Genomic DNA, 56944 nt, shown 5'->3' with positions numbered 1-56944 from the left:
GCGACAGGTCGGTGCGGAAATGGCGGGGGGTCAGGAACCAGCCGACGTGGCTCCACAGGAAGCCATGCACGCCCGGCGAATGCGGGTCGCGCACGGTGTCGGCGTGGCGGTGGTGGTGGCGATGATGCGCGGCCCACCACAGCGGGCCGCGCTGCACGCAGGAGGCACCGATGGTGGCGAACACGAATTGCACCGCACGCGAGGTGTGGAACGTGCGATGCGCGAAGTAGCGGTGATAGAAGCCGGTGATCGCGAACATGCGCAGCGCGTACAGCGCCGCCGCCACGATCAGCGCGATCGGCGATACGCCGACCCAGATCACCCCCAGGCAGGCCAGGTGCATGGCGATGAACGGCGCGGCGCGCAACCAGTCGATCCGGTCCTCGCGGCTCTCGTCGAGCTCGACCGTCGCGCTGGTATCGAACCAGCGGCGCACGGTACGACCCAGCCAGGACGGCTTCGGCATGGCGCGATCGGCCGCGGCGTCGGTCGCTGCCTCGATCGGCGCAGGCGGCGCCATCACGCTCGGTTGGGGGGTGGCCATGAAAGCATACCTGTCTGCGGGTCAGACACAGATACGGTAGAAGCCGTGCAGTGGATGCATCGGTCGGTGAGCGGGCGCGCTTAAGCTCGCGTGGCCCCGGCCCGTGCGAACAAGGGGATCCGGCAGGCCGCGCACGCCGTAACAGACCACGAATATCGGGAGAATCACATGTCAGGCATGAAACAGGTCATCGGACTGGCTGGCTGGCTGCTGCTCAGCTCTGCCGCTGCCGCCATCGGCGCGGTGGCATCGATGCAGGCGGCCAGCTTCTACCAGCAGCTGGCGCAACCGTCGTGGGCGCCGCCCGCGGCGGTGTTCGGCCCGGTGTGGTCGGTGTTGTACGCCCTGATGGGCCTCGCGGCGTGGCTGGTCTGGCGCGAAGGCGGCTGGCGCCGGCAGCGTGGCGTGCTCACGCTGTTCACTGCCCAATTGGCAGTCAATGCGCTGTGGAGCTGGCTGTTCTTCGGCTGGCATCGCGGCGCGCCGGCGTTTGTCGACATCGTGCTGCTGTGGCTGCTGATCGTGGCCACCGTGATCGGCTTCTGGCGCGTGCGGCCACTGGCGGGCGCACTGCTGCTGCCATACCTGTGCTGGGTCAGCTTCGCCGCGGCATTGAACTTCGCCGTGTGGCAGCTGAATCCGGGGGTGCTGGGCTGATTTCAGGCGCTTCGTTGCCGCCGCTGCGCACCTGTGCGTGGCTGATCAACCCGAAGATCAGGCTGCCACCGACCACGTTGCCGGCCAGCGTGGGCAGGCCGAAGTGCAGTACAGCTTCGGCGAGGGAGATCTCGCCGGCGAACACCATGTACATCGCCTCGGCCGAGCCCACGATGATGTGGGTGAAGCCGCCGATCGCAATCAGGTAGGTGCAGATCACGATGATCGCCAGGCGCGAGCGCTCGCTCGCGGCCAGCATCCACACCATCATCGCGATGATCCAGCCGGCCAGGATGCCCTTGCTGAACATGGCGAATGGCGTGTTCTGCATCAACTCGCGGCCAATCTCGACAAAGGCGCGCTGGGTGGCTGCGTCGAACTGCTGCAGATGCAGCAGCCCGAAGGCAAACAGCGAGACGCCCAGCAGATTGCCCAGCAGCACCAGCGACCACAGCCGCAACAGGCGCAGCAGATTGCGCCAGCCCGGCTTGGTCATGAACGGCAACACCGCGGTCAGCGTGTTTTCGGTGAACAGCTGTTGCCGCGCCAGGATCACCGCCAGGAAGCCGAACGTGTAGCCCAGTGCGTCGATCAGGTGGCCGCCACCCACGCCGGCAAGATGCCGCTGCAACACGCCGCGCGCCAGCAGCGAGAAGCCCATGGTCAAGCCGGCCGCCAGCGACGACCACGCCAGCGCGGCAAAACCGCGGCTCAGCTCTTCCTCGCCGCTGTGCCGGATGACTTCATGCAGCACGGCCGCACGTGGCGGCGACTTTTCCTTCACTTCGCGATGTTCTTCACGCGACAGCGAAAAGCCGCTGCCCGAGCCCTCTTTCAGCGACTCCTCGACCTCCGCCTTGTCGGCGGCAGCGGGCGATCCCGTTTCGGCGTTGTGCCCGGCTTTGTCGAGTTCTTCCATCATCCGGCACCTTGCTGAGTGGACGCCTCCCATCGCAGTGAACGTCGGTCGATCCGGCGCCGAAATGGGAGCGAGGCCGTTATCGCATGTGGGGGTGTGGTGGCTTGATGAAGGCCGCCTTCTCGTGCAGAACACGCCAGGCAATGATCGAGTTGGCTGCACGACGGGTCGAGCTGCCGCGCTTGCAAGAGGCCAGGCCGCACCGCGCAGATGAGGATCAGGGTGGATTGGCACCAACCAAGGCCTCAGCCAGAAGCCGCCGAATTCAGTCCTTCCGGCGGCTCTCCAGCGCGCTGGATACTTGCTCCAGCAGTGCGCGAAGGCGCTTGACGTTGGCCGAGCCCACTGCCTCGGCGAGCCAGTCTTCGAATTCCTGGCTGAGCGCGATCAGCGTGGTCATTGCCGCCATGCCGCGCCGGGTCAGCTGAACCAGCTTGGCGCGGCCGTCGGCCGGGTCGGCGGCTACTTTCAGATACCCACACTCGCGCAGATTCTCCACCAGATACGCCATGCTCTGCTTGGTCATGCCCGCGCGTTCGGCTAGCGTGGTCATGCGCGTACCGCCGGGGTCGAGGTGGCGGAACACCGCGCTGTGCGCGGTACGCAAGTCATGGAAACCGTGGGCTGGCAGCGCACCGTAAACGGCATCCTGCAATTCGTTGTAAGGCAGCCTCAGCAGGCTGCCGAGCGTGCGCTGGCGCTCGGGATAGGTGTCGGACATGTCGGCAGCTTGACATATAGTCAGAATGACTGTCCAATATAGTCAGGTAATCTGACTATAGGCAAAGAGGCATGAACGCAATGCACCACCCATCCGCCGTCGATCAGGGTCTGCGCGCCCACAATCTGTCGGTTGTCGACCGCCACATGCGCAATGAAGCGATCGATCCAGACAGCGTGATGTCGCTGTATACCGACGACGCGGTGCTGGAGATTCCGGCACGCGGGTTGCGCTTCGACACGTTGGCGGCCATCCGCGACAACTATGTGCGGATGTTCGCCTCGATGTCCGAGGTGGCAATCCATCCGATGGATCGCTTTGCCACCGACGACCGGGTGGTGGACGAATGCATGGTGACACTGCGCATCGTCGGCGACGGTGTCACCGGCGCGCCGCTGCCGATCGGCACACGCGCAGAACTCCGGCTGCTGCATGTCTTTCACATGCGCGATGGGCGGATTGCCCGTGAGGAAGTATTCGAAGCGTGGCGCCGGCTGGAGGGTTGAGCCGGAATCTGGCGCAGGGAAGCCGGTGGGCCCGCAGGCCGTCGAACGCCGGCGAGTGGCAAGTGCATGTCTGCCACGTGACCGGAAGGCAGGCAAGCCCATGACGCCGGCTCGGCCGCCCGGTGGCGACCGGCGAAGTTCCTGCGCGCAATCAGCGCTTGCTTGCCTCGCGTGGTGCGAACGGACTGGCCCCGTCCGACTCGACCGCGGCGATCACCGCGGCGGTGTGCTGTCCCAGCACGGGCGCCGCGAACGGCACCGGGCCCGGTGTGCGGCCGAAACGGATCGACTGCGCCACGCCGCGGTAACGACCCACCACCGGGTGTTCGAACGCATCGATGATGCCCTGCGCCTGCACCTGCGGGTGGTCGAACATGTCCTCGATCTGGCGGGCGGCGGCACAGGGCACGTCGTCACCGAACAGCGACTCCCATTCCAGCGCGCCGCGGGCGGCGAGTGCCTCGTGCAGCGGCGGCAGGATCTCGGCGAAGTGCTGCGCGCGCTTGCGCACGCTGTCGTAGCGCGGGTCATCGGCCAGCGCGTCGAGACCGGTCTTGCGGCACAGCGCTTTCCAGAACCGTGGCGTGTTGGCCGAGATGTAGATCCAGCCATCGCGCGTGGGATGAATGCCGGTGACGCCGCCCGAACGCATGTCGCGCCCGATGTCGAGCGACTCGCCCTCGGCCCAGATCATCCGTGCCGACTGCATGGTCAGCGCGCTGCGCAACAGCGAGACGCCGACGAACTGGCCCAGCCCGCTGCGCTCGCGCTCGTACAGTGCCGACGATACGCCGGCGGCCAGCAGCGCCGCGGCGTAGTAGTCGACCACCGAACCGTAGATGATCTCCGGCGGTCCGCCGCGTTTGCCCTGCAGCGTGCACATGCCGGTCATCGTCTGCAGCACCTGGTCGTAGCCGGCCTTGTCCTTCAGCGGACCGCTGTCGCCGTAACCGGTGATGGCGCAGTAGACCAGCCGCGGATTGATCAGGTTCAGCTGTTCGTGGCCGATCTGCAGCCGCTCCGGCACGTCCGGGCGGAAGTTGTGCACCAGCACGTCGGCCTGGCGTACCAGCCGGAGCAGGGCGGCATGGTCGTCGGCGCGCTTGAGATCGAGCACGATGCCGCGCTTGCTGCGATTGACGCCGAGAAAGGCGCGGCTTTCGCTGGGCAGCGTCGACGGATACTGACGCAGGTTGTCGCCGCCGGGCGGCTCGATCTTGATCACGTCGGCGCCCTGGTCGGCCAGCAGCGAGCAGGCGTAGGGCCCGGCAATATAGGCACTCAGGTCGAGCACGCGCACGCCGGCCAGCGGACCCTGGCGGACGGCTGGCGACTCAGCGGGGGAGGTTTCCATGTGCGGCGCATCCATGGGGAAGGTCAGGTAGGTTGCGGAGTCACTCTGCACCATGCCTCCGGCAGGAAACAGCCGAGAGGACTATGTTCTGGCGCCACAAATTCTTGTGTGACGTCGACGCACCGGCGCGAAGCAGGGATCATCGTCATCCGTGCTGCGCCGGAGCCAGCGGCAGCCAGCTGAGCCGCCAGCTGCCGTGGTGCCGCCCGCCGGCGCAGAAGTACGGGGTGAACGTCAGCGGTGCGCGATAGCCCGGATCGAGCGAGATGCGCGGCATCCCGCCGGCCGCTCCCGCCTGCAGCGTCAGCCAGCGTGCCGGCTCGGCTTCGGGCAGACGCACGGTTTCCTCGACCTTGAAGCCGTCGATCAGTCCGGTGGCATACACCAATGGACCGCAGGTGATCGCGGCGTACTCGAAATGCAGCACTTCCTGCTGTACCGCCTCGCCGTCCGGAGTGCGCGATTCCTGCACGTTGCGGTTGATCGCCCGATGCAACTGCGGCTGCATCGGAAAGCGCGCGAGCACTTCGTCGCCATCGTGCCATTCGCGTTCGATGGCCGCGTACTGCCCCGGCACCGCCGCGATGTCGGCGTCCGCACCGTTGATCATGACCGCCGCACCGGCGGCCCACGACGGGATGCGCAATTTCAGCGCAAAACGCATGGGAGTGTCGATGGCGATGCGCAGCCGGACATCGTCGGGATACGGATAGGTCGTGTGCTGCTCGATGCGCAACTCACCGCCGCCGTCCAGTGCGAATCTCACCGCGCCGGCACCATAGAGGTTGACGCTGACCGCGCCGTCGGCGCCGCGCGTATAGGCGATCGCGGGCAGCTCCTCCAGCGCCATCGCGCCGCTGGACTTGCAGCAGCGCCAGTAGGTGGTGTGCACGCGTTTGCCGTTGGGGAACACGTAGTAGCACCAGTCCTCGCCGTCGGGCGCCTGCGCGCCGAGCAGGTCGTTGTTGGCGGAGCGCTCGATCTCCTCGGCGTAACGCGCTTCGCCGCTGATCGCCAGCAGTTCGCGGTTCAACTGGATCCACGCCAGGGTCGAGCAGGTCTCGACATAGCCGTACGGGCTGAACACGCCCGCCGGGTTGAACACCTCGCGCGAGCGATGCGCCACGCCGCCCCACGGCCCACCGCCCAGGGTGAGGTGATGCTCGCGAATGCTGCGCCATGCGTGCTCCGCCCCGTGTCGATAGTCGGCGTTGCCGGTGGCGCGGTGCAGCTTGGCCAGGCCCACCAGGTTCCACGCCAGCTGATAGGCCTTGCCGGTGGCGATGGCGGACACATCCACGCCGGCCAGCGCGCGCGTGAGCAGGGCCAGGTCGCGCTGGCCATCGGCCTGCTGCAGCACGCGTTGCGCCAGTTCGAGGTAGCGCGGCTCGGCGGTGGCGAAGTACAGCTCGACGGCCGGGTCCATCAATACCGTTGCCGACAGGCCGTGGTGGTTGCCCAGCTCGGTGATGTCGATGCCGCCCTCGGTGAGCGTGCGCAGGCACAGGTCGCCGATCCTTCGCGCGGCGTCGAGATGGCGCGGCGCGGGGAAGTGCCTGTGCACTTCAAGCAGGCCGAGGATCAGGTAGGCGTGCGTCCAGATGTCCCAGGTGCGCACGCTCGGCGCGCCATCCCAGCTGGCCGGCTTGGGTGGTTGCGGGCGCATGAAGCGGTGATCCGGCGCATAGGTGCCGAGGTAGCCGTCGTCCTCCTGGATCGAGACCAGATAGTCGGCCACCCGCAGCACGCGCGTGCGCAGGTCTTCGTCGTCGCTGCGCGCGGACGCCTTCGCGGCGGCGACCAGCCACTTGCCGGCATGCTCGCCGTACCAGTCGCCCTCGCGGTTCCCGTTGCGCCGTTCGGGCGCGAACAGCGCGATGGCCGGACTGTGCTCGTCGACGATGAAATGGCTGAGCCGGCCGCGCAGGTTGGCGTCCAGCGCGTCGCCGAGCAGGCCGCGCAGTTGCACTCGCGGGGGTGATCCGCCGCTCATGCCGCGTCCATCGCGCAGCGGAAGCCGATAGTGCCTGCGCGATCCTTGCACGGCGCCATCAGCAGGTATTTTCCATGCTGGTCGAGCCGGTACGCCTGCGGGAAATACCAGTGCGAGGTCTGTGGCTGGTAGCTGCTGCCGCCGCGCAGGATCGCGGCGCGGGTGTGCTCGTCGACGTATTCGTCGGTCCATTGCCAGACGTTGCCGACCAGGTCGAGTACGCCGAACGGACTGGCCGCGGCCGGATGCGCGTCGACATCGTCCGGCGCCTTCAGCACGCGGCCACGGTTGACCGCGGGCAGCATCGCCTCGTCCCACCGATTGCCCCACGGATACAGGCGGCCATCGCTGCCCTGCGCGGCGTACTGCCATTCCCATTCGCGCGGCAGCCGCTTGCCGGCCCAGACCGCGTAGGCGCGCGCGTCCTCGATCGACACCCAGGTCACCGGCTTGTTGTCCCAGCCCGGCAACGGCGCGCCGTCACGCCAGTGGCGCAGGAAGTTGTGGGCGTCGCGCGGCTGCCAGCCGCTGGCGTCGAGGAATTCGCGGAACTGCGCGTTGGTCACCGGCGTGCGGTCGATGAAGAACGCCGGCATCTGCAGTCGGTGCCGATGGCCGCGTCGGGCGCTGGCTTCCCACGGGTATTGCACGTCATTGCCTTCCCAGGTCTGGCCTTCGATCTCGACGCCGGCGACCACGAAGTCGAAGCTGCCGGCGGGAATGGCGAGCATGCCTGCAGGAGCGCTGGGTGCCGGCGGTACCGCCTCGATCGGCAGCAGCTGTTGCGGCAGCGAATGCCATTGGTTAGACAGCGACTGCAGCGGTATGGTAGCGCGCTCGCGCATGCCATCGAGGAAGGTGTCGAGTCCGTCGATGCGGACGTCGGGCGCCAGCGCCAGCAACGCGCCGAAACCGCGGCCTTCCAGCGCGAAATCAAACACCGCTCGATCGCCATCGATGCGCGGCTGATGTGTGACGCCGTGCCAGATGTCGTAGTAACGCGTGCCGTGCGCGTGCGGCAGCGAAATTTGCTCGCCGGCCAACGGGTATTCGTTTCGGTTGACCACGGTCCACAGCGTATGACCGTCCGCGGGGAAGCGGCTGGCGAACACGCCGGCCTGCAACGTGCGCTCGTACGGTCGCCAATCCACGCTCACCATCGCCGCCGCGAACTGGCGCTCGATCAAAGCGATGCGGCGCAGCGTTTCCGCGTCGCGCGGGGTGAGCTGGTTCCAGATGCCCCAGACGTTTTCCCAGGCGTTGTAGCCGATGCCGTTGAAGAAGATGTATTGCAGGTCGTGGTTGCGCTCGCGGCCCCAGCGGTTCTCGTAATTGATCATGTGGCGCGGTTCCAGCCACTTCCACTTGGCCACCGGCGGGATCACCTCGTTCGGCGCCTTCTTGCCCCAGCTCTGCACGTTCCAGATCAGCTGCTCTTCGGAACTGATGGTGGACTCCGGCTGCAGCACCACCGGACAGCCCAGCGCGTCGCAGGCGTCGAAGAACGCGCGCGGCACGCCGTTGTAGGTGTCGCCGTTGATGCCGTCGGCGCCGACCGCCTTGACCAGTTCGGCGATCGCCTGCCAGTCGTTCTGTTCCGCTTCGCGCGTGCCGTGGTCCCACGGCATGGTGGGCAGGAACACGCGCACGCCGCGGTGGTGGAAATCATCCACCGCACCCTTCAGGCCGGCGAGGCCGCCGGGCAGGTCGTGCGCCAGATCGGTCTTGTTGCGGTCGTCGATGCCGATGTTCGGATAGACGAACCAGATCAATACGCTGTCGATGCCGCCGTAGCGTGCCTCGAGATCGTCGAGGTAGCGATCGACGGTGTAGCGGCCGGCGACGGGATCGAAGAAATAGCGATCCTCCACCATCATCTGCGCATGCACGAAGTTGCGCTGCGCCCATTGCAGCTCGGGGCGACGGTAGTTCGCATCGTCGTAGCCGATGCGGACGAGGTGTTCGCGGCGCCAGTCGGTCAGCTCGGCGATCCAGTCATCGAGCGTGCCGTCGACGTCCATCTTCCAGTGGCCGATCTCGGCGAACGGCCAACCCGGCGCCTTGCCGGGCACGGGCAGGTAGCGGCCGGTGGTGACGTGCGAGAACTTGTATTCGTGGCGCACCGGCGGGGTGGCCGGTGTCTCGGGTGAATCGGGGTCGATGCTCATCAGTGACTCGGGACAGCGGAGTGGGGCGCTAGCGCGACAATGCCTGGTAAACCAGATCGTAGAAGTTCCGGCTGATCCGCGGCAGGTCCTTGCCGCCATCGTCGCGCGGCAAATGCTGCAGCATCAGGATGGCCAGCAGGTGTTCGTGCGGATCGATGCTGTAGTAGGTGGAGGCGGCGCCGCTCCAGCCGAACTGGCCCGGCGAACCGAGCTGGCCGCGCCGGGCCGGATCGAGCACCACGTAGCCGCCGATGCCGAAGCCTTCGGCGGCACTGAACTGGTTGACCGGCGGATCGAGCATGGTGAGGTGGTTGCGCAGCATCAGCTCGACGGTCTTGCGGCCAAGCAGGACGTGGCCGTCCAGCGTGCCGCCGTCCAGCAGCATCTGCGCGAAGCGTGCATAGTCGCCCGCGGTCGAGTACAGCCCGCCGGCACCGCTGTCGTAGGCATTGAGCGGTTCGCCGGGGTGTTGCGCGCTGGGACCTTCGGCGATGCGCAGATGGCCGTCCGTACCCATCGTGGTGAGGTCGACCACGCGCGAGCGCTGCGCGGCCGGCACGCCGAAGCCGGTGTCGCGCATCTGCAGGGGATCGAAAATGCGTTGCTGCAAAAAGCGCTCGAACGATTCCCCCGAGACCACTTCCACCACGCGCGCGATCAGTTCCAGCGAGGCGCCGTCGTAGCCAAAGCGGGTGCCCGGATCGGCAGCCAGCGGCACGCGGCTCATGCGCGCGGCGAAATCGCGCAGGTCGCGCGCGCCGTGGGGATCGATGCGTTCCATCAGGCGCACCGCCAACGCGTCGCCTTGCACGCCGGCCGGATAGCCCGCGGTATGGGTGAGCAGCGCATGCAGGGTGACCGGCTTGTCGGCGGGCCGCAGGCGCGGCGCGTCGAGGCTGCCACCGACCAGCACCTGCTGTGCGTCGAAGCCGGGCAGGTAGCGCGACAGCGGTTCGTCCAGGCTCAGCTTGCCTTCCTCGACCAGCATCATCAGCGCGACCGAGGTCACCGTCTTGGTCATCGAGTAGATGCGAAAGATCGCATCGCGGCGCAGAGGATCCTTGCGCGCGAGATCGCGATAGCCATAGGCCTGCCAGTCCACGATGTGGCCGTTGCGGGCCACCAGCGCAACGCCGCCGAGGTAGCCGTCGGCGGCGGTGGCCTGGCCCAGGTAGTCGTGCAGCCGCTGCAGGCGCGCGGATGACATGCCCTGCGCTTCGGGCGGTGTCGCCGGCAGTGGCGTGGCTGCGGCTGCGGCTCGCGGCGATGCCGCGCACAGCAACGCCGCTCCCAGCAGCCAGCTGGCGTTCCTGCGAACGGGGTTGCCGCGCATGTGAATCATCGGAGGTCCTCACTGCGGTCGCGGCGCCCCGGGAGGGAGAGGCGCCGCGACCGGTATACCGTCACGCCGGGGATCAGAACGTGATCGTATACGTCAGCGAGGTCATGCGACCACGGCCGGCCCAGTAGTTCTGGTAGCCGGCAAGTTGCGACCAGCTGAGCACGTACTGCTTGTCGAGCAGATTCTCGACGCCGAGCGACAGCTTGCCGTAGCGTGCCAGGTCATAGTTCACGCCCAGGTCGAACAAGGTGTAGCCGTGGGTCTGTTCGTTGTAGCTGTAGGCCCTGCCGTCGTACGCGCGGGTGTCGCTGCCGGTGAGGTGGCGGCCGAACAGCGAGGTGAAGCCCAGCGTGGCATCCGCGTTGGGCAGGAACTTCCAGGTCAGCGCGGCGGCGAACTTGTCGGGGTTGATGTCGAGCACGCCCATCGGCTTGTTCAGGCCGCCGGCGCCGAACCGGCCGGCCGGGTCGGCCGACCAGAACGCGGTCTTGCCGGTGATGTGCGAATACAGCCCGGTGACCTTCCACTGCGGGTCGAAGCGGAACTCGCCGGTGACCTCGGTACCCTCGATCCGCACCGGCGCACGCGACAGCACGAAATCATTGGTGTCCGGATTGATCGCCAGTGAAGCGCCGAATGGCGATTTGGAAATGTAGTGGGTGGCGCCGAAGGAGGCGCGATCGCCACGCCAGTTGAAGCCGATTTCATTGTTCTTGTAGATGATTGCCGCAAGATCGCTGATGCGGTCGACCGACTGTCCGGGCACGTTGATGTTGCGCAGCGGGATGCCGATGTTGGGCAGGGTGAAGCCTTCGCTGTACGCCGCGTAGACCGACCATTCGTTGCCGATGCGCCAGATCGCGCCGAGGTTCTTCAGGTTCTCGGTGTACTTCACGCCGCCGCCCTGCACAAACACGCGGTTGTTGTAGTAGGTCGAGGTGTAGCTGTCGACGGTGAGCTTGTCGTCCTCGCGGCGGTAGCCGCCACTGAGGGTCAACGGGCCGATGTCCCACGACAGCTGGGCATAGGGCGCGGTGCTCTTGTAGTTCATCGGCGGCACCCACAGCCGATTGGTCAAGGCCAGTCGCTGCTGGGCCTGGTCCCTGCCGAAGTCGATGCCGGTATGCAGTTCCAGGCCGGTCACGTTGAACAGGTCCGAACGCGTCCAGGAAGTACGGATGCCCTTCTTGTGCGAGTCGATCTCGGACTGTTCCCACAGCGTGCCCAGCGGGGCGAACAGCGGGTCCTGCTTGGCCGGGTCGAGCTCGGGCAGGTAACGCATGGCCTGGTCGGCCTTGTACACGTTGATGTCCAGCGAACCGCCGAAGAAGTCGCTGTGGCTGTATTCGAGGTTGTACTGCTTGAAGTCGTTGAACGCGTCCTTGGAGCCGTAGATGTGCCCCTTCTCCGAGGTGTTGGTGCGTGGCACGTCGCACGGCGGATCGTCGTCCGGGCCGCGGCAGCCGAGCACCTGGACGTAGTTGCCCTTGCCCTCGATCTTGAAGCGGCTGTAGGTTGCCTGCAGCCGCTGGGTGCCGCCTTCGCCGAAGTTGACGCCACCCTTGAGGAACAGGTTGCGCGAGGTGGAATCGGCCAGCGAGCCGCTGGTGTTCATGCCGATGCGGCGACCGTTGCCGTCGTAGGAGATGCCGCGGTCGATGTACGAAGCGGCCATCAGCAGGTCGTAGGCGTCCTGCTTGCGCGCGAAGCTCACGCCGGTCTTCCAGCCTGCGCTGCCGCCGTAGCCCTGGGTCTGGTAGCGCGTGGTGATCGTGGTCTCGTTGCCTTCCCTGGTCGGCACCTTGGAGATGTAGTTGATGATGCCGCCGGCGGCACCGATGCCCTCGGAGGCGGACGGCCCGTTGATCACCTCGATGCGACCGACGATGCCCATGTCGGTGAAGGTGCCGTTGCGGGTACCTTCGCGCAGCGGCGAGCCCTGCGGAATGCCGTCGAACAGGCGCAGCGGAATGCGTCCACGCAGCGTCTCGCCGGTGTTGCTCATCGCCTGCGAGGATTCGGCGTAGCCCGGCACCGTGCGCGCCAGCACCGCGGTGGCGTCTTCGGTGACCAGCAAGGTGTGCTGGATCTCCGCCTTGGAAATCACGGTGATCGCGCCGGGGATCTCGTCGACCGACTTCGGGCTGCGGGTACCGGTGACGATGACGCGATTGAGGTCGACGACTTTGTCGTTCTTCTTCTTCGCGTCCTGTTTGCCGGCATCCGCTGTGGCATTGCCGGCAGCCGTGGTGTCCTGCGCGGCGGCGCCGGCCGACAGGGCGGAGAACAACAGGATGCTGCTGATCGCTGCGGCGAGTGGCTTGATCATGGCGTGTCTCATCGTGGTGTTGGTGGGCACGGCCATCCGGGGGATGGCAGTGCAAGGCGCTGGAAGTCGATCCTCGGTGTGCGTCGCTGGCAACGCCCTCCCCGGCGTCCCGACAGCTTTGTGCTGGATTTCCGGCGAGCCTATGCGGTTCGCCGCTCACGAGGAACCAGCGCGCCCTATGTTCAGAGGCTAGTTTTTGTTGCTTACGAGAGCAGCAAATGTTTGCCGCGGCGCAACACGGGCGTCATCTTCGTGGCGCCGAAGCGGTTCAGCGCGGACGCGCCTGCATCGCCTGGCGGCTTTCCTGCAGGAACACGGTGACCAGTCGCACGCGCACGCTGGAGCGCGACCACACGATCCCGATGCGCCGCGGCACCGAGGGCGCGGGCAGCGGGATGCGCGCCAGCTGTACGCCCTCCGGCCACGGATGCGCCCAGTCCGGCACCAGCGAAACGCCGAGGCCGCGGTCGACCATCACGGCGATCGCATTGAGTGCGTTCAATTCGAAGCGTTCGCGCGGCACGATGCCGTTGGCGCGCAGGTATTCGTCGGCCTGGCGACCACCCCATTGATTGCGGTCGTAGCGGATCAGCGGCTGCGTCGCCAGCAGCTCGTGCGGATCGCGCTCGGCCATGCTCTTCGGTGCCAGCACGATCAGCGGCTCCTCGCGCAGCAGCAGCCATTCGCAGGTCTTGGGCAAGGCGAACGGCGCCTGCAGCACCACCGCCGCGTCGAGGTCGCCGGCCTCCACCGCGCGGTAGAGTTCGGCCGAGTAGCCCGGCTTGATGAACACATTGATCTGCGGAAACGCATCTACCATGCGGGCCAGCACGTCGGGCAGGATGCCGGCCAGGGCGGTCGGGCAGGCGCCCAGGCGCAGCTCGCCCGACACCCCGTTCTCGTTCGCCACGCTGCGCAGGTCGGCGACGTTGCGCAACAGGTCGCGCGAGCGCTGCAGGATGCGCGAGCCTTCCTCGGTAACGCTCACCGTGCGACCGACGCGAGCGATCAGGGTGGCACCGATCTCGCGCTCCAGCGTGCGGATCTGCTGCGCCACCGCAGCCGGCGTGATGTTCAGCACGCGCGCGGCGGCGGCCATCGAGCCCTGGTCGACGATGGTGATGAAGGTATGCAGGAACTGGGTGTCCACGGTGCCTCGCGACGTTGTTCGACAGGCTTGAGCGGGTGAGTCATCGAAGATAGTCGCACGGACGGTGGCATCAATGGCGTGGCGACAGCCCGCGGGTCAGGCCTTGTCTTCGGCGAAGATGGTCAGGCCCTTCAGCGAACGCGCGCTCGGCGGGAAGAACAGGCTGGCGACATAGCCGATCACGATGCACAGCATGATCGAGATCGCCAGGTAGAAGTACGGATGCACCAGTTTGAACCACCACACCAGCAGGGTCAGGCAGATGCTGCTGCCGATGCCGATGGCCACGCCCGGGGCATTCGCGCGGCGGGTGAACATGCCCAGCGTATAGGCGCCGGCAAAGCCGCCGCCGAGCAGGCCGGCCAGTTCGATCGAGACGTCGAACAGCGAGTGGATGTCGAGTCGCGAGAGCAGCAGGGCCAGCCCGATCGCGATCAGCCCGACCGCGACACCGGCGATTTCCGCGAACAGCACGCTGCGCTTGGGCGTCGGGTTTCTCGCCAGCTTTTCATAGAAGTCCACCGATGCCAGCGTGGAGACGCTGTTGATGATGCTGGACAGGGTCGACATGGCGGCGGCGAAGATGGCCGCGATGATCAGACCGGTCACGCCCATCGGCAGTTCGGCTGCAATGAACAGCGGAAAGGTGGCATCGATCGGCAAGGTCGGATTCATCCGCTCGGGATGCGCCTTGTAGAACACGAACAAGGCCGTGCCGATCAGGTAGAAGACGAAGCCGCCCGGTATCATCATCGCCGCGAAGGTCCACACCGAGCGACCCGCTTCCTTGTCCGAGCGCGTGGACAGGATCCGCTGCATCAGTACCTGATCCTTGGGAAAGGTCAGCACCACATCGAACAGCACCAGGAAAATGAAGCCCCACACGGTGGCCTTGGTCAGGTCGAAGCTGAAATCCAGCAGATGCATCTTGTGCTCGGCCATCGCTTCATGGATGAACCCGGGCACGCCGCCGTGGACGTGGAAGACGATGAAGCCGATCGCGAACAGGGCACCGCCGAACATCACGAACACCTGCACGAAATCGGTCCAGATCACCGCCTTCATGCCGCCCAGCGTGGTGTACAGGATGGTGAAGCCACCCATGATCAGCACGCTCCAGGTGACGTCGATGCCGGTGATGGTGGCGATCGCCAGCGCGGGCAGGAACAGGATCACGCTCATCCGGCTGCCGATCTGCATCACGATGCACAGTGCGCTGGCCAGCATGCGGATGGCCGGGTGGAAGCGCGTCTCCAGATAGGAGAACACCGACATCAGGTCGAGCCGGCGCAGCAGCGGCACGACCCACACCGCCACGAACATCAGGCCGGTGACGGCGATCAGGTTGTTGGTGAGATATTGCCAGTTGGTCTCGAAGGCCTTGGCCGGTATCGCGATGAAGCTGATCGAGCTGGTGTTGGTGGCGTACAGGCTGATGCCGGCGGCCCAGAACGGAATGCTGCGTCCGCCGACGAAGAAGTTCGCGGTGGAGTTGCGTTTCTCGCGCAAGTAGAAATACAGGCCGATGCCGATCATGCCGACCAGGTAGACGAAGAGCACGATCCAGTCCAGCCAGCGCAGCAGCAACTTGCTGGACTGGACGCTGGCATGGCCGACGTCGATGCGCGTGGCGCCGGTCGCACGTTGCGCCCAGAGCAGGCCGTCCGGCCAGGCACCCACGGCGATCACGTCGGCGGGCGCGGCGCCAGGCAGGCTGGCCCAGGCGCCGGTGATGGTCTGAAACGTCATCAATCGGAACGGCGCACTGGCTTGCCCGCGGTCGCGCAGCAGGTACACCGCATTGGCCTGGCCCAGCGCGTGGCCAGAGCCTGGCAGAAGTCGACCTGGCACCTGGCTGCGCTCATGCCAGCCCGCGTCCGAAGTCCAGCGCCACAGCTGCTCCGCGTCGCCCGAGGCGCCAGGTACGGTGATGAGCACCGACGAGGCGAGCGCCACCACGGAACTGGGTGCGCCGTCGCCCGGCCAACCCGCGAGCCTTTCCCAGCGTGTTGCGGCCGGATTGGTTGTCAGCCGCAACAATTGACTCTTGCCGTCGAGGCCGACGCCGGCGATCCACAAGCTGTCGTTCGACCACGCGCCGCGTGCATCGCGAAGCGGCGCGGGCAAGGGCGGCAGGGCGTGCCACTGAAGCTGCTGGTCGCTGGCATGCAATCGGGCAACACCGGTGACGTCGTCGGCATGCTGCGCCGAGGTCAACAGCCATGCCTGGGTGCCGTCATCGATGATCCCTGCGATGCGCGTGGCAGCTGTTGGCCACGCCAGCGGAAGCCATGCCTTGCCGGCACGATCGAGACGCCAGGCCGCGCGGTCGGAAATCGCCAGCGGCCGCCCGTCAACCAAGGCGATGGCGCGCAGTGGCTCGCCTGTCTCCAGTGAGGGCAACTGCCCCTCGTGCAGAGGTGCAAGGCTTTGCGCCTGCAGTGGCGCCAGCACGATGAGCAACAGCAGAGCAAGCCAGGCGCGCAGCACGTACGGGACCAGGCTCGGCGTGGGGGGCGCCGCGTCGACGCGACCGTGCCGACGCATCAGTCCGCTCGCCGCGCGGTGGCGAGCAGGGCCTGCGCGCGCTTCAGGAACGGCGGGTCGATCATCCGGCCATCGACCACGAAGGCGCCACGTGCCTGGGCATCCGCTGCCGACGCGGCCTCGACGATCCGACGCGCCATGGCCAGCTCCGCCGGTGTCGGCGCGAAGGCGGCGTTAGCCAGCGGCACCTGGCGTGGATGCACGCAGCTCTTGCCGACGAAACCGAGTCGCCGTGCCATCAAGGCCTCCTCGCGGTAGCCCGCGTCGTCATCGAGCGCGGCGAACGCGCCATCCATCGCGAGCACGCCCGCCTGCGCGGCGGCCATGCGCAGGGCGAACATCGCTGCATGCACGTTGCGCGGATCGGTACGGTCGATGCCATGTGGTTCGAACAGGTCGCCGAGCCCCAGCTGCAGTCCCGCCACCCGCGGATGCGCTGCCGCAATGTGGGCCGCCTGGGCCAGCGCATGCGGCGTTTCGATATTCACCAGCACGCCGATGGGTTGCGCTACCGCGTTGGCGCGCTCGGCCGCCTCGATCGCAGCCACCGCGGCGAGCAGGGCTTCGGCCGATGTGATCTTCGGCAGGTTGATCAGGGCCACGCCGGGACGCGTGATCGCGGCAAGGTCCGCCACAAAATGGGGTGAATCCGCTGCATTGGTGCGCACGATGATCAGCTTGGCGGACCGGGCCACCGCGTCGCCGGTGACGAAGGCTTCCACGGCTGCCCGCGCCTCGGCCTTGCGATCCTCGGCGACGGCATCTTCCAGGTCCAGCGACAGCGCATCAGCGTCGCCGGCCAGCGCCTTGGCGAACAGCTCCGGTCGTGAACCGGGCACGAAGAGTTTGCTACGCATAAGCTTGTCTGCCGCTGGCCGGTCCCGTGATGTCCGCGAGTGTGCGGCATGACACCTCCCGAATCGAGCAGGCATGGCATGTTCAAAAGATAGCTTTTCTATCGACGGCGCCCGGCGGTCGCTGGATCCGCCGGTGCCACCGCATTGCTGCGCTCAGGGCGTCGTCGTGGTCTCGCTCGCCTCGCCCATTGCTTCGGCGGCTGGTGGCGCGATCGCCGCGGCGGGCAGCGCGGGCTGGCCACGGGCCATGCTGGCGAATACCGCATCCCTTCTTGCCCACGCATGGAACAGTGCGGCAGCCAGGTGCATCAATACCGTGGCGAACAGCAGCAGGGCCAGCCAGGTGTGGGCAGTGCGCAGCACGGCGTAGACGGTGGCGTTGTGCGGGGCGATCGGCGGCAGCGAGAAGCCCTTGAACATGGTCACCGGATAGCCGCCGGCAGACAGCATCGCCCAGCCGACCAGCGGCATCGCGAACATCAGCGTGTAGAGCAGCCAGTGCGAAGCCTTGGCCGCGAACACTTGTACTGCCGGCAGGTCGGCCGGCAACGGCGGCGGAGCGTGGCGCAGACGGTTGATCAGGCGCACGATCACCAGCAGCAGGATGGTGATGCCGAGCGGTCGATGCAGGTCGACCAGGGTGGGGCGCAGGCTGAGCGAGGCGACCATGCCGATGCCGATGAACAGCATGGCGAGAATGGCCGGCGCCATGCTCCAGTGCAGTAAGCGTGCGGTGAGGTTGAAATGTCCGGGGGCGACGTTCGAGGGAGTGAGGTCGCTCATGGCCGAGCCTCCTGCCCTGCGGCTTTGCCGGTCGCGGCATCCGCCTTGCCGCTGGCGATGTCATGTTCGCGGCGGTTGAACGACACCGAATAGACGGCTGAACGGGCGGCCAGGATCGGGTCGTCGGAGCCTTGCACGCCGGTGGGCAGCACCAGCGGGTCGTAGTTGATGTCGCGGCAGGCGCCGGTGGCCTGCGGGGTGGTGCCTTCGATCACCACGGTGCCGACGGTGACGTGCCGGCGATCTTCGGGCCAGCTTTGCGACGGGTCGACGCTCGAGTCGCCCGGCCCGGCCACGGTCACCACCATGTCCCAGCGCAGCGGGGCTTGCGCCAGTCGTGCCTGCAGATCCTCGCTGAGGAAGTCGCCGTCGGCGGCGCTGCGCTGCGGCGCCGACATCGCTTCGAAGGCAGTCCGCGGTTGCATCGACCAGCGTACGTTGCGCACCTTGCCGGCGCGGTCGATGAAGCGGAACGTGTTGACGCCGTGGTAGGTGGTGTTGGCCCAGCTGGTCGGCCACGGCGCGTTCTTCGCCCACGCGGCGAAGCGGGCGAACTCGGGATGGGCCCTGGCGAACGCGGCCTGTCTGGCGGGGTCGGGTTTGCCGGTGGCCGGGTCGGGTGCGTTGGCGACGGTCTGCTCGTAGAACGCCTGCACCGAGGAGACACCGAAGAACGGGAAGCTGTTCATCGCCATGCGCCATTGCTGGCCGTCGTCGCTGGTCAATTCCAGCGCCATGCTGCGCACGCGCGCCTTGCCGTCCAACCCGTACGGCGAGCCGCCAGCGACCGACAGGCGGCCGACGAACGGCGTGCGCACCGGCGCAAAGAGCCGCGCGCCGGACAGTGCCGTGCCTTGCCCGTTGCCCTCGAAATAGCCGGCCACGCAAACGCCCTTGGCGTGGGCGCGGCGGAAGCCGCGGTAGATCTGCCCGTTGCCGGTCTCGATGGCGTTGGTGAAACGTTGCGGCGTCAGGCGCCCCGGCGTCAGCCAGCCGGCGACCCAGGCGAAGGCCAGCGCGATGGCGGCCACGATCAGCGCGATCGCCAGCAAGGCAGGCCAGGCACTTCGTGCCGTTGATGGAAGGGCGGCGGGTTCGATGTCAGGCATGGAATGCTCCGGGTCTTGACGAGGCGCGTGAGTCATTTCATTCGCCCGGACGGCTCGGCAAGTTACCTCGGTCGCCAGCCGGTTTCAGCCTGCGAGCGCGCCGTAAGCGTCCAGTGCCTGCTGACGCGATGGACCCAGTTCGACCATGGGCGCCGGATAGCCGCTGCGCTGGAGCAGGTCGGGATCCTTCCACGGCTCGTGCAGCACGTTCAGTGGCGCCTCCGCCAGCTCGGGCAACCAGCGCCGCAGATAGGTGCCATCCGGATCGAACTTCTTCGCCTGCGTCACCGGGTTGAACACGCGGAAATACGGCGCGGCGTCGGCGCCGCAGCCGGCCACCCATTGCCAGCCCAGCGTGTTGTTGGCCAGATCCGCATCGACCAGGGTGTCCCAGAACCAGCGCGCGCCGTGCTGCCAGTGCTGGCGCAGGTTCTTGGTCAGGAAGCTGCCGACGATCATGCGCACGCGGTTGTGCATCCAGCCGGTGTGCCACAGCTCGCGCATGCCGGCGTCCACCAGCGGGATGCCGGTGCGGCCCTGCTGCCAGCGTTCCAGCAAGGCCTGATCCGCCTCCGCCCACGGAAAATCGTTGAAGCGCGGGTTGAAGTTGGCGGTAGGCGTGTGCGGAAAGTGATACAGCAGGTGATGGGCGAATTCGCGCCAGCCCAGTTCGCGCAGGTACGGCTCGATGTCGGGGCGGCGTTTGGCGCCGGCGGCACGCGCGCGACGATCGAGTTCGAAGTGGATCTGCCGCGGCGAGATCTCGCCGAAGTGCAGGTGCGGCGACAGCCGCGAGGTGCCATGCCGCGCGGGCAGGTCGCGCGCATGCGCGTAGTCGCCGATGGCGTCGTCGGCGAAGATCTCCAGCAGCTCCCGCGCACCGGCTGCGCCCGGTTGCCAGCTGGCGGCCAGGCCAGCGGCCCAGGCGATCCGTGGCAGCAGTTCGAGCGCGGCCAGCGGCAGGCTGCCGGGCAACTCGCACCAGCTCGGCACGCATGGTGCGGGCAGCGGTTCGATCACCTGCAGCTGCGCGCGCAGGTTGCGCCAGTACGGCGTGAACACCTTGTACGGCTGGCCTTGCTGGGTGGCGATCTGCCACGGCTCGCACCACAGTGCGGCGTTGTGGCTGTGCACCGCGATGCCGTCGCCCTGCAGCGCGCTCTTGATCTGCGTGTCGCGGGCGATCGTGGCGGGTTCGTACAGGCGGTTCCAGTAAACTGCACTGGCGCCGCTGCGCGCGATCAGCGCGCGCAGGATCTCAAGCGGCTCGCCCCGGTGCAGCTGCAGGCCGGCGCCCGCGTTGTGCAGATCGCGTTCAAGCGCGGCCAGTGAATGGTGCAGCCACCAGCGACTGGCGGCCCCGGCCGACCACCGGCCATCGTCGTCGCTGCGGATGTAAACCGGCAGCACCTGTGCGTGCTCCGCGCAGGCCGCGCTCCACGCCGGGTTGTCGGCCAGGCGCAGGTCGCGCCGAAACAGCACCAGCGCCGTGCTCATCGCGGTGCGCTCTGGCGAAACCGCGCCACGCTCAAAAACCGAACAGCGGCTGCAGCGTGCGGGCGACCCAGCCGGAGAACACCAGCGGCGCATCCGTGGCGGCGACGCAGATGCACGGCACGCCCGGCGAGGTCACCGGCTGATGGTTGATCTCGCCATCCAGATCGGCCACGTCGCCGGGGCCGAAATGGCCGAGCATGTCGTCGTAGGCGCCGTCCAGGATCATGGTCAGCTCGCTGCCGCCATGACTGTGCAGCGGCAGCTTGCTGCCCGGCGCGATGCGCAGCAGCATCAGGTCGCCGCCGCTGATGCCACTGGCGCGGATGCGTTGCACGCCGGGCGCCACGCGCTTCCAGCGCAGCGCGCGCATGGATTTGCCGAACCACGGATGCAGCGCGCCGGGCAACCGGTCGGGATCGTGGGCTTCCTCGCTTTCGATCGGCAACACCATGCGCTGATCCGCCGGCTCGTCGTCGAGCAGGGCCAGCATGGCAGCGCGCCTGTCATCGGCTGGTGCATCGACCCGTTGCTGCTGGATGAGCACGCCGCCGATCTGGTCGGCATCGAGCAGGCGCGCCCGGCAATCCGCGCAGCGTTCAAGGTGCGTGGACGCGACCACCGCCAACGCCGCGGGCAGCGCACCGGCGGAATAGCTGAGCAGAGTGGCGTCGTCGAGATGATGATTCGGTTTCATCGCTGGGCCCTCATGCTGCCCTGCAGTTTGGCGAACGCGCGTCGCAGCGAGGACTTCACCGAGCCCAGCGGCATGTCCAGTTCGGCGGAAATCTCGCTGTGACTCTTGCTTTCGAGGTAACACATGCGGACGAGCTTGGCCTGTACGGGTGGCAGTCGATCAATCGCCTGTCTGAGCAGGTCCTGATCGAAGGAGGATTCCGGTTGCGAGTCGAGCCGCGCGGACTCGACATGATCGATCCGGTCCAGGCCTTCCTGGATCGGCAGCCAGTGCGGTTCGCGCCGCACGTGGTCGATGTACAGATTGCGCGCCACGCGGTACAGCCAGGTGGCGAGGCTGGCGCGCGCCGGATCGAACATCGCGGCCTTGCGCCAAAGTGTCAGCAGCGCCTCCTGCACCAGTTCGTCGGCCATCGATTCAGGCACGCCCAGATTGCGCAGATAGCGCTGCAGCCGCGGCGAGAAATGATCGTAGATGCGCATGAAACTGGCACGATCGCGCTGCACCGACACGGCGATCATCTGTGTCGACCAGTACTGCGCATCAGGCGCGGCGTTGCTCACGGAAGAGGGCACGGCTCGTTTCGCCCGGATGGGCGCTACCTCGGCAACAGTTTGGTCCAGACCGATCATACGCATGTTCCCGGCCGCGGCGACCGCCGGACAATCCGGCGACGAGGCGTTCCTCTTGCCGGTGGCATACGGGAAGCGCGGACATTCGGATGCACCGCGCGGTGGTTCGGCGGATGTCCGGTGCCGCCGGACAAGCCAGGCCCACCGAGGCTGCGGACTGGCGGGCGCCTCGCGCCGGCGGCGGGACTACCGACTGACCAGCACGGGCACCTTGCTTTGCAGCAGGACCTTCTGGGTTTCGCTGCCCACGGCCAGCTGGTTCAGGCCATGCCAGCCATGGGTGGCCATGACGATCAGATCGCAATGATGTTCGCCGGCCGCCTCCAGGATGGCGCGATGGGGCTGGTCACCGAACACGTAGCGGCATTCGCAGGGCACCTGTGCGGCGCTGGCCAGTTCCTTCGCTTCGTCCAGATAGCGCGTGGCGCTGATCACCGCCTGCTGGCTGTAGCTGAGTTCTGCCGCGGCAAGCAGTTCCGCCATGTAGGCGATGGAGCTGCAGGGTGGCACCACATGCAGCACCAGGATTCTTGCACCCAGGCTCCTGGCCAGGGCCAGGCCCATGCGGAAAGCCTGCAGCGACAAGGCCGACCCGTCGATCGGCAGCAGCAGGTGCTGGAACAGCGCCTGGGTATGCGGCCGGGCGCGTGCCGGAACCACGGAGGTTTTGATGGACATGGACGGCGCCTCGGTGGTTGCGCCTGCAGTGGGTCGGGACAGGCACCATGGTGACGTGGGCGTCGGCCGTCATGTTGATCGCGATCAAGTCGTCGTGGATTCGTCCCCCGGGACGTGGTGGCCGCGCGCCTACCCACTCGCCGCAGGCATCGCGGCGACCGCCTCGTGCGCCGCAAAGCTTGACCGGGATCAAGCGGCACGCCCGGCGTGCGGAGCAAGGTTGATGCACCGAACCTGCGCGGACACGCCGTCATGTACGAGATCCTCGTCAACACCGAAGAGATGCGCGACGACAATCCGGTGGTGCAGGCCGGCCTGGCCCTGGCCAGCCGCCTCACGGCCTATGCCACCGGGCTGAACATCGTCGAGGTACTTCCCTCGACCATGGCCATGCCCGACGTGCTGACCGTGCTGGAGACGACGGAACGCGAGGCCCGGCAGTGCGATGCCTGGTGGATGAACCAGTGCCAGCGGCATGGCGTCCAGGGCCGCTGGGAGGTGATCCGCGGCATCTACGTGCCGGTGCTGGCGCGACGCTCGTGCATGGCGGATATCACGGTGAGCCGTCTGCCGGGCCACGGTGGCGGCTATCCGGTCGGCATGGACCAGTTGACCCGGGTCCTGCTCACCGCGGCCTGCCCGATGCTGTTGATTCCCGCGACCTGGGAGACGATGCCTGCGCGGCCGAGGATCCTCGTAGCGTGGAACAGCACCCAGGAATCGATGCACGCCCTGCGCGCCGCCGTACCGTTCCTGCGCGGCGCCGAACGGGTGCAGCTGATCGACGGCGCCCATGACGAGCTGCCCGGCGTCGCGCCACCGCCGCTGCCGCTGCGTGACTGGCTGACCCGCCAGGGCATCGCGCTGCATGCGGAGCAGCGCTTTCCGCCATCGACCAGTGTGGGCGAAGCGCTGCTGGAGCAGGCGCACGCCATGCGCGCGGACCTGCTGGTGATGGGCGCATGGGGTCACTCGCGGGTAGGCGAGTGGATCCTGGGCGGGACCACTCGCCACGTGCTGCAGCACGCACGTTTGCCGGTGCTGCTGGCGCATTGAAGATGCTGTCCGGTGCGCTTGCGGCCCCGCGACGATCCGCCCGCGCGGCCAGCAGCGGCCGGATCGCCGTTGCAAACCGTTACAAAGCGTTACCGGGCGGAACCATGGCGGTTACGGGTGGCACCTAGAGTCTGTTCCGCAGTCAACGGGAACTGCATCTCCGGGACATTTGCCATGAGCATGCTGGCCACAGACATTCGCACCACGCCGGTTGGCAACCCGTTCGCCGCGATGGGCATGGCAGCGCCCGGCAATCACCTCGGCATCGATATCGAGGCGATCCGCGAGCACGCGCCTGTGCGGCGCTGCAAGCACTTCGCGGGACAGAACATCTACCGCGCCGGCCAGCCGTTCCATGCGATCTACCTGGTGCATGCCGGTTCCTACAAGATCTGCGAACTGGCGGAGGACGGTCGCGAACAGGTATCCGGCTTCCGCATGCGCGGCGACCTGATCGGGGTGGAGTCGATCGGCCTGAAAGTCTTTGCCAGCGACGTGGTTGCGCTGGAGACCAGCGAGGCCTGGGAGCTGCCCTACCCGGCGGTGCTGCGCGCCTGCCTGCATGTGCCCGAGCTGCAAGCGCAGCTGACCGCTGCGCTGGCCGCGGAAATCCGCGGCGACCGTTCATGGATGCTGATGCTGGGCACGCTGGCGGCGGAACGCCGCGTCGCCGCGTTCCTGCTCGATGTCGCCGCACGCTATGCGCGCCTGGGCTACAGCGCCAGGCACTTCATCCTGCGCATGAGTCGCATGGACATGGCCAGCTTCCTGGCGCTCAAGCACGAGACCGTCAGCCGCGCGCTGTCGCGCCTGCACGACACCGGCATCATCGACGTGCAGCGGCGCGAAGTACGCGTGCTTGATCTCGATGGATTGCGCTCGATGGCGGGGATCAGCACTGCCCTGAACTGAGCCTCGTCATGCACCGTGGTCGCGGTCCAGCACGCGGCGGATGGCCGCGCCCAGTTGCTCGCGGCGATACGGCTTGCGCAGCAATTCGTACGCGCCGAACGCGCGCGTGTCGATGCCCATCGAGGCGTACTCGTAGCCCGAGGTGAACAGCACCGGAAGCTGCGGATTCCGCTCGCGCGCCTTCGCAGCCAGTTCGAAGCCGGTCATCTCGCCACCCAGCACGATATCGGTGAACAGCAGATGGATGTCGCGGCGCCGCTCCAGCTGCTGCAGCGCGGTGGCCGCATCGGCGGCTTCGCAGGGCGAGTAGCCCAGCGAACGCAGGAAGGCCACCGCGACACGCCGCACCTCGTGTTCGTCCTCCACCACCAGGACATTTTCGCGACCGCCGTGCGACCGTGCCGGGACGGCGCCCTCGACCGCCTCCGCGCTGGCGGCGGGCAGATAGAGCTCGACGCGGGTGCCCTGACCGACCTGGCTTTCGATGTGCAAATGGCCACCGGACTGCTTCATGAAACCGTAGACCATGCTCAGGCCAAGCCCGCTGCCCTTGCCAACCTCCTTGGTGGTGAAAAACGGTTCCAGCACATGCTCCAGGATGTGCGGCGCAATGCCCTCGCCGTTGTCGGCGACGGTAAAGAGCACGTACGCACCGGGTGCTAGCCGGCTGTCGTCGCCGGTCGGGACGACATGGCAGGCACGGGCGCTGATGGCCAGCCGGCCGCCGCGGGGCATCGCGTCGCGCGCATTGATCGCCAGATTGATCAGCGCAGCCTCCAGCTCGCCCTCGTCGGCATATACCGCCGGCACCTCGCTGCTGCATTCGGTGGTCACGGTGATGCGTTCGCCCAGGGTGCGTCCCAGCATCTCGCTGAGGTCGGCCAGCAGTTGCACCGTGTGCACGGCCCGCGGCAACAGATGCTGACGGCGCGAGAAGGTCAGCAGTTTTCGGGTGAGGGCGGCGCCACGCTCGACCGCACGCGATGCGCTGGCCAGCGTTTCGTGGATCGCCTTGTCGCCGGGCAGATCCATCTCCAGCAGCTGCAGGTTGCCGGAAACCACCGTCAGCAGGTTGTTGAAATCGTGCGCGATGCCACCGGTAAGCTGACCGATGGCGTCCAGCCGCTGCGCGTGACCCAGTTGCTCTTCGCTGCGTTCGCGCAGGATCGATGCGGCCAGGATGTTGGCCACCGACTGCAGGAAACTCAGCCGCTCGCGGTCGAAATAGTCCTTCCGGTGCGCCAGTGCCAGCAACAGGCCCATCGCCCCCTGCCGATCCGGCAATGACTCCAGGGCGGCGTCCTGATAATCGTCGCCAAGGGCGGGGCAAATGCGCCGAAGCATCTCGATGCAGGCGCCCTGCTCGGGCGGTGGCAGCTCGGCCTCCAGCGTCTTGCCGTTGGCCATGTCGCGCAGGCCGGGGTCTTCCGACAATTGCTCCAGTACCGCCAGTGGCAGGCCGGTCGACGCCCTGGCATACAGGCCGGCGCGATACGGCTGGCTCAACATGATGGCCGCCGCCGGGATCTCCAGCGTGGCGGCGACCAGTCCGGAAATCCCATCGATGACTTTTTCGTGATGCGTGGCCGCCAGCAGGCGTCGGCTGATCTGGGCCATGGCGGCGTCGAAGCGCGCGCGCTCCAGGGCCTGGCGCGCGCGCTTCGTTTCGGAGATGTCGCGGATCGAGGCTGCATACAGCGTGCCCTGCCTGGCAACCACCGGGCTCAAGCCGATTTCCACCGGGAACGATTCCCCGTCGGCGCGCACCCCGGTCAACTCGTAACTGGCGCCCATCGCGCGCTCGCGCGGGTGGGCGGTGTACTCGGCGCGATGGGCGATGTGCGCATGCTGCAGCGGCGCCGGCAGCAGCGCCTCCACCTGCAGGCCGACCAGCCCTCCCGCGGCATAGCCGAACAGGCGCTCCGCATGCGTATTGGTCAGCACGATGACGCCTTGCCGATCGACCACGATCATCGCGTCGGGAGCCGCCTCGAACAACGCGCGGAACAGGTCGGCATCAGGGGGATGCTGGCTGAACATGCCGCGGCCTAGATCCGACGGACCGTGGGCGAGAAGAGGTAGCCCGTGCCGCGAATCGACTTGATGCGTTGCGGACAGGTCGGGTCGGGCTCGATCTTGCGACGCAGGCGCCCGATCTGCACGTCGATCGAACGATCGAACGGCCCGGCATCGCGGCCGTGCATGTGCGTCATCAGCTGGTCGCGGCTGAGCACCTGGTTGGCGTGTTCGACAAAAACCCGCAGCAAGGCGAATTCGCCGCTGGTCAGCGGGATCGGCTCGCCCTGTGGTCCGGACAAGGTATGCGAGCGCGGGTCGAACACGCAGCCGTCGAAGGTCAGCCGACCCTCGTCCGCCTTGTCGGCGGTACGCGTGGGCGGCGCGGCGCGGCGCAGCACGCTGCGCACGCGGGCGAGCAGCTCGCGCAGGTCGAATGGCTTGGTGACGTAGTCGTCCGCGCCGAGTTCCAGCCCCACCACGCGATCCACCGCTTCGCCGCGCCCGGTCACGATGATCACCGGTCCGTGCCAGTGCTCGCGCAGGCTGCGGGTCAGGCTGAAGCCGTCTTCGCCGGGCAGGCCGATATCGAGCATCACGATATCGACCGACGCGCTGCCGAGCACCTGGCGCATCTGGACGCCGTCGCCGACGGTGCTGACGCGAAAGCCGTGGTTGCCGAAGTAGCGACTGAGGATCTGCGCAATCTCGGCATCGTCGTCGACCACCAGCAGATGTGCCGGCTCGATCGTCGAGGGGGAGGGACTGGAGGAAACGGCCATCTGAGTCCTCGTTTCGCGGTGGTACCCGTCCAGGATGCACGCGGGCCGGTGCAGACACCCCTGCGCCGGCTCGCGTGCAGCAGTTTGACGGTATACCAGCCGACAGGGAAGCGCGAACTGCACGCTGCGCGCATGACGGCGATTCCCGGCGCGCCGCCCTTCCTGGTACGGCGGTACTCACGCCGTGATGGGCGCGGTGAATGGGGTCCGGGTGTCGGCGGGCGCGTGGGTCCGCCGCGTGGCGGCGAGCGTGCCGGGTCACCGTTACCGGTGGCATCGGTGGCCAGCTTGATCTGGATCAACACGCCGACCTGCCGCATTTCTACAGTGGCCATGCCCTTGATGGAGAACTTCCGCCGCGCAGTGACCCGCCTGCGCCATTACCCATCCGATCCACGCAACCGAGGAAACGGCCATGAAAAACGATCGTCAGCTGCAAGAGGACATCCTGAAGGAACTCGACTGGGAGCCGTCGGTGGAGGCCAGCCGCATCGGCGTCGAGGTTTCGGAAGGGGTGGCCACCTTGTCAGGCCATGTCGACAGCTACGCGCAGAAATGGGCGGCCGAACGCGTGGCGCAGCGGGTCGCCGGCATCAGGAGCGTGGCGGTCGAACTGGATGTGGTGTTACCCGGGCCGCACCAGCGCAACGACACGGAGATTGCCAGGGCGGCCACGCATGCCATCGATTGGAACGCCTCGATTCCCAAGGATTCGGTCAGGCTGGTGGTCGAAGACGGATGGATCACGCTTTCCGGCGAAGCCGAATGGGCGTACATCCGGAAGGCTGTCGAGTCCAGCGTCCGCCCTCTGCACGGGGTCAAGGGCGTGATCAACAACATGACCATCCGTCCCCGCATCGAGCCGCGCGACGTCAAGACCAAGATCGAGGCGGCGCTCTATCGGCGCGCGCACATCGATGCCAAGGCGATCACCGTGGGCGTCGAGAACGGAACGGTGACGCTGACTGGCGATGTCGATTCCCTGGCCGAGCGCAGCACGATCGAATGGGCGGCGTGGAGCGCGCCTGGTGTGCAGAAGGTCGTCGATCACCTGGTGGTTGCCTAGCCGGACCGATGACGGCCGCGCTCGCCGTCCGCCGAGCGCATGACGAGTGGAGGTGAACGTCATGACGCCTTGGCAGGCAGAGCGTTTTCGCGACCGCAATGACGCGGGCCGGCAACTGGCGCAGGCGCTGGCACCCCTGCGCGGCCAGCATCCATTGATCCTGGCCATTCCGCGTGGTGGTGTGCCGATCGGACGCATCGTCGCCGATCAGCTGGACGGCCAGCTGGATATCGTGCTGGTGCGGAAAATCGGCGCGCCGGGCTACCCGGAATTCGCGATTGGCGCCGTCGACGAGAGCGGGGCCATGCTGCGCTCCGATGGCGCGCATGAGCTCGAGGTGGACGCTGAGTACCTCCAGCGCGAGGCCAGCGGGCAACTGGCCGTGATCCAGGCACGCCGACTGGGCTACGGTCTCGGTCGGCCGCCGATCGACCCGGCCGGACGCACGGTGGTCGTGGTCGATGACGGGCTGGCCACCGGGGCGACGATGCGCGCGGCGCTGCTGGCGACCCGCGCGCGCAAGCCTCTGCGGCTGATCTGCGCGGTTCCCGTGGCGTCGCCGCGCGGCCTTGCAGGCGTGAAGGAGCTGGTGGACGACATCGTGTGCCTGTCCGCACCCGGGCGCTTTCGTGCGGTCGGGGAGTTCTACGCGCAGTTCCCTGCCGTCGATGACAGCGAGGTCGTGCAGCTGTTGGGCGGTGCCCCGGTCGATTCGCCGCTGCCGGTGCTGGCCGAGTCCATCCGGATTCCGGTCGGCGAGCTGAGGCTGGCGGGCACCTTGCAGGTGCCGTCCGCGGCCTGCGGCCTGGTCATTTTCACCCATGGCAGCGGCAGCAGCCGCAACAGTCCGCGCAACCGCAAGGTGGCCCAGGTCATGCACGCCAAGGGCCTGGCGACCCTGTTGTTCGACTTGCTCAGCGAAGATGAAGCCAGCGAGCAGGCCGCGCGCTTCGACATCCCGGTGCTCACGGCACGGCTTGAGGCCGCCACCCGCTGGGCCATGCGTGATCCCCGCACGCAGGGCCTGCCGATCGGTCTGTTCGGTGCCAGCACAGGCGCGGCTGCCGCGCTGCTGCTGGCGGCTCGGTGCCCGACGGAGATCAGGGCCGTGGTGTCGCGCGGCGGCCGACCCGATCTGGCGGGGCGTGCAGGTCTGGCCGCGGTGAAGGCGCCGACGCTGCTCATCGTCGGCGGCGCGGATACCGAAGTCATCGCCCTGAACCGGGCGGCCTTGTGGCTACTTTCGAGCGATGCGGAGCTGGTGGTGGTTCCCGGCGCCACCCATCTGTTCGAAGAGGAGGGGGCGCTGGAGCGAGTCTCCACGCTCGCCACCAACTGGTTCCTGCGGTGCCTCCCGGGAAGTGGCCGCATGGCCGCCGGCACGCGCTGATCGCCCGGACTCTTCTTGAACCGTGCTCCCTGTTGATCTGGATCAACGACACCGTGTGCGGAACGCTCAAGCTGGCCAGTGACTCCTGCCTGCCCGAGCGGTCGGGCCGGGAGCTCAAGCAGCGGCAATTCATTATCTGTATGGAGGATCCGTCGATGACAAACCTTACTCATTGGAGTCCCTTCAAGTCCCTGTCGCGATTCGAGCAGGGCGCTCCGTTTGACGACTTCTTCCACGGTCTCGGCCTGCGCCAGCGGTGGTCCGAGCTGGCGGCGCCGGATGTGCGCATCGACGTTTCCGAGCACGATGGCGCCTACCGCGTGAAGGCGGAAGTACCCGGCGTGGAGAAGAACGATATAGACGTCTCGATCAGCGGCAACCAGGTCGCCATCAGCGCCGAGGTCAAGCGCGAAAGCAAGCAAAAGGATGACGAACGCGATATCTGCACAGAGCGCTACTACGGTCAGGTCTATCGCTCGTTCAGCCTTCCCGAGGAGGTGGACAGCGAGAAGGCGAGCGCGCATTACGACAGCGGTGTGCTGACCCTGGAGCTGCCGAAGAAGAGCGATGGCAACGCCCGCAAACTGACCATCAGCTGATCGCCACCACGCCGCCCGTGATCCGGCCTTGCCAGGACCGGGCGGCGCACCGGCTGTCAGCAACCAAGCGGCAGGACCGATGCCTTCCCACCCACACCAGGCGCTGGACGTCATCCGCAACGAGGCCAGGCGACTGGACGGTGATCTGCGCGACGGCGACGCACTGCTCGATGACGTCGCCGGGCGGAGCCTGGTGTTGCTGGGCGAGGCCACCCACGGCAGCGGCGACTTCTACCGGATGCGCGCCGAGCTGACGCTGCGCCTGGTGATGGAAAAGGGGTTCGAAGCGGTTGCCGTGGAGGCGGACTGGCCGGATGCCTGTCGCTTGAACCAGTTCGTGCGCGGTGGGGGCAACGACCAGGTCGCGCGCTCCGCATTCGACGACTTCCAGCGCTTTCCGCGCTGGATGTGGCGCAACGAGGAAGTTCTGCGCTTCGTCGAACGGCTGCATGACCTCAACCTGCAGCGGGCAGTGAACGACCGTGTCGGTTTCTACGGCCTGGACATTTACAGCATGTATCGCTCGGCCAATGCCGTAGTCGATTACCTCGCCACGGTGGACGAGCAGCAGGCGACCCTCGCCCGCAGACAGTACGCCGCACTCGATCATGTTCGCGATCCGCAGCGTTACGGTTACGAGGCCGTGATGGGGCTGCGTCCGGACTGCCGCGAGGCGGTACGACAAAGATTGCATGAGCTGTGGACGCTGGCCCCGGAATATCCGGCCGCCGACGGCCGCGCTGCCGCGGATGCGTATTTCTCTGCCGAGCGCAACGCCCAGGTGGTGGCCAGCGCCGAGAGCTATTACCGCGCCATGTTTGGATCGAGAGCGGCGAGCTGGAACGTGCGCGACGAACACATGGTGCAAACCCTGCTTGCGTTGCAGACGCAGCTGCGCGCGTTCGGTGGTGCAGGCAAGGTGGTGGTGTGGGCGCACAACTCCCATCTCGGCGATGCGCGCGCCACCGAGATGGGAGTTGCGGGCGAATGGAACCTCGGCCAGCTGGTCCGTGAGCGGGTCGGTGCCGAGGCGGCCTGGCTGGTCGGTTTCACGACTTGCGCCGGCACGGTGACGGCGGCCCGGGAGTGGGGTGGCGAGGCCGAGTGTCGTCAGCTCCGGATGGCACGAGCGGACAGCTGGGAAGGCCTGTTCCATCGCAGCGGCATGGATCGTTTCTATCTGCCGATGCAGGGCGAGGCTTCGCGCGCCCTGCGCGGTCCCATGCTCGAGCGGGCCATCGGCGTGCTGTATCGCCCCGACACCGAATACCAGAGCCACTATTTCATGGCCTCGCTGGCAGCGCAGTTCGACGCGGTATTCCATCTGGATGAAACCGGTGCGGTCGAGCCGCTGGATACGGCCGCCCGGCTGGATCGGCAACCTGCATAGCGGCGCGCGTTCAGTGGCGCATCAGTACCGGCATCGTGGCCTGCGCCAGGATGTCCCGGGTGGCGCCGCCCAGGATCCATTCGCGCAGGCGGGTGTGGCCATATCCGCCCATCACCAGCAGATCGGCCTGGGCGTCGCCCGCGGCCTCCAGCAGGTCGGTGGCGACGGGATCCCCGCGACCTCGGAACGCGTATGGCTCGGCGATGACGCCGTGACGCTGCAGGTAATCCACCAGATCGAACGCGGGCAGCCATTGATCCATCGGGGAGGTCTGGCATCCATCCCGATTGAGAATGACGACCTTCCAGGCGCGAACCAGCAGCGGCAGGGCGGCATGCACGGCCCGCAGCGCTTCGGCCGAACCGTTCCAGGCGATGGCGATGCGGTTGAGCGTCGATGGCTGGTGCTGGGCCTCCGGCACGATCAGGCAGGGCACGCCGCCGCAGCCCAGCACGATGTCGCCGATGGCCGTCGGCGAGCCCCAGGCCGAGCTGGATGTCCGCCCGAGCACCAGCAGATCGTGCCAGTTGCCGATCAACTGCATGCCGTGCGGTACATCGCCATCGGCCACCTGCCAGAACGCGTCGGCGACGCCCAGTTCGCGCGCCAGCACCCGGAACGAGGATTCGGCCGCATGGGCATCGCTCATCAGTTGGCGCGCCTCCCTGATCGATTCCAGCACCAGTCCGGGAGCGTCATAGGCGGACATCGTGGCGGCCGCCGAGGGGCACACGCATACACCGGTCACGCTGGCATGGAAGACCGCCGCCAGACGGAGCGCATATTCCACATGCGGCGGCCAGAACGTGAAGCTTTCGGAATGGACGGCGAGGCTTTTCATGGCGTATTTCCGCTGGGGTGTGACGAGATGCAATGCGGCCGGGATGGCATGTCAACCGGCGTCCTGCGGAATTCGCTGCCTGACACGTGCGTATCCGGCATGGCGCCGACGCCTGCGGCCGAGTCGCCGAAGCCGAGCAGGATGCCCGCCATGCCGGTGACGAAGGCTGCCGCCAGCTGAAGCGCGCATGCCGGAGCCTGAGGGGGCGGGCCTGCAGCAGGCCGGGTCGATGGCGGGGACATCTCCGGATCGTTGCCAGCCGGATCCGGGGGCTGGCCGACCCGAGCGTGTTCACCGGCGCAGCCGAGTATCGACAAACCCTGCTCCAGGAAATGGCCCACCATCGACATCCCGAGCAGGTAGCGTGCTGTCCGCGCGTAGTGCGTCTCGGCGGTGTCTCCGCGGATCGCCGGCCAGTCTGTTGGCAGGCAATCGTCATGACCGAGCCATGTCAACGCCACCAGGTCGGCCTGCTGGTCCGGCGGCAGACCATCAATGAAGGCGTGAAGTTGCTGCAGCCCGGTCGCGGAGCGCTGTTCGCCGGTCCGCTCGCGGAGTTCGTCGATGATGAAGCGGACGGACTCGACCGGTATCGACAATACCCGGGCACGCCGGGGCAGTGGGGGCCTGGCAGGTTCAGTCATCGGGAGCTCCCGCAACATCCGGCTGCATCCCTCCGGTCGTGCGGGCAACCGACCGTCCGCACGAAGGCGCCTGCCGCGTTTGCAGCAGTTGCACCAGGATGGGCGCTCTGCTTGAGTGCCATGACCGTGATTCCTCGATACCTTGTCCTGCTGCGTACAGGCCGGATGCCGTTGTGGTGATTGATGAAGATTTCTACTAGCCGGCACGGCGGCGCGTCTTGACATGGCTCAATAATCCGGCACGACGCGCCCGCCCGAGCCCGGATTGCGGCGACCGATCGCCCAGCCGCCATCCCGGGCGCGGGCCCGCCCCGCTGTCATGGCCTGCGGGCGGCGGATATCGACCGGTTTTGCACGCACGGCGCCTGCCTGCAGGAAGGCTTGTCATGGCCGGGAACAAGAAGCGGCCCAGGAGGCCGTTTCGGTGCGACCAGGCCGAAACCCCATCGGCTGCGTGCCGACACTTTCCAGGCGTGCTCTGCTGTTGGGTGGTGGGCCCGCCAGGACTCGAACCTGGAACCAAGGGATTCGCTTGTGCCGGAGGTTTCCTTCCGGAGCGGACTATCTCTTCACCCTTCGCGCGCGGCGCCAGAGGGCGCAGCGACGAGTGGGGTGCGGGACGCTCGAGCCTGTGATCAAGGGCGCTGAAGCCCTCAGGTAGTCTCTGCACCTTCCGTCGGTGTACCGGCGGCTTGGCTCAGGGTTGCCACCGGCCGCGTTGCGCGCCGCTGAGGTTTCCCTGAATTCATCCCGATCCCATCCGCGGATTACGCCGCGGCGGCACCTTTCGATGAGTCCCCTGCTCTAACCATTGAGCTACAGGCCCACAAGCGGTGCATGGTAGAGGAGTTGCCGGGGGCGTGCCAGCGGGCAGCCGCTCCCACAGGACGCAAAAAGCCCCGCCGAAGCGGGGCTTCTGGTTGCAACCATCGCGACATTTATTCGACGTCGAGGAACGAGCGCAACTGTTCGGAACGACTCGGGTGACGCAGCTTGCGCAGCGCCTTGGCCTCGATCTGGCGGATCCGCTCGCGGGTGACGTCGAACTGCTTGCCGACTTCCTCCAGCGTGTGATCGGTGTTCATGTCGATGCCGAAGCGCATGCGCAGCACCTTGGCCTCCCGCGGGGTCAACCCGGCGAGTACGTCGCGCACGGTTTCCATCAGGCCGGTTTCCGTCGCCGAGTCGATCGGCGAGCTGGCGTTGCCGTCCTCGATGAAATCGCCCAGGTGGGAATCCTCGTCGTCACCGATCGGGGTTTCCATCGAGATCGGTTCCTTGGCGATCTTCAAGACCTTGCGGATCTTGTCCTCGGGCATTTCCATTTCCTTGGCCAGTTCCTCCGGCGTGGCCTCGCGGCCGAACTGCTGCAGCATCTGGCGGGAAATGCGGTTCAGCTTGTTGATCGTCTCGATCATGTGCACCGGGATGCGGATGGTGCGCGCCTGGTCGGCGATCGAGCGGGTGATCGCCTGGCGGATCCACCAGGTGGCATAGGTCGAGAACTTGTAGCCGCGGCGGTACTCGAACTTGTCCACCGCCTTCATCAGGCCGATGTTGCCCTCCTGGATCAGGTCGAGGAACTGCAGGCCGCGGTTGGTGTACTTCTTGGCGATCGAGATCACCAGGCGCAGGTTGGCCTCGACCATTTCCTTCTTGGCGCGACGCGCTTTCGCCTCGCCACTGGCCATGGCGCGATTGATGTCCTTGATGTCGATCAGCGGCAGGAACAGCTTGCGTTCGATGGCGGCGAGTTTTTCCTGCTCGGCGTCGATCGCCTCGCGGTGGGTCTTGATGTTCGGCGACCACTTCTGGCGCTTGCGGCCCAGCTCGGCCGCCCACTCGAGGTTGCCCTCGTTGCTGGGGAAGGTCTTGATGAACTCGGCCTTCGGCATCTTCACCTGCTTGACGAAGATGTCGAGCAGCACGCGCTCGTGGTGGCGGATGTCGCCGACCACTTCGCGCAGCTTGCGCACGAAGCCGTCGATCAGCGCGCTGGGCAGCTTGAGCTTGAGGAACTCCTCGGCCATCTGGTCGCGCAGCTTGACGATCTTCTTGTCGAGGATGCTGGCGGCTTTCGGCGCGGCCTTCTGGAACTTGCCGTAGTAGTCGCGCAGCAGTTCCATGCGGCGCTTGACCTCTTCCGGATCGGGGCCGGTCGGGCCGGCTTCTTCCTCTTCTTCAGTGGAATCGTCGTCCTCGTCGTCGCCTTCTTCGCCTTCCTCGACTTCGGGGGCGAGCAGGGCGGCGGCTTCCTTCTCCTTGCGGGCAAGGTCGGCGGCTTCTTCCAGATCGAGGAAGCCGGCCAGGATCTCGCTGAGGCGGCGCTTGCCGTCCAGGTGCTGGTCGTATTCCTCCAGCAGCAATTCAATCGTCAACGGGAAGCTGGCCAGCGCGGTCTGCACCTGGCCGAGGCCTTCCTCGATGCGCTTGGCGATGGCGATTTCGCCCTCGCGGGTGAGCAGCTCGACCGTACCCATTTCGCGCATGTACATGCGCACCGGGTCGGTGGTGCGGCCCACTTCGGCGTCCACGGCGGAGAGCAGGGCAACCGCTTCCTCGGCGGCGGAATCGTCGTCGCCGGAACCGGAGCCCGGCGCGGCGCCATCAGCGATGGTGTCGGTGTCGGGTGCCGCATCGTGCACTTCGATGCCGACGCCCTTGAGCACCGCCATGATGTCTTCGATCTGCTCCGGATCGACGATGTCGTCGGGCAGGTGGTCGTTGATCTCGGCGTAGGTCAGGTAACCCTGCTCCAGACCTTTGGCGATCAGCGCCTTGATTTCAGACTGTTGCTCGTGGGGAGCTTTGCTATTCATTCACCGACCGCCGCAAGGTTCAAGAACCGGACATTATAACGATGTGCTGCTTTTTTGACCAGTTTTCAAGTGGAAAGGAGTTGCGATCAGGCACGCAAAAATCGCGCCAAATCACGGAATTGCCGTGCATCGACCGGTGTCGGGCCAGGCGCCGCACGGGCCCTTCCGTTCAACCGGTGTCAAGCCAGAAGGTCACCGGGCCATCGTTGACCAGCTGCACCACCATATGGGCACCGAAGCGCCCGCTTTCCACCCCCGGGTGCGCGGCCCGTGCCGATGCCAGCAGGTGCTCGAACCAGCGCCGCCCATGTTCGGGTGGCGCGGCGCGGGTGAAGCTGGGGCGCATGCCGGAGCGGGTGTCGGCGGCGAGGGTGAACTGGCTGACCAGCAACAGGCCGCCGCCGGTGTCGCCGAGCGAGCGATTCATCCTGCCGTTGTCGTCGGCGAACACGCGGTAGCCAAGCAGGCGTTCCAGCATGCGCCGGGACTGCGCCTCGCCGTCGTCCGGCTGCACCGCCACCAGCGCGAGCAGGCCGGGGCCGATGGCGCCGACGGTTTCGTCATCCACGCTGACGCTGGCCGAGAGCACGCGCTGGATCAGGGCAATCATGGCTGCTTCAAGGGCAAGGGGCGTCCAGCGTACGACGCCGTCGGCGTCGGTGAAAGATCGGCGAGGCGTCCCTTACACTGCGCGGATGCGTATCGACATGTACCTGATCTACCTCCTGCTGCGGCTGTTCGCGTTGCTCCCGCTGCGCGCGCTGCATGGCCTGGGTGGCGGCCTGGGCTGGCTGCGTTGGCGGCTTGGCGGGCGCACCGTGCGCAACACGGCGGTCAACCTGCGCATTGCGCGCCCGCAGCTGGACCGATCGGCACAGTCGGCCTTGCTGCGTCAGGTCATGACCGAGAACGGCAAGTCGGGCAGCGAGATCATCAAGGTCTGGGGCGGTGGCGCCGTGCAGGCGCTTGCGCTGGTGCACGAGGTGCGCGGCGAAGCCCTGCTGGATGCCGCGCTGGCGGCGGGCAAGGGGGTGATCATCGCCGCACCGCACCTGGGTTGCTGGGAGTTGCTGAACTACTGGCTGTGCCGCAAGACGCCGATGGCGATCCTGTACCGGCCGCCGCGCTTCGCCGCGATTGAGGGGTTGCTGCGCAAGGTGCGCGGGGCGCTGGCGCCGGAGCAGGTACGCGCCGATGGCGCCGGTGTGCGCACCTTGTACAAGCGCCTGGCGGCCGGTGGCACGGTCGGTATCCTGCCGGACCAGAAGCCGCGCGCCGGCGAGGGCGAGTTCGCGCCGTTCTTCGGCCGTGACGCGCTGACCATGGTGCTGTTGCCGCGGCTGGCCGCGCGCACCGGGGCGGCGGTGCTCTATGCATTCGCCGAACGGTTGCCGCGTGGCGCGGGTTTCCGTATCCACCTGCTGCCGGCGCCGGCGGGCATCACCGACGCGGATCCGGCGGTCGCCTGCCGCGCGCTCAACCAGGGCGTGCAGGATTGCGTGGAGCTGGCGTTTGCGCAGTACCAGTGGCAGTACCGGCGCTATTCCGCGGTGGGCCTGATCAATCCCTACGACGGGGCGGGCGGCTAGGGCACGAGCAGGGCAAGACGCTTCCCGAAGAGCATCGCCCGCCAGCGGGCTGCTAGGCGAGGCGGCGCAGGAACACGCCCATTTCCTTTTCGGCCTGCTTGTCGCCGCGCTCGGCGGCCGCGGCGATGCCGCTGCGCCAGGCCGCGGCGGCTCCGGCCTCGTCCCCGCTGGCCAGGCAGGCCTTGCCGAGCAGCTTCCAGGCGGCTGAGTACAGCGGATCGAAAGCGGTGGCGCGGTGCAGTTCGTCGATCGCGGCGGCGTGCTCACCATCGCCCAGCAAGGCGCTGCCCAGCGAAAAGCGCAGCAGTGCGCCGTCGCGCGGGCCGCCGCATTGCCGGCGCAGGTTGGCGATTTGTTCGCTGCTCACGGCTGCGGCAGATAGCGGCGGCTATCCGATGGATAGACGCGGGTGGGTTGCGCCGGTTCCGGCGGGGTCTGTCCGGCCTGGAGGTCGGCCAGTGCGCCGGCCGGCCAGACTTCCAGCCATGACGAGCGGAACGGCTGCACCAGCAGGGCGTAGCGCAGCGCCATCGGTTCCGGCCGGTCCACCCGGCGCACGATCAGGCCGTCGGGGTGGCTGCGGGAGAACGCCTGGATCGCCTGGTCCTGCACGACCTGGTTGCCGAACAATTCCTCGATCGGCCGGGTCAGCCGCCCCTCGAAATGGAACTGGCCTTCGTAATTGCCGAGGAAGGCGATCGGTTTTCCGGCCTGTTCGGCCGCGCCGAGAAATTGCGCGATCGGACGCAGGTCGAAGCGCGCCCACAAGGTCAGCGTGAACAGCGTGTTGAGCGCCAGCACGCCGATCAGCCCGGCCACCGCCAGGCGCCGCAGCTCGCCGCGACCACGCAGCATCACCAGCGCGCCCACCAGCAGGAACACCACGCTGAAATAGCGGCTGTAGGGCGCTGCGGCCTCCGGCCACTCGCCATGCAACTGGCGGCTGGCCACCAGCAGCGGCAGCAGGAACAGGGCCACGGCGAACACGATGCTGCCCAGGCCAAGCGGCCAGGTACCCAGCCAGCCACTGCCGGCCAGCGCCGGCCGGCGTTCGCGCAGCACGGCGATGGCGCCGGCCATCAGCAGCGCCATGCCGCCCAGTTCCGGCAGCGGGTAGTAGACCTGCTTGCCGCTGATCAGCGAGAACACCACGAAGGTCGGCACCAGCCAGCACAGCGCGAAGCGCAAGCCAGATTCCAGCGGGCGGCGCAGGCTGGCCACGGCCACCCACATGCGCGGCCAGCCACTGAACGGAAACAGCATCACCGGCAGCCATAACAGGTAGAACCAGAACGGCTCGGCGTGATTCTGCAGGTCCTTGCCGGCGGCAAGCCGGTCGACCACGCGACCGGCGGTCTGGGTGAAGAACAGGCGCTGCCGGTACGCCTCGCCGCCGGAGAATCCCGCCGGCAGCGCCCATGCCAGCAGCATCGCGCCGCCCAGCAGGAACGACAGCGCGCCGCGGCCATACCAGCGCGCGCGATGGCGACTGGCCCAGTCGCTCCACAGCGGCCCGAGCAGCCACGGGAACACGATGTGCAACAGCATCACCGGGCCCTTGGTCAGCAGGCCGAAGCCGATGCACAGGCCGAACAGCAGCCAGCGCGGTTCCTCGCGTTGCGCCTTGGGCATCAGGCACAGCAGGGCGGCCAGTGTCCACATCGCCAGCAGCACGTCGTACATGATCTGCAGGCCGAACAGGAAGGCGTAACCGAACGCCAGCAGCATCCACGGCGCCGCCTTGGCCATCCACGGCCGGCCCGGAAACAGCCGTCGAGCGATCGCCGCGATCAGCACCAGCTGGGCGCCGCCGACCAGCACCTCGAGCAGGCGTGGCCACACGTCGCTGACGCCGAATGCGAACCAGCCCGCATGGATCAGCCAGAACAGCAGCGGCGCCTTCTCGCTGTAGGGCTGGCCGTTGATGTGCGGCACCAGCCAGTGGCCCTGGTTCCACATCTCCCACGCCACCGCCAGGGTGCGGGTGGAATACAGCGGCATCGGACCGTGCGAGAAGATCGCCGCCAGCGCCACCAGGGTCCACAGCGGCAACCAAGGCCACACGGCGCGCAGATGTTCGGAACGGCTATACGGGCTCAGTGACACGGGCAGGCTCTTGGCGGGCTAGGGGCTGATTCTAGCCTGCGCGGCGATCGGACAAGCGGCGCGGGCGCACGACATCGTCAGGCCGGACCCCAGTAGCCGATGCGCCGGCGGAGCTTCAATTTGCGCCACAGGTTCAGCGGCTTGCGCCGGCGGTTGCGCGCACCGCGGGCGATGAAGGCGTCGATGGCGTCCAGCACGCGCTCGCTGGAGCGGCCGTCGCGATACGGGTGGATCGCATCGGCGTAGGCGCGGATCGCCTGCATCAGCTCCGGCGGGCGGGCCAGCGCGCGCTCGATCGCCGGCTCGAAATCCTGCGGGTCGTCGATGTCGATCAGTTGCGGGCCCGGCCGCCGGTTCCTGAACGTCACCACCGGCTTGCCGGTAAGCAGGAACTCGTTCAGCGCGGACGAAGTGTCCGAACACATCATGTCGACCTGCGGGAACAATTCCAGGATGTTGTCGTTCTCGGCGAAGGTGAGGTACTCGTTCTGCAGCGCCTTGAACTTCGCGGTGGTCGCGGGATTCATCTTCGGATGGAAGGTGACGATCCAGCGCCAGCGACCATCGCGAGACAATCGCTTCACTTCCTCGTAGAGCGTCTCGGCGGCACTCCACGACGGCGAAAAAGTGGAGTGGTAGAGGATCATCGGCGGCCGGCGCACCGGCGGCAGTGGGCCGGTGATTTCCTGCATGAACGGGTCGATCTTCGGAAAGCCGGTCTCGGCCACGCTGAAGTGGCCAAGCTGGTCGGCGATCGCCTGGAACTGCGCGGTATCGCGCGGGCCGGTGGTGCAATACAGGTCGAAGAAACCGCGCACGTAGATGTGCCGCGGCTTGCCGGCGTCGAAGCCGTGGAAGGTCTCGACCTTCACCCCGGGGAAGAAGTGCGGCACCGCGTTGGACGAGGTGATCACCGCGATCGGTTTCCACGCGCGCACCTCGGCCACGCTCAGCAGGCGCTCGCCGGCGACCAGGTCTTCGGCACCGGGGCCGTCGAAGAACCAGGCCGTCTCGTCGCCGCGGGCGCGGATCGCCTCCTGCAGCGGGCGCAGAATGGCCAGCGCATAGCGTTCGGAGCCGTACAGCAGGTAGCGCTTCCTCGGAGCGGGCGTCTTGCTCATCTCAGCGATCGATTCCATGACGGGTCAGCAGACTGGCCGCACGCGCCACCGACTCCGGGTTGTTGACCATTTCGTAATAGCGCATGCGCTTGTACAGCGCGTAGCTGGCGGCGGTCTGCGCGATCAGGAAGCCGCGCCAGCCGTCCATGAAGGCCAGCCGGAACACATAGTCCTTGAGGAAGGCCAGCAGGTAGACGAACGGCGCCTGCCACATCCGTACCGGCTTGCGCCGGTCCAGCCAGTCGCGGCACTTCAGTTCGGCGTAGCGCAGGACCTTGAGCTGCTTGTGCGGCAGGGTCGGGTTGTTGAGGTGATTGAACGGCTCGCGCAGGGTTGCTGCAGGTCCCTCGAAGCGCAGCGACTCGTGCACCCGCGCATCGCTCCAGCGGGCCCGGCCGCGATGGTAAAGCCGCGCCAGTTGTTCGCCCACGGCGGGGCGGTACCAGCGCATCGGTCGGCCCATGTAGATCGTGCTGCGGCGCAGCCAGGCGGCTGGCGCGTCGCTGGCGATCAGTCCGGGCAGGCGCTGCTGCAGTTCCGCGGCAAGTTCCGGGCTGAGGTATTCATCGGCATCCAGCACCAGGATCCAGTCGTGGCGACACTGGCTGCTGGCGAAGTTGCGCTGGGCGCCGAAGCCGAGCCAGTCCTGCTGGATCACCCGCGCGCCATGCGCCTGGGCAATGGCCACCGTGTCGTCGTCGCTGCCGGAGTCGACCACCAGCTTCTCGGCCGCGAACGGCACGCTGTCCAGGCAGCGCGCGATGCTCCCCGCCTCATTGTGGGTGATCACGGCGAGAGTCAGCGGGAGGGTCGGCATGGGGCGAATTCTAGCCGATGCCATGATTTGTCCGCGCGGTGGTGGCCAATTCGCCGATTCGGTAGGACAAGTCGCAACTTTGCGTTCCGATCCATGACAAAATTCACTGGTGCCGATCGACCTGCCATGCATCGCTCGCGCATCCCGTCAACGCACTGAACGGCCATCCATGAAACGAATCCTTGTCACCGGCGGCGCCGGCTTCCTCGGCTCGCACCTGTGTGATCGACTGCTCCATGATGGCCACGACGTACTCTGCGTGGACAACTTCTTTACCGGCAGCAAGCGCAACGTGGCGCACTTGCTGAGCCATCCCTACTTCGAGCTGATGCGCCACGACGTCACCTTCCCGCTGTACGTGGAAGTGGAGCGCATCTTCAACCTGGCCTGCCCGGCCTCGCCGGTGCATTACCAGCACGACCCGGTGCAGACCACCAAGACCAGCGTGCACGGCGCGATCAACATGCTGGGCCTGGCCAAGCGGGTGAAGGCGCGCATCCTGCAGGCCTCCACCAGCGAGGTCTACGGTGACCCGGAAGTGCATCCGCAGGTGGAAAGCTACTGGGGCAAGGTCAATCCGATCGGCATCCGCAGCTGCTACGACGAAGGCAAGCGCTGCGCCGAGACGCTGTTCTTCGACTACCACCGCCAGCACGACCTCGACATCAAGGTGGTGCGCATCTTCAACACCTACGGCCCGCGCATGCATCCCAACGACGGCCGCGTGGTGAGCAACTTCATCATGCAGGCGCTGCGTGGCGAGGACATCACCATCTACGGCGACGGCAGCCAGACGCGCAGCTTCTGCTACGTCGACGACCTGATCGAGGTGATTGTGCGGATGATGGAATCGGAGCGTGGCTTCACCGGTCCGGTGAACATCGGCAATCCGGTCGAATACACCATGCTGGAGCTGGCCGAGAAGGTCATTGCGCTGGTCGGCGGTCGCTCGAAGCTGGTGTACAAGTCGTTGCCGTCGGACGACCCGCGCCAGCGTCAGCCGGATATCTCGGTGGCCCGCGATCGGCTCGGCTGGCAGCCGAGCGTGGCGCTGGAGGATGGTCTGAAGGAAACCATCGCCTATTTCCGCCGGCTGCGCGAGGATGGTGAGGCGGCATGACCAGCTTCGCGGTCGTCATCACCAGCTACAACTACCGTGATTTCGTCGGTGTGGCCGTCGACAGTGCGCTGGCGCAGACCCGCGCCGCGGCGCAGATCATCGTGGTCGATGACGGCTCCGGTGACGGCTCGGCGGACTACCTGCGCGAGCGCTACGCTGACGAGCCGCGGGTGACCCTGCTGTGCGGCGAAAACGGCGGTCAGCTGGTGGCGTTCCAGCGCGGTGTGGCCCAGGCAAAGGCTGACGTGATCTGCTTCCTCGATGCTGACGATCGCTGGGAACCGGATTACCTGGCGCGCATCGGCGAGGTGTACGACAGCCGCCGCGATATTGATTTCGTGTTTTCCGACATGCAGCTGTTCGGCGACGAGCACCGCTGGATGGGTTACTCCGGCCGCTCGCATGACCTGGGCTACACCAGCATCAGCACCTACATGCTGATGCATTGGTACGGCGCACCGACGTCGGCGCTGTCGATGCGCGCCGTGTGGGCGCGCCGCACGCTGGAACTGCCGGAAGAGCTCAGCCATACATGGCGGCTGTCAGCCGACAACTGCCTGGTGTTCGGTGCCAGCGTGCTGGGTGCACGCAAGTACTACCTGCGCACCGGCGCGGTGCACTACCGCATCCACGGCAACAATGGCTGGTGGGGCAAGCAGACGCCGACCAACATCTATCTCAATCGATTCCGCTCGCGCTGCCTGATCGAGATCTACGCCAGGAACATCGGCCTCGATGCGCGCTGTGTCGACAACGCCAAGTACGAATTCCGCACCAAGCCCGATCCCTCCTGGCGCGAGGCCAAGCGCTACGCCAGGCTGGCACGACTGCGTCGCGGCAGCTGGCTGGGCAACCTGAACCGCGCGCTGGCGATCATCGGCCCGGTCTGGCTGCGCGGCCTTCGCGGTGCGAAGCGGTTGACGGGCGACGAGTGAGCGAGGCCGCCGTGCGCATCAGCGTTGCCGTAATCACCTACAACTGGCCCGGCGCACTGGAGTTGGTGCTGCGCGCGCTGGCTGCGCAGAGCGAGTTGCCGTACGAGGTGATCGTCACCGACGATGGCTCGCAGCCGGCTACCCGCGAACTGCTTGAGCGCATGGCCAGCGACTATCCGGTGCGCCTGGTGCATCTGTGGCAGCCCGACGACGGCGCCCGCATGAGCCGCGCGCGCAACCGCGCGATCGCCGCCGCCCAGGGTGACTATGTGATCCTGCTCGACGGCGACATGGTGACCGAACCGCATTTCGTCGCCGACCATCGCGCGTTCGCCCGGCGCGGCTGCTTCGTGCAGGGCTCGCGCGTGCTGACCGACGCGGCGCTGACCCGGCGCATGCTGGAGCGACGCGTGCTGATGCCGGGCTTCTTCAGTCGCGGCATCGAGCGCCGGCGTCACACGCTGCGCCTGCCGGCACTGGCGCGCTGGTATGCCCGGCCGGGCACCCGGCAGCGTGGCATCAAGAGTTGCAACATGGCGTTCTGGCGCGATGACCTGCTGCACCTGAATGGTTTCAACGAGGCCATGACCGGCTGGGGGCGCGAGGATACCGAGCTGGCGGTGCGCGCCTTCCATGCCGGCCTGCTGCGGCGCGAACTGCGCTTCAGCGCGCTGGCGACCCACCTTTACCATCCCACCCGCAAGCACCTCGTCGGCAACCCGAACGACCTGATCGTCGACGACACCCGGGCGCGTGGACTGATTCGTTGCGACCGGGGCGTGGACGAGCACCTGGCCGAGTTCGCCCAGCCACCGCCGGATCTGCGCGGCAGTTAGCGTCCCGCTCGGTTGATCCGGAGCGGTTGATTCAGACCAGCTGACGCAGCGCCGCGTCGAGCCGATCCGCGAAGGTCGCCTCGTTCGTCTCAAACCATTCCCGCGCCTGCCGGCCCATGGTCGCCAGTTCGGAGAACGGCATGGTCCGCAGGCGTTCAATGGCGGCTTCCAGCGCCGGAGCGTCGAACTGATGCACCGCGGCGAGGTTGAATGTTCCGCTTCGATTCGCCGGCACCAGCACGCCACGGTCCGCCTGCACCAGCTCGTTCATCGGCGCCGCGTCACAGGTGAGCACCACGGCACCGCAACTCATCGCTTCGACCATGTAATGCCCCCAGCCCTCGGTTTCCGACAGGCACAAGTGGAACAGGTGGGCATTCTGCAACTGGCGTATCTCGCCGATGTCACGCACATGGCCCAGCCGGTGTTCGATGTTCGCCGGCGTCGGCCCGGCAGACGGCGCGGCCGTTCGCGGCGATTGCAGCACCAGCAGCTTCGGCCATTCCGGATGTCGCCGCCACAAGGCCAGCAACCGTTGCGTGCCCTTCATCCGGCTGGCCCCGGCCAGATGCAGGAAGCTGGCCGTGCGCGGCACGCTGGCGTCGAGGCAATCGGTGCTGTCGAAGCCGATGTGCAGTGCACGGCAGCCAAGCGACTTGAACAGTTCGACACCGTATCGCGTCTTGCACAGGATCGCGTCATAGCGAGGCAGGTAGCGCTGGCTGTGCGGCGACAGCCATTCCGGATTCGGCACCAGCAGGTTCAGCCGGGCCAGCGCGCACCAGTCCGGACGCACATGCTCCAGCGCAAGGTTGATGTCATACGGCGTCCTGCGCCAGTCGGCGTGGCGCAGCCGCTGCCACCACATCCGCGCACGCAGCTTGCAGGCCTGCCAGCGGCCATCATGCCGGTGCGGACCCAGTCGGGTGACGTGAACCTCGTGACCCAGGCCGCTCAGGGTGCGGCACAGCAACCGGATGTCGTGGCTGAGTCCACGCTGGTTGTCCCAAGCAAGCAGGTTGATGCGGGCCATGACGGGTCGACTTCAGCGAAGAGTGGCGTGGCGCAGTCGTCGACCAATATCGACGGTGAGCCCCAGCACGAGGAACAGGTAGAGCGATTGCGGCATCGCCCGATAGAACACGTTGTCGGTGAACGCGCACAGGCTGTAGAGGCCGATCACCATCAGCCCGGCTGCCGCAGCGCGGGCGACCGGTTCCTGCGGATGGTTCAGCTGCCTGGCGAAGAACAGCGCCGGAACGGTCAGGAACAGCAGCAGCACCAACAGTGCAGGCACACCGCCGGCGACCATCGATTCGAGATATTCGCTGTGCGGGTGCACGTATTTGGCGATCGAGGCACTGGCCGTGCCGGCGGCCACCTGCGCGCGCACGTACACGCCGAACTGGTCCAGTCCGATGCCAGCCAGCGGGTGCTCGGTGAAGGCCTGCCATGCCGTGCGCCACATCTCCAGGCGTTCGCCGATCGCGCCGATGCTGCCTGCGGCGCTGTCGCCATACTCACTGACCTGGGCTGGCACATCGGCCAGGCGATCGACCATTTCGCGGTGCAGCGTGGCCGTCACCGCCAACATGCCGAGCAGCGTGGCCGTCAACGGGAGGAGGGCGCGCTTCCAGCGCCCGCTGCGAAGCGCTTGCCATGCCATGAGGCCGAGATAGATCGGTGCGAACGACAGCAGCGGTCCGCGACTCTGGGTCAGCACCGCGCCATAGAGTCCGACCATGACCGCCAGGCCATGCAGCCAGCGGTCACCGCGAAGCGTGTCAGGTCGCATCGCCTGCAGCATCGACAGCAGCGCCATGACCAGCAGGTACATCGCAAACTCGACCGAGGCCCAGTCGCCGCCGTTCAAGCCGTACGGGCGATCGACATGCATCCCGTAGCGCTGGTAGATGCTGGCTGCGCCCAGCAGCAACGTGGTCAGGCTGAAACCGATCGCGACCACGCGCTGCCGCAGCGGCAGGGTGAACACGGCAGCGATCGCCAGAAACAGCAGCGTTTGCGCCGGCAGGTCGAGGGTGGACCCTTCGATCCGGTGGCCCAGGAAGTTGCCGATGTCGTAAACCAGCCGCAGCAGGCAGACGGCCAACACCGGCCATACCTGCCGGAATACGGCGCGGGTTTCCGCGCGGGTGACCAGCAGCAGAAGCCCGAACACGAACAACAGCGCCATCGGCACGGTCTTCAGTCGCCCGGATATGGCGAAACACAGCGGCATCACCGCGAGCAGCAGTGAGGCCATCCGGATCTTCCATGAAGTTACATCTACGTGCACGTCGCAAACCTTGGGAAACAACAAACCCCCGAGAGCACATGCTAACCGGCGCATGTGGCCGGCAGGGTGTTTCGGGGCGGACTTGTAACGCGCAGGTTCATCTGCGTTGTGTGAAGGGGGCTGCGAGTCTGGGGCGGTGCGTCCGCGTCAGGGCGGGTCGTCGGCTTCCTGCTGGTCGCCGCTGGCCGGCGAACAGTCGGGCTTCACCGCGGTCGCCTGGAACATCCACCATTCACGCCGATTGGCGTGGCCGACGTAGATGGCGTGTTGGCGATCCACGCAATTGCCCATGGCCTGATCCAGGCTGAAGATCCAGCGCGAGGGGTCGCTCTGCAGCCAGGCGACGGCATCGCAATACTGCTGCGGCCATGGCTTGAGAAAACCGAATTCGGTCACCGGACCCTGTGCCATCAGCAGGTTCTGCTCCTTCCAGGCGAGCAGGCCGATCTCGGCCTGCGGCCCGGCGATGGCGCGCGCCTGCAGCATCACATCGCGCGCGGAGCGGTCGCCGTTGAGCATCGGATACCCCCACAGCCCATACACGCTCCACAACACGCCGGCGAACAACAGCCAACCCAGCGGTGCGCGACGCAGCCGGGTCAGCGCCGCGATGAGCAGGCCGGTCAGACCGATGGTCAGCAGCAGCCACCAGATCCGGGGGTCCAGGCTTTGTTCGATCCTGACCGCCCAGGCCGGGTGACGGTGGAGGGCCAGCAACGCCGCCACCGCCAGCACGCCGGCCAGCAAGCTGGTCAATGCGCATACCGCGATGCGCACGCTGCGCCGACGCAGCAGGCCGGGCAGCAACGGCGCCAGCGCCAGCACCATCATCGGCAGGGCCGGCAGGATGTAGACATCGCGCTTGCCGGGGCTGCACGAGAAGAACAGCAGGACCAGCACGATCCAGCCCAGCGGCAGCAGAAAGCGCGCATCGTGCCGTTTCAGGCGTCGCCACCACGCCGGCAGCGCCCACGGCAACAGCAGCGACAGCGGCAGCCAGTCGACCGCGATGATGCCGAGGAAATAGAACGGTGAGTGGATGTGTCCGGTGGGCGTGGCATAGCGATGCACGGTCTGTCCGAACAGGATGTTCTGCACATACTCGGCATGCTGCGGGTCGCCATCGGCATGGGCGACCAGCAGCATCGGCAGCAGCCAGCCGAGGATCGGCACGAAGAACAGCGCCAGTCCGCCCGCCCATCGCCATCCCCCCGTGGGCAGCGCCAGCTGACGCCAGTGGCCACGCCGGGCGACCACGTAGGGAATCAGCATCAGCAAGGCAAGCACGCCGACGCCCTTGGTCGCCACGCCCACGCCGGCAAAGAAGCAGCCCGCTGCGAACCAGCGCCAGGAAGGTCCCAGCAACAGGTGGCGCAGCAGGCCGTAGTTGGCCAAGGTGATCCAGCCCAGCAGCAGCGGATCGATCTGCGCGTTGCGCATCTGATAGGTGAAGTGGATGGTGACCAGCAAGGTGGCAGCAGCCAGCAGCGCGCTGCGATGGTTCCACAGTCGGCGTGCCAGATCGTAGACCAGCGCCAGCGCGCCCAGTGCCGCGGCCAGCGACGGCAGCAGAAAGGCGACCCGCCAGCTGCGGGTAAGCAGATAGGCCAGCGACTGCAGCCACATGAATACCGGCGGCTTGTCCGGGTACAGCTCGTGACCGCGATGCGGGAACAGCCACTGGCCGTGCTCGACCATCAGTCGTGCCACCAGCGCAAAGCGCGGTTCATCGGACGGCCATGGATCGCGCAGGCCCAGCCCCAGCCCCAGCAGCAGCAGCGCGAAGGTGCCGAGCAGCAGCAGCTCAACGCGGGCATCGCGGAGCCACAGCGGGCGGGCGCGTGACAGGGGAACGGGAGATTTCATGACGTGGAGATTCCGTCAGCGTTACCTGGGGCGCGGCAAGCATAGCTCGCCGGTTTGGACCACGATGCTCAACCCTGCTTTTGCAGCACCGCGTAATACATGCCGTCGAAGTCGCCGTCGCCGGGCAGGATCTGCCAGCCGATCGCCGCCGGCTGTCCGGCGGGCAGGTTGAAGGGCACGACTTCGGCGTCGGCCTGGGCGGACAGCAACTCGGCCACGATCGCCTCGTTCTCCGCCCGCAACACCGAACAGGTGATGTAGACCAGCCGCCCGCCCGGCGCCAGCAACGGCCACAGCGCGGACAGGATGCGGCGCTGCTGTGCATGCATCGCGGCGATGTCACTTTCGCGTCGGTGTAGGCGCACATCCGGCCGCCGGCGCAACACGCCGGTGGCCGAGCACGGTGCGTCGATCAGTATCCGGTCGAACGGCTGCCCCTTCCACCAGGCCTTGGGCGTGCCGGCGTCGCCGATCACCACCTTCGCGTTCAGCCGCAACCGCATCAGGTTCTGGTGGATGCGCTCGGCCCGCGCTGCATCGAATTCCAGCGCGGTCAGGTCGATCCCGGCGCGTTCGAGCAGGTGGCAGGCCTTGCCGCCGGGGGCCGCGCAGGCATCGAGCACGCGCAGGCCGTCGTGCAGGTCGGCCAGATCAGCGGCCACCTGGGCGGCGCCGTCCTGCACGGCGAACCAGCCTTCGTCGAAGCCCGGGATGCGGGTGACGTCGGTGCTGTGCGCCAGCACCACGGCGTCGGCCAGCCACGGGTGCGGCGTGGCCTGGTAGCCGGCGGCGTGCATCTGATCGATCAGTGCCTGACGCTCGCTGCGCTGGCGATTGACCCTGAGCATCAAGGGCGGCTCGCCGTTGTCGGCCAGCATCACCGCCTCGGCCTGCTCCGGCCAGTCGCGCTGCAGCGCGTCGGCCAGCCAGCTCGGATGGGCATGGCGGGTCTGCGCCTTCGCATCGAGCCGCGCCAGCAAGGTGTCACGCTCGCGCTGCCAGCGCCGCAGCACGGCGTTGACCAGGCCGGCCAGTTGCGGCCGCTTCAGTGCGCGTACCGCCTCGACCGTGGCGGCCACGGCGGCGTAATCCTGCAGCTCGAGGATTTCCAGCTGAACCAGACCCAGCACCAGCAACGCGTGCACGGCCGGGTCCTTGTGCCGCAGCGATTTCTCCAGCAGACCGTCGATCGCGGCGTCAAAGCGCAGCCACCAGCGCGCGCCTTCGCTGAGCAGCGCCATCAGCAGGGCGCGGTCACGCGGATCGGCCAGCTTCGGCGCGTCACGCTGCATGACCTCGCGCAGGGAAGCGCCGCGCAGCGCGATCTCGGCCAGGCCCCTGGCGGCCAGCGCGCGGGTGTCGGCCTTCATGGCGCGCGTCGCAAGTCGGGCCGCGCGTTCAGATAATCGACCGCGGCGACGCGCTTGCCGCCGGCGCGTTGCACGGCGGTGATGCGCAGCACGCCGCTGCCGCAGGCCAGGTCGATGCCGTCGCGTCCGGCCGCCAGCACCTCGCCGGGCCGGGCATGGTGATCCAGCTCCATGGCGCGGGCCGCCCACACCCGCAGTGTCTCGCCGGCGATCTCGCCTTCGGCGACCGGCCAGGGATCGAAGGCGCGCACCTGCCGCTCCAGCGCGAGCGCAGGCTGGCTGAAGTCCAGTTTCGCCTCCGCCTTGTCCAGCTTGTGCGCATACGTCACGCCGTCTTCGGGCTGTGGCGTGGTGGGCAGGGCCTCGCCGGCCAGCGTGCGGCGCAATCCCTCGGCCAGCACTTCGGCGCCAAGCCGGGCCAGCCTGTCATGCAACGTGCCGCCGGTATCCTCGCGACTGATCGGCGTGCGCCGCTGCAGCATTACCGGGCCGGTATCCAGGCCCGCTTCCATCTGCATCAGGTCGACGCCGCTTTCGTTGTCCCCGGCCAGGATCGCGCGCTGGATCGGCGCGGCGCCGCGCCAGCGCGGCAGCAGGCTGGCGTGCACGTTCCAGCAGCCCAGTCGCGGAATCGCCAGCACCTTGCGCGGCAGGATCAGGCCGTAGGCGACCACCACCAGCAAGTCGGGCCGGTAAGCCGCCAGTGCCTGTTGCACCCCGGCGGATTTCAATGATTCGGGTTGTTCGACCGTGATGCCCGCCGCCAGTGCGGCCTGCTTGACCGGGCTGGCGGTGAGCTTGCGGCCACGTCCCGAGGGTCGGTCGGGTTGCGTATAGACGGCCGCCACCTCGGCGCCGCTGGCACGGCAGGCTTCAAGGCAGGCTACCGAGAATTCCGGCGTGCCGGCGAAGACGACGCGCAAATGCCGAGGACTCGGCCCAGGCCTGTTCAAGCACCAACCGCCTGCTTGCGACTTTTCTCCAGGCGCTTGAGCAACAGGCTGCGCTTGAGCGGTGACAGATAGTCGACGAACACCTTGCCTTCCAGGTGATCCATCTCGTGCTGGATGCACACGGCCAGCGGACCCTGCGCCTCGACCACGATGTCGTTGCCGTCGACGTCCTGCGCCTTGACCTTCACCGCCAGTGCCCGGGTCACGTCGGCGTACAGGCCGGGGAAGGACAGGCAGCCTTCCTGATAGACCTGCGAGCCGTCCTTCTCGAGGATATGGGCGTTGATGAGCACCAATGGCTGGTTGCGCTCGTCGCTCATGTCGGCCACCAGCACGCGCTGATGGACGTTGACCTGGGTTGCGGCCAGGCCGACGCCGTTGGCGGCGTACATGGTTTCGTACAGGTCGGCGACGAACTGCTTCAGCGGTGCGTCGAACACGGTCACCGGCTCGGCGCGGGTGCGCAGGCGCGGGTCGGGGAATTCAAGAATGGACAAGACGGACATGGAAATCACCTCGGCGCCGAAAATGCGGGCGACTTGGTAAAAAGCCACCCTCGGAGCCATCTAGAATGTGCCTCATTGTACGTCGGCAAACATCCGAGTGCAGACGATTTTTGCCAACTGGCACCTGTTGCACGCGTTAACCATTCGGTTACACTCGACCGAGCATCTGGGGAAGGGGGATTCCCACCAATGATCAAGAAAATTATCGTGTTGCTGGCGGGCATGCTGGTCACCGTGGCGGTGTATGCCGCGGGGGCGCAACTTCGGGCCGATCATCCCGACAGCTATACCGTTCGCCGTGGCGACACGTTGTGGGCCATCTCCGCCAAATTCCTGTCCAAGCCGTGGCTGTGGCCGGAGATCTGGCAGGCCAACCCGCAGGTACGCAATCCGCACCTGATCTATCCGGGGGATGTGCTCAACCTTTCCTTCATCAATGGCCCGCGCCTGGGCCTGCAGCCGAGCGTCCATCGCGAAGGCGATGCGATCCCGGCGATTCCCCTGTCGGAACTGAAAATGTTCCTCAAGGAAATGCGCGTGATGGATTCGAGCGCGGTCAGCTCCGCGCCGTACGTGGTTGGCCTCGAGGAGTCCCGTTTGCGCGGCGCCGTCGGCCAGAACCTGTACGTGCGTGGCTTGCAGGGCGAGCCGGGCCAGCGCTGGGCGATCGTGCGGCCGACCCATGTTTTCCGCGGCTTCAATCAGGATGACGCTGCCAGCGCCGATCTGGTCGCCCATACCATGGACAGCAACGCGGCGATGATCAACGCGCCGTGGAGCGAGAATTCCCGCAATGACGGTCACTACGGCAAGGGCGACGACCTCGGCGTCGAGGTCAGCGTGATCGGCACCGCCGAGACCCTGCGTACCGGTGATCCGGCCACCTTGCTGCTGCTCAACGCCACCCAGGAAGTGCGCAGCGGTGATCGCATCATGCCGATCGACGACAAGCCCTACGACGCTTACTACTACCCGCATGCGCCCAAGTCGGTGCCTGCCGATGCCAAGGTGATCGGCTTCGCCGACGCGATGGCTGCCGCCGGTCCCCGCCAGGTCATCATGTTGTCGGTCGGTGCGCGCGATGGCATCGACAACGGCAGCACCTTCTCGATCTTCGAGCCGGGCGAGACGATCCACGACGATGTGGCCAGCAACAGCATGAACCGCGGCTTCGGCGAGACGGTCAAGCTGCCGGACGAATACGTTGGCCACGTGATGGTGTTCCGTACCTTCGACCGGGTCAGCTACGGCCTGGTGATGGATGGCCTGCGTCCGGTGAGCATCGGCGGCCGCTTGACCGCGCCGCAGTAATCACCGGCGGCATCTTCCTACACGACGGCGCGGTCACCACCGCGCCGTTTTCCTTGCCGGGTGCTCCGTAAACTCGACACATGACCAGGGACGATCTGCAAGAACAGCGCGCGTGGCTGACCGCCTTGCGCACGCCCGGGCTTGGCCCGGGTGGACTGCGCACACGCCTGGACGCGGCCGGGGGCGACATCCATGCCGCGCTTGCGCAGCTGCAGCGCCAGGCCGCGTCACTGGGCGAGCTTGCGCAAGCCTGGCTGGCCCGGCCTGATCAGCTGCAGCTGGAGGCGGACATGGCGTGGCTGGCCGAACCGGGACATCGCCTGCTGCGCTGCACGGACGCGGACTTCCCGCCGCCGCTGGAAAACATCCCGCAGCCGCCGGCCGCGCTGTTTGTTGCCGGCGACAGCGATTTGTTGCTTTATCCCCAAGTGGCGATCGTGGGCGCGCGAGGAGCCAGCGCCAAGGGGCTGGTGCATGCCAGGGCTTTTGCCACGGCCCTGGCCGACGCCGGTTTCGCGATCACCAGCGGCATGGCCGATGGCATCGACGGCGCCGCCCACGCGGCGGCGCTTGATGTCGGCGCAAAAACCCTGGCGGTGATCGGCACCGGGCCTGATCGGGTCTATCCACGCAAGCATCACGCACTGGCCAGACGGCTCGCGGCTGAAGGCGCCCTGGTCAGTGAATTTCCGCCGGGCACCGCTGCGCGACCCGATCATTTTCCGCGCCGCAATCGCATCATCTCCGGGCTTGCGCTGGGTACGCTGGTGATCGAGGCGAGCTTGCGCTCCGGCTCGCTGATCACGGCGCGGCTGGCTGCCGAGCAAGGGCGCGAGGTGTTCGCGCTGCCCGGTTCCATCCATGACCCGTTGGCTCGCGGTTGCCACCAGCTGATCCGCGATGGCGCCCGGCTGGTCGAGACGGCGGCGGAAATTATCGAGACATTGACGCCTGCAGCGCGCATGCTTGGCGGTCAGCTGGCGGCCCGGCTTGACGCAGGCGCGGCCACTGACGCGACTCGTTCGAGGCGTGCCGACGCGCCTGGACCCGACCCATCCGGTCATTGCCAGGATCCCGATTATCGGCGGCTTTTGACGGAACTTGGCCATGCTCCGGCGACATTGGACGAACTTGTTCAGCGGACCGGTCAGCTTCCCGCGGCTCTTTCGTCCATGTTGCTGATGCTGGAGCTGGAGGGGCGTGTCGAGAGCCTGGCAGGCAATCGTTATCAGCGTCTGCCCGACAGCCGGGCGTCGTCGGCGTGAAGCCCTCCGCGCGCGCCGGGCTTGACAGCCGTTGGCAGCGCGTGGTTTCAACTATATATATGTCCGGCACGGAAGCGCCGGTGGATCACTTTCGGATATCCAGCTTCATGGCAAAAAACCTGCTCATCGTCGAGTCGCCGGCCAAGGCCAAGACGATCAACAAATACCTCGGCAAGGATTTCCAGGTTCTCGCCTCTTACGGACACGTCCGTGACCTGCGGCCGAAAGAGGGCGCGGTCGACACCGAGCACGGTTTCGCGATGGCCTACGAGGTGATCGAGCGCAACCAGAAGCACGTCGATGCGATCGCCAAGGCCGCCAAGCTCGCCGATGACATCTATCTGGCGACCGACTTGGATCGCGAAGGCGAGGCGATCAGCTGGCACATCAGCGAGATCCTGAAGGAGCGCGGCCTGACCGAAGGCAAGAAGCTGCATCGCGTGGTGTTCTCCGAGATCACGCCGAAGGCGATCAAGGCGGCGGTGGCCGCGCCGCGGCAGCTCTCGCACGACCTGGTCGATGCGCAGCAGGCGCGCCGCGCGCTGGACTATCTGGTCGGCTTCAATCTGTCGCCGGTGCTGTGGCGCAAGGTGCAACGCGGCTTGTCGGCCGGCCGCGTGCAGTCGCCCGCCTTGCGCATGATCGTCGAGCGCGAGGAAGAGATCGAGGCATTCAAGGCGCGCGAGTACTGGAGCATCGAGGCCCAGCTCAAGCATGTGGACGGCGACTTCAGCGCGCGCCTGTCCCGGCTCAACGGCAAGAAATTCGAGCAGTTCGACCTCACCAACGAAACCGCTGCGCGCGCCGCGCGCGAAGCGCTGAAGGCGGCCGCGCGCGGTCGCCTCACCGTCAGCGAGGTGAGTTCGAAGGAGCGCAAACGGCGCCCGGCAGCCCCGTTCACCACTTCCACCCTGCAGCAGGAGGCCGCACGCAAACTGGGCTTCACCACCAGCCGCACGATGAAGGTGGCGCAGGGCCTGTACGAAGGCGTGGCGCTGGGCAGCGAAGGCAACGTCGGCCTGATCACCTACATGCGTACCGACTCGACCATGCTCGGTGACGACGCCATGGCCGAACTGCGCCAGCTGATCGCCCGCGACTTCGGCGGTCACGCGCTGCCGGACGCGCCGCAGGTCTACAAGACCAAGTCGAAGAATGCGCAGGAAGCGCACGAGGCGATCCGCCCGACCTCGGCGATGTACACGCCCAAATCGGTGGCGGCCTACCTCAACGACGACCAGCGCAAGTTGTACGAGCTGATCTGGAAGCGCACCGTCGCCTGCCAGATGATCCATGCCACCTTGAACACCGTGTCGGTGGAATTCGCCCTGCCGCATGCCGCCGGGGGCGATGCCTCGTTCCGCTCCAGCGGCACCACCGTGGTCGATCCCGGCTTTCTCGCCGTATACGAAGAAGGCCGCGACCAGAAGAGCGCCGAGGACGACGACGAAGGCCGCCGCCTGCCGCGACTGGAGAAGGGCGAGGCCGTGCCGCTGCAGGAGATCGTGGCCGACCAGCATTTCACCGAGCCGCCGCCGCGTTACTCCGAGGCGAGCCTGGTCAAGGCGCTGGAAGAACATGGCATCGGCCGTCCATCGACCTATGCCAGCATCATCCAGGTGCTGCAGAACCGCGAGTACGTGTTCCTCGACAGCCGCCGTTTCAAGCCCAGCGACGTCGGCCGCGCGGTCAGCAAGTTCCTTACCCAGCATTTCACCCAGTACGTCGACTACGACTTCACCGCCAAGCTCGAGGACGAGCTGGACGCCGTCAGTCGCGGCGAGGAAGCCTGGGTACCGCTGATGGAGCGCTTCTGGATTCCGTTCAAGCAGCAGGTGGACGAGAAGGCCGAGTCGGTCGATCGCAGCGAAGCGACCGGTGCACGCGAGCTGGGTATCGATCCGAAGAGCGGCAAGCCGGTATTCGTGAGGTTGGGCCGGTTCGGGCCGTATGCGGCGATCGGCGACAAGGACAGCGAAGAGAAGCTGCAGTTCGCCTCGCTGCGTCCGGGCCAGAGCATGCACACCATCGAACTGGCCGACGCGCTGGAGCTGTTCAAGCTGCCGCGCAAGCTGGGTCAGGCGGAAAACGGCGACGAGGTCAGCGTGGCGATCGGGCGCTTCGGGCCGTTCGTGAAACAGGGCAGCACCTATGCCTCGATGAAGCCCGAGGATGATCCGTACACGATCGAGCTGCCGCGCGCGCTGCAGATCGTGGCCGAGAAACTGGAGATGCTGGCGAACCGCCTGATCCTTGATTTCGGCAACGGCGTGCAGGTGCTGAATGGTCGCTACGGTGCGTACATCACCGATGGTGAGAAGAACGCCCGCATCCCGAAGGAGCAGGAGCCGAAGGAGCTGACCGAAAAGCAGTGCCTGGAATTGCTGGCCGCCGCGCCGGCACGCAAGCCGGGCCGCTTCGGCAAGAAGACGGCGACCAAGAAAGCCGCCGTCAAGAAGGCCGCTCCGGCCAGGAAGACGGCTGTGAAGAAGGCTGCCAGCAAGAAGACCGCGAGCAAGAAGACCGCCACCAAGAAGGCGCCGGCGAAGAAAGCTGCCGCCAGCAAGACCGCCACGAAAAAGGCAGTCACGAAGAAGGCCGTCAGCGGCAAAGCCGAGTCCTGAGTGCTCGAACAGTTCACCCTCGCCGAACTGGATGCCGCCGCCGCGCTGCTGCGCGGTGGCGGGGTGCTGGCCTATCCCACCGAGGCGGTATTCGGTCTCGGCTGCGATCCGCACGACCGTGGCGCGTTCGAGCGACTGTTCGCGCTGAAGCAGCGCCCCTCGATGCAGGGCGTCCTGCTGATTGCGGCGGACTTCGGCCAGGTCGAGCGCTACATCGACTTCACCGCGGTGCCG

49 protein-coding genes (2 of these 49 only partly in view) are annotated in these 56944 nt (G+C 67.0%); 16 read left to right on the top strand and 33 right to left on the bottom strand.

Annotated elements, in window-relative coordinates:
* Positions 1-466: the 5' portion of an acyl-CoA desaturase gene (locus ACQGNJ_RS17735; protein WP_426690683.1), read on the bottom strand. It extends 464 nt beyond the left edge of the window; only the first 466 of its 930 coding nucleotides appear in the window; the start codon lies at positions 464-466; its stop codon lies off the left edge, out of view.
* Positions 467-712: 246 nt separating this feature from the next.
* Between ACQGNJ_RS17735 and ACQGNJ_RS17730 the strand changes: the two genes are divergently transcribed.
* Entirely contained in the window at positions 713-1201 is a 489-nt protein-coding gene (locus ACQGNJ_RS17730; protein ID WP_426690567.1) for a TspO/MBR family protein, read from the top strand.
* Here ACQGNJ_RS17730 and ACQGNJ_RS17725 read toward each other — a convergent pair.
* Both ACQGNJ_RS17725 and ACQGNJ_RS17720 read right to left on the bottom strand, forming a co-directional pair.
* Positions 1140-2120, bottom strand: a complete 981-nt coding sequence (locus ACQGNJ_RS17725) for a formate/nitrite transporter family protein (protein WP_426690566.1) — start codon at positions 2118-2120, stop codon at positions 1140-1142. The genes ACQGNJ_RS17730 and ACQGNJ_RS17725 overlap by 62 nt on opposite strands.
* Before the next feature lie 265 nt (positions 2121-2385).
* Positions 2386-2841 (bottom strand): MarR family winged helix-turn-helix transcriptional regulator, encoded by a 456-nt coding sequence (locus tag ACQGNJ_RS17720; RefSeq protein ID WP_426690565.1) that lies wholly within the window; start codon positions 2839-2841, stop codon positions 2386-2388.
* A 71-nt stretch (positions 2842-2912) separates the two neighbouring features.
* On the opposite strand from ACQGNJ_RS17720, the gene ACQGNJ_RS17715 reads away from it, so the two are divergent.
* Positions 2913-3347: a nuclear transport factor 2 family protein gene (locus ACQGNJ_RS17715; RefSeq protein ID WP_426690564.1), complete on the top strand. Its 435-nt coding sequence runs from the start codon at positions 2913-2915 to the stop codon at positions 3345-3347.
* Between the two features lie 151 nt (positions 3348-3498).
* On the opposite strand, the gene ACQGNJ_RS17710 is transcribed toward ACQGNJ_RS17715, so the two are convergent.
* The 14 genes from ACQGNJ_RS17710 to ACQGNJ_RS17645 all read right to left on the bottom strand — a co-directional run bounded on the left by ACQGNJ_RS17710 (position 3499) and on the right by ACQGNJ_RS17645 (position 22480).
* On the bottom strand, positions 3499-4701 hold the full coding sequence (locus ACQGNJ_RS17710; RefSeq protein ID WP_426690563.1) for a CaiB/BaiF CoA transferase family protein: 1203 nt from the start codon (positions 4699-4701) through the stop codon (positions 3499-3501).
* A 145-nt stretch (positions 4702-4846) separates the two neighbouring features.
* A complete protein-coding gene (locus tag ACQGNJ_RS17705; protein WP_426690562.1) occupies positions 4847-6694 on the bottom strand; it encodes a glycoside hydrolase family 127 protein in 1848 nt (615 codons plus the stop codon).
* Positions 6691-8862: a formylglycine-generating enzyme family protein gene (locus ACQGNJ_RS17700; RefSeq protein WP_426690561.1), complete on the bottom strand. Its 2172-nt coding sequence runs from the start codon at positions 8860-8862 to the stop codon at positions 6691-6693. Before ACQGNJ_RS17700 ends, ACQGNJ_RS17705 begins: the two co-directional genes overlap by 4 nt.
* Positions 8863-8890: 28 nt before the next feature.
* Positions 8891-10204: a serine hydrolase domain-containing protein gene (locus tag ACQGNJ_RS17695; RefSeq protein ID WP_426690560.1), complete on the bottom strand. Its 1314-nt coding sequence runs from the start codon at positions 10202-10204 to the stop codon at positions 8891-8893.
* A 73-nt stretch (positions 10205-10277) separates the two neighbouring features.
* Complete coding sequence (locus ACQGNJ_RS17690; RefSeq protein ID WP_426690559.1) at positions 10278-12533, bottom strand: TonB-dependent receptor; 2256 nt, start codon at positions 12531-12533, stop codon at positions 10278-10280.
* Between the two features lie 268 nt (positions 12534-12801).
* Positions 12802-13683, bottom strand: a complete 882-nt coding sequence (locus tag ACQGNJ_RS17685) for a LysR family transcriptional regulator (protein ID WP_426690558.1) — start codon at positions 13681-13683, stop codon at positions 12802-12804.
* Between the two features lie 96 nt (positions 13684-13779).
* Positions 13780-16230, bottom strand: a complete 2451-nt coding sequence (locus ACQGNJ_RS17680; protein ID WP_426690557.1) for a sodium:solute symporter — start codon at positions 16228-16230, stop codon at positions 13780-13782.
* A complete protein-coding gene (locus tag ACQGNJ_RS17675) occupies positions 16230-17087 on the bottom strand; it encodes an HpcH/HpaI aldolase/citrate lyase family protein (RefSeq protein ID WP_426690556.1) in 858 nt (285 codons plus the stop codon). Before ACQGNJ_RS17675 ends, ACQGNJ_RS17680 begins: the two co-directional genes overlap by 1 nt.
* Positions 17088-17240: 153 nt before the next feature.
* On the bottom strand, positions 17241-17870 hold the full coding sequence (locus ACQGNJ_RS17670; RefSeq protein WP_426690555.1) for a cytochrome b: 630 nt from the start codon (positions 17868-17870) through the stop codon (positions 17241-17243).
* A complete protein-coding gene (locus ACQGNJ_RS17665) occupies positions 17867-18979 on the bottom strand; it encodes a catalase family peroxidase (protein WP_426690554.1) in 1113 nt (370 codons plus the stop codon). Before ACQGNJ_RS17665 ends, ACQGNJ_RS17670 begins: the two co-directional genes overlap by 4 nt.
* An 84-nt stretch (positions 18980-19063) precedes the next feature.
* A complete protein-coding gene (locus ACQGNJ_RS17660) occupies positions 19064-20476 on the bottom strand; it encodes a cryptochrome/photolyase family protein (RefSeq protein WP_426690553.1) in 1413 nt (470 codons plus the stop codon).
* Positions 20477-20507: 31 nt separating this feature from the next.
* Positions 20508-21170 carry a ChrR family anti-sigma-E factor gene (locus ACQGNJ_RS17655; RefSeq protein ID WP_426690552.1) on the bottom strand — a complete coding sequence of 221 codons (663 nt, stop codon included), beginning with the start codon at positions 21168-21170 and terminating at the stop codon, positions 20508-20510.
* The gene (locus ACQGNJ_RS17650; protein ID WP_426690551.1) at positions 21167-21802 is read right to left on the bottom strand and encodes a sigma-70 family RNA polymerase sigma factor; all 636 of its coding nucleotides are present in this window, start codon (positions 21800-21802) and stop codon (positions 21167-21169) included. Before ACQGNJ_RS17650 ends, ACQGNJ_RS17655 begins: the two co-directional genes overlap by 4 nt.
* A gap of 186 nt (positions 21803-21988) precedes the next feature.
* Positions 21989-22480 carry a universal stress protein gene (locus tag ACQGNJ_RS17645; protein WP_426690550.1) on the bottom strand — a complete coding sequence of 164 codons (492 nt, stop codon included), beginning with the start codon at positions 22478-22480 and terminating at the stop codon, positions 21989-21991.
* Between the two features lie 252 nt (positions 22481-22732).
* Between ACQGNJ_RS17645 and ACQGNJ_RS17640 the strand changes: the two genes are divergently transcribed.
* Complete coding sequence (locus ACQGNJ_RS17640) at positions 22733-23536, top strand: universal stress protein (RefSeq protein ID WP_426690549.1); 804 nt, start codon at positions 22733-22735, stop codon at positions 23534-23536.
* Positions 23537-23710: 174 nt separating this feature from the next.
* Positions 23711-24448, top strand: a complete 738-nt coding sequence (locus ACQGNJ_RS17635; protein ID WP_426690548.1) for a Crp/Fnr family transcriptional regulator — start codon at positions 23711-23713, stop codon at positions 24446-24448.
* A 6-nt stretch (positions 24449-24454) separates the two neighbouring features.
* On the opposite strand, the gene ACQGNJ_RS17630 is transcribed toward ACQGNJ_RS17635, so the two are convergent.
* Together ACQGNJ_RS17630 and ACQGNJ_RS17625 are read right to left on the bottom strand one after the other, a co-directional pair.
* On the bottom strand, positions 24455-26488 hold the full coding sequence (locus ACQGNJ_RS17630; RefSeq protein WP_426690547.1) for a PAS domain S-box protein: 2034 nt from the start codon (positions 26486-26488) through the stop codon (positions 24455-24457).
* An 8-nt stretch (positions 26489-26496) separates the two neighbouring features.
* Complete coding sequence (locus tag ACQGNJ_RS17625) at positions 26497-27246, bottom strand: response regulator (protein ID WP_426690546.1); 750 nt, start codon at positions 27244-27246, stop codon at positions 26497-26499.
* 415 nt (positions 27247-27661) lie between these two features.
* Here ACQGNJ_RS17625 and ACQGNJ_RS17620 point away from each other — a divergent pair, with 415 nt between their 5' ends.
* The 4 genes from ACQGNJ_RS17620 (at position 27662) to ACQGNJ_RS17605 (ending at position 31691) form a co-directional block, all read left to right on the top strand.
* A complete protein-coding gene (locus ACQGNJ_RS17620; RefSeq protein ID WP_426690545.1) occupies positions 27662-28312 on the top strand; it encodes a BON domain-containing protein in 651 nt (216 codons plus the stop codon).
* A 61-nt stretch (positions 28313-28373) separates the two neighbouring features.
* Entirely contained in the window at positions 28374-29702 is a 1329-nt protein-coding gene (locus tag ACQGNJ_RS17615; RefSeq protein ID WP_426690682.1) for a phosphoribosyltransferase family protein, read from the top strand.
* Between the two features lie 32 nt (positions 29703-29734).
* Positions 29735-30301, top strand: a complete 567-nt coding sequence (locus ACQGNJ_RS17610) for an Hsp20/alpha crystallin family protein (protein WP_426690544.1) — start codon at positions 29735-29737, stop codon at positions 30299-30301.
* 79 nt (positions 30302-30380) lie between these two features.
* Positions 30381-31691 (top strand): erythromycin esterase family protein, encoded by a 1311-nt coding sequence (locus ACQGNJ_RS17605; protein ID WP_426690543.1) that lies wholly within the window; start codon positions 30381-30383, stop codon positions 31689-31691.
* A gap of 10 nt (positions 31692-31701) precedes the next feature.
* Here ACQGNJ_RS17605 and ACQGNJ_RS17600 read toward each other — a convergent pair whose 3' ends face one another.
* From ACQGNJ_RS17600 to dtd, 4 genes are all read right to left on the bottom strand, one after another.
* Positions 31702-32532: a universal stress protein gene (locus ACQGNJ_RS17600; RefSeq protein WP_426690542.1), complete on the bottom strand. Its 831-nt coding sequence runs from the start codon at positions 32530-32532 to the stop codon at positions 31702-31704.
* Positions 32529-33176, bottom strand: a complete 648-nt coding sequence (locus tag ACQGNJ_RS17595; protein ID WP_426690541.1) for a DUF3775 domain-containing protein — start codon at positions 33174-33176, stop codon at positions 32529-32531. The genes ACQGNJ_RS17600 and ACQGNJ_RS17595 overlap by 4 nt, the downstream gene beginning before the upstream one ends.
* A 938-nt stretch (positions 33177-34114) precedes the next feature.
* Positions 34115-35995 carry an RNA polymerase sigma factor RpoD gene (rpoD, locus tag ACQGNJ_RS17590; RefSeq protein ID WP_426690540.1) on the bottom strand — a complete coding sequence of 627 codons (1881 nt, stop codon included), beginning with the start codon at positions 35993-35995 and terminating at the stop codon, positions 34115-34117.
* A gap of 169 nt (positions 35996-36164) precedes the next feature.
* Complete coding sequence (gene dtd / locus ACQGNJ_RS17585) at positions 36165-36605, bottom strand: D-aminoacyl-tRNA deacylase (RefSeq protein WP_426690539.1); 441 nt, start codon at positions 36603-36605, stop codon at positions 36165-36167.
* Between the two features lie 85 nt (positions 36606-36690).
* On the opposite strand from dtd, the gene ACQGNJ_RS17580 reads away from it, so the two are divergent.
* Entirely contained in the window at positions 36691-37584 is an 894-nt protein-coding gene (locus ACQGNJ_RS17580) for an LpxL/LpxP family acyltransferase (RefSeq protein WP_426690538.1), read from the top strand.
* A 52-nt stretch (positions 37585-37636) separates the two neighbouring features.
* Here the strand turns inward: ACQGNJ_RS17580 and ACQGNJ_RS17575 are convergent, their stop codons facing one another.
* From ACQGNJ_RS17575 to ACQGNJ_RS17560, 4 genes are all read right to left on the bottom strand, one after another.
* Positions 37637-37951, bottom strand: coding sequence for a hypothetical protein (locus ACQGNJ_RS17575; RefSeq protein ID WP_426690537.1), 315 nt, complete (start codon positions 37949-37951; stop codon positions 37637-37639).
* Positions 37948-39690: an ArnT family glycosyltransferase gene (locus ACQGNJ_RS17570; protein ID WP_426690536.1), complete on the bottom strand. Its 1743-nt coding sequence runs from the start codon at positions 39688-39690 to the stop codon at positions 37948-37950. Before ACQGNJ_RS17570 ends, ACQGNJ_RS17575 begins: the two co-directional genes overlap by 4 nt.
* Before the next feature lie 77 nt (positions 39691-39767).
* Positions 39768-40829, bottom strand: coding sequence for a CDP-glycerol glycerophosphotransferase family protein (locus ACQGNJ_RS17565; protein WP_426690535.1), 1062 nt, complete (start codon positions 40827-40829; stop codon positions 39768-39770).
* Positions 40813-41628, bottom strand: a complete 816-nt coding sequence (locus ACQGNJ_RS17560) for a glycosyltransferase family 2 protein (RefSeq protein ID WP_426690534.1) — start codon at positions 41626-41628, stop codon at positions 40813-40815. The genes ACQGNJ_RS17565 and ACQGNJ_RS17560 overlap by 17 nt, the downstream gene beginning before the upstream one ends.
* 169 nt (positions 41629-41797) lie before the next feature.
* Here ACQGNJ_RS17560 and ACQGNJ_RS17555 point away from each other — a divergent pair, with 169 nt between their 5' ends.
* From ACQGNJ_RS17555 to ACQGNJ_RS17545, 3 genes are read left to right on the top strand one after another with little or no spacing between them, the layout of a single operon-like run.
* Complete coding sequence (locus ACQGNJ_RS17555; protein ID WP_426690533.1) at positions 41798-42748, top strand: UDP-glucuronic acid decarboxylase family protein; 951 nt, start codon at positions 41798-41800, stop codon at positions 42746-42748.
* Complete coding sequence (locus ACQGNJ_RS17550; RefSeq protein ID WP_426690532.1) at positions 42745-43683, top strand: glycosyltransferase family 2 protein; 939 nt, start codon at positions 42745-42747, stop codon at positions 43681-43683. Before ACQGNJ_RS17555 ends, ACQGNJ_RS17550 begins: the two co-directional genes overlap by 4 nt.
* A gap of 11 nt (positions 43684-43694) precedes the next feature.
* Complete coding sequence (locus ACQGNJ_RS17545) at positions 43695-44519, top strand: glycosyltransferase family 2 protein (protein ID WP_426690531.1); 825 nt, start codon at positions 43695-43697, stop codon at positions 44517-44519.
* A gap of 31 nt (positions 44520-44550) precedes the next feature.
* On the opposite strand, the gene ACQGNJ_RS17540 is transcribed toward ACQGNJ_RS17545, so the two are convergent.
* The 6 genes from ACQGNJ_RS17540 to def form a co-directional block, all read right to left on the bottom strand.
* Positions 44551-45552: a glycosyltransferase gene (locus tag ACQGNJ_RS17540; RefSeq protein ID WP_426690530.1), complete on the bottom strand. Its 1002-nt coding sequence runs from the start codon at positions 45550-45552 to the stop codon at positions 44551-44553.
* Between the two features lie 12 nt (positions 45553-45564).
* Entirely contained in the window at positions 45565-46782 is a 1218-nt protein-coding gene (locus ACQGNJ_RS17535) for an O-antigen ligase family protein (protein WP_426690529.1), read from the bottom strand.
* A gap of 180 nt (positions 46783-46962) precedes the next feature.
* The gene (locus ACQGNJ_RS17530; RefSeq protein ID WP_426690528.1) at positions 46963-48681 is read right to left on the bottom strand and encodes an ArnT family glycosyltransferase; all 1719 of its coding nucleotides are present in this window, start codon (positions 48679-48681) and stop codon (positions 46963-46965) included.
* Between the two features lie 68 nt (positions 48682-48749).
* Positions 48750-50051, bottom strand: a complete 1302-nt coding sequence (rsmB, locus tag ACQGNJ_RS17525) for a 16S rRNA (cytosine(967)-C(5))-methyltransferase RsmB (RefSeq protein ID WP_426690527.1) — start codon at positions 50049-50051, stop codon at positions 48750-48752.
* Entirely contained in the window at positions 50048-50974 is a 927-nt protein-coding gene (gene fmt / locus ACQGNJ_RS17520) for a methionyl-tRNA formyltransferase (RefSeq protein ID WP_426690526.1), read from the bottom strand. The genes rsmB and fmt overlap by 4 nt, the downstream gene beginning before the upstream one ends.
* 26 nt (positions 50975-51000) lie before the next feature.
* A complete protein-coding gene (gene def / locus ACQGNJ_RS17515; protein WP_426690525.1) occupies positions 51001-51510 on the bottom strand; it encodes a peptide deformylase in 510 nt (169 codons plus the stop codon).
* Positions 51511-51699: 189 nt separating this feature from the next.
* On the opposite strand from def, the gene ACQGNJ_RS17510 reads away from it, so the two are divergent.
* The 4 genes from ACQGNJ_RS17510 to tsaC form a co-directional block, all read left to right on the top strand.
* Positions 51700-52821: a LysM peptidoglycan-binding domain-containing protein gene (locus ACQGNJ_RS17510; RefSeq protein WP_426690524.1), complete on the top strand. Its 1122-nt coding sequence runs from the start codon at positions 51700-51702 to the stop codon at positions 52819-52821.
* A gap of 80 nt (positions 52822-52901) precedes the next feature.
* Positions 52902-54086, top strand: coding sequence for a DNA-processing protein DprA (gene dprA / locus ACQGNJ_RS17505; protein ID WP_426690523.1), 1185 nt, complete (start codon positions 52902-52904; stop codon positions 54084-54086).
* Between the two features lie 107 nt (positions 54087-54193).
* Complete coding sequence (locus ACQGNJ_RS17500; protein ID WP_426690522.1) at positions 54194-56710, top strand: DNA topoisomerase I; 2517 nt, start codon at positions 54194-54196, stop codon at positions 56708-56710.
* Positions 56711-56944: the beginning of an L-threonylcarbamoyladenylate synthase type 1 TsaC gene (tsaC, locus tag ACQGNJ_RS17495; protein ID WP_426690521.1), read on the top strand. The gene runs 339 nt beyond the window's last position; 234 of the gene's 573 nt are visible here — the first part of the coding sequence; it begins with the start codon at positions 56711-56713; its stop codon lies off the right edge, out of view.

This window comes from Rhodanobacter ginsengiterrae (assembly GCF_050026815.1).
Taxonomy (GTDB): domain Bacteria; phylum Pseudomonadota; class Gammaproteobacteria; order Xanthomonadales; family Rhodanobacteraceae; genus Rhodanobacter; species Rhodanobacter ginsengiterrae.
The sequence above is the reverse complement of the archived record's forward strand: the minus strand, read 5'-3'. Positions and strand labels throughout refer to the sequence as shown.

Coding starts and splice junctions, on each gene's coding strand:
- ACQGNJ_RS17730 (WP_426690567.1), top strand. CDS start 713: ATGTCAGGCATGAAACAGGTCATCGGACTGGCTGGCTGGCTGCTGCTC.
- ACQGNJ_RS17725 (WP_426690566.1), bottom strand. CDS start 2,120: ATGGAAGAACTCGACAAAGCCGGGCACAACGCCGAAACGGGATCGCCC.
- ACQGNJ_RS17720 (WP_426690565.1), bottom strand. CDS start 2,841: ATGTCCGACACCTATCCCGAGCGCCAGCGCACGCTCGGCAGCCTGCTG.
- ACQGNJ_RS17715 (WP_426690564.1), top strand. CDS start 2,913: ATGAACGCAATGCACCACCCATCCGCCGTCGATCAGGGTCTGCGCGCC.
- ACQGNJ_RS17710 (WP_426690563.1), bottom strand. CDS start 4,701: ATGGAAACCTCCCCCGCTGAGTCGCCAGCCGTCCGCCAGGGTCCGCTG.
- ACQGNJ_RS17705 (WP_426690562.1), bottom strand. CDS start 6,694: ATGAGCGGCGGATCACCCCCGCGAGTGCAACTGCGCGGCCTGCTCGGC.
- ACQGNJ_RS17700 (WP_426690561.1), bottom strand. CDS start 8,862: ATGAGCATCGACCCCGATTCACCCGAGACACCGGCCACCCCGCCGGTG.
- ACQGNJ_RS17695 (WP_426690560.1), bottom strand. CDS start 10,204: ATGATTCACATGCGCGGCAACCCCGTTCGCAGGAACGCCAGCTGGCTG.
- ACQGNJ_RS17690 (WP_426690559.1), bottom strand. CDS start 12,533: ATGATCAAGCCACTCGCCGCAGCGATCAGCAGCATCCTGTTGTTCTCC.
- ACQGNJ_RS17680 (WP_426690557.1), bottom strand. CDS start 16,230: ATGCGTCGGCACGGTCGCGTCGACGCGGCGCCCCCCACGCCGAGCCTG.
- ACQGNJ_RS17675 (WP_426690556.1), bottom strand. CDS start 17,087: ATGCGTAGCAAACTCTTCGTGCCCGGTTCACGACCGGAGCTGTTCGCC.
- ACQGNJ_RS17670 (WP_426690555.1), bottom strand. CDS start 17,870: ATGAGCGACCTCACTCCCTCGAACGTCGCCCCCGGACATTTCAACCTC.
- ACQGNJ_RS17665 (WP_426690554.1), bottom strand. CDS start 18,979: ATGCCTGACATCGAACCCGCCGCCCTTCCATCAACGGCACGAAGTGCC.
- ACQGNJ_RS17660 (WP_426690553.1), bottom strand. CDS start 20,476: ATGAGCACGGCGCTGGTGCTGTTTCGGCGCGACCTGCGCCTGGCCGAC.
- ACQGNJ_RS17655 (WP_426690552.1), bottom strand. CDS start 21,170: ATGAAACCGAATCATCATCTCGACGACGCCACTCTGCTCAGCTATTCC.
- ACQGNJ_RS17650 (WP_426690551.1), bottom strand. CDS start 21,802: ATGATCGGTCTGGACCAAACTGTTGCCGAGGTAGCGCCCATCCGGGCG.
- ACQGNJ_RS17645 (WP_426690550.1), bottom strand. CDS start 22,480: ATGTCCATCAAAACCTCCGTGGTTCCGGCACGCGCCCGGCCGCATACC.
- ACQGNJ_RS17640 (WP_426690549.1), top strand. CDS start 22,733: ATGTACGAGATCCTCGTCAACACCGAAGAGATGCGCGACGACAATCCG.
- ACQGNJ_RS17635 (WP_426690548.1), top strand. CDS start 23,711: ATGAGCATGCTGGCCACAGACATTCGCACCACGCCGGTTGGCAACCCG.
- ACQGNJ_RS17630 (WP_426690547.1), bottom strand. CDS start 26,488: ATGTTCAGCCAGCATCCCCCTGATGCCGACCTGTTCCGCGCGTTGTTC.
- ACQGNJ_RS17625 (WP_426690546.1), bottom strand. CDS start 27,246: ATGGCCGTTTCCTCCAGTCCCTCCCCCTCGACGATCGAGCCGGCACAT.
- ACQGNJ_RS17620 (WP_426690545.1), top strand. CDS start 27,662: ATGAAAAACGATCGTCAGCTGCAAGAGGACATCCTGAAGGAACTCGAC.
- ACQGNJ_RS17615 (WP_426690682.1), top strand. CDS start 28,374: ATGACGCCTTGGCAGGCAGAGCGTTTTCGCGACCGCAATGACGCGGGC.
- ACQGNJ_RS17605 (WP_426690543.1), top strand. CDS start 30,381: ATGCCTTCCCACCCACACCAGGCGCTGGACGTCATCCGCAACGAGGCC.
- ACQGNJ_RS17600 (WP_426690542.1), bottom strand. CDS start 32,532: ATGAAAAGCCTCGCCGTCCATTCCGAAAGCTTCACGTTCTGGCCGCCG.
- ACQGNJ_RS17595 (WP_426690541.1), bottom strand. CDS start 33,176: ATGACTGAACCTGCCAGGCCCCCACTGCCCCGGCGTGCCCGGGTATTG.
- rpoD (WP_426690540.1), bottom strand. CDS start 35,995: ATGAATAGCAAAGCTCCCCACGAGCAACAGTCTGAAATCAAGGCGCTG.
- dtd (WP_426690539.1), bottom strand. CDS start 36,605: ATGATTGCCCTGATCCAGCGCGTGCTCTCGGCCAGCGTCAGCGTGGAT.
- ACQGNJ_RS17580 (WP_426690538.1), top strand. CDS start 36,691: ATGCGTATCGACATGTACCTGATCTACCTCCTGCTGCGGCTGTTCGCG.
- ACQGNJ_RS17565 (WP_426690535.1), bottom strand. CDS start 40,829: ATGGAATCGATCGCTGAGATGAGCAAGACGCCCGCTCCGAGGAAGCGC.
- ACQGNJ_RS17560 (WP_426690534.1), bottom strand. CDS start 41,628: ATGCCGACCCTCCCGCTGACTCTCGCCGTGATCACCCACAATGAGGCG.
- ACQGNJ_RS17555 (WP_426690533.1), top strand. CDS start 41,798: ATGAAACGAATCCTTGTCACCGGCGGCGCCGGCTTCCTCGGCTCGCAC.
- ACQGNJ_RS17550 (WP_426690532.1), top strand. CDS start 42,745: ATGACCAGCTTCGCGGTCGTCATCACCAGCTACAACTACCGTGATTTC.
- ACQGNJ_RS17540 (WP_426690530.1), bottom strand. CDS start 45,552: ATGGCCCGCATCAACCTGCTTGCTTGGGACAACCAGCGTGGACTCAGC.
- ACQGNJ_RS17535 (WP_426690529.1), bottom strand. CDS start 46,782: ATGGCCTCACTGCTGCTCGCGGTGATGCCGCTGTGTTTCGCCATATCC.
- ACQGNJ_RS17530 (WP_426690528.1), bottom strand. CDS start 48,681: ATGAAATCTCCCGTTCCCCTGTCACGCGCCCGCCCGCTGTGGCTCCGC.
- rsmB (WP_426690527.1), bottom strand. CDS start 50,051: ATGAAGGCCGACACCCGCGCGCTGGCCGCCAGGGGCCTGGCCGAGATC.
- def (WP_426690525.1), bottom strand. CDS start 51,510: ATGTCCGTCTTGTCCATTCTTGAATTCCCCGACCCGCGCCTGCGCACC.
- ACQGNJ_RS17510 (WP_426690524.1), top strand. CDS start 51,700: ATGATCAAGAAAATTATCGTGTTGCTGGCGGGCATGCTGGTCACCGTG.
- dprA (WP_426690523.1), top strand. CDS start 52,902: ATGACCAGGGACGATCTGCAAGAACAGCGCGCGTGGCTGACCGCCTTG.
- ACQGNJ_RS17500 (WP_426690522.1), top strand. CDS start 54,194: ATGGCAAAAAACCTGCTCATCGTCGAGTCGCCGGCCAAGGCCAAGACG.